The organism is Kitasatospora sp. NPDC059648 (assembly GCF_042734825.1).
Lineage (GTDB): Bacteria > Actinomycetota > Actinomycetes > Streptomycetales > Streptomycetaceae > Kitasatospora.
This window is the reverse complement of the sequence record NZ_JBHWDU010000001.1, coordinates 127,104-182,727: the sequence shown is the minus strand read 5'-3', so window position 1 is coordinate 182,727 and position 55,624 is coordinate 127,104. Positions and strand designations below refer to the sequence as shown.

Below are 55,624 nucleotides of genomic sequence, written 5' to 3'. Positions count from 1 at the left end.
CATCTTGGTGGTGGCGGCGAACGGCACCGAGAAGGAGGCGTACTCGCTCGGGACGCCGAGGCGCTCGGTGACGCGGCGGGTGACCGGCAGGGTGCCGACCGAGGAGCGGGAGACGAAGGCCAGCTGGATGGCGGGCCAGGCGCCCTTGAAGAAGTGCAGCGGGTTGAGGCCCGCGGCGAAGCGCAGCACCAGCGAGTAGACGACGAACAGCACCAGCGCGCAGCCGACGTAGATGTCGAGGGTCAGCGTGGCGAAGGGCTTGAGCAGGTCCCAGCCGTACTTGGCGACGGACTTGCCGATCAGGCCGAGGGTGCCGAGCGGGGAGAGTCGGATGACCCACCACAGGGCGGTCTGGGTCAGCTCCAGCACGGTCTCGCTGAGCTTGAGGACCGGCTCGGCCTTGGTCCCGAGCTTGATGATCGCGGCGCCGACCACGACCGCCAGGAAGACGATCTGCAGGACGTTCACCTTGACGAAGGCGTCGACGATGTTGGTCGGGAAGATCCCGGTCAGGAAGTCGATCCAGGTGCCCTTGGAGTCGAGCGCCTTGAGGCCCTCGGTCTTGAGGTCGGTGCCCTGGCCGGGGTTGGTGAGCAGTCCCAGGCCCAGGCCGATGCCGACTGCGACCAGCGAAGTGATCATGAACCAGAGCAGCGTGCGGGTGGCCAGCCGGGCCGCGTTGGTGACGTTGCGCAGGTTGGCGACGCTCACCACGATCGCGGTGAAGACCAGCGGGGGCACGGCCAGCTTGAGCAGCTGGACGAAGATCTTGCCGATGGTCTCCAGGGTGGTGGCCAGCCAGGAGATGTCGGCGGCACGGGCCAGGTAGCCGAGGCCGACGCCGAGCAGGAGGCCGGCGACGATCTGCACCCAGAACGGCGTCTTGCGGATGCGGGTGAGCACGGACGGCGACGAGGTCGCCTCGGGCGCTGTGGACATGGGGGTGCGACTCCGGGGGAGGGCGTTGCTGACGGTGGGGTGTGGGGCGCAGGAGGCGGCACGGCACGGGGCCTGGCGCGTGAGGGGCTCGGGCCCCGGTCAGGGGCGTGCCGCCGCGGTACAGCTCATGGCCGTACGGCCCATGGCGCGACAACGGCGCGGGCTGTCCACAGCGCCGGTCAGAGCGCACGGGCGGGCGGCGCCGGGCAGCTGGCCCGAGCCGTGCATCCGCAGTGCGTCTGAGGTGGTCACGGTCGATACGTTAGCAGTAAAGATTTGAGATGTTCAAAGTAGTTGTTTGAGATGAGGCCCAACCCCGAGCTCGCCTCCGGGTGGGATCCGGACACGAACGATGCTGACACCCCATCAGCCCAGCCCTCTGATCGGATTGACCGACCGGCAGTTATACGTATAACTTTGGCGGCGTCCCGGCCCTCCCCGCCCTCCCCTGCCCAGACACCGGAGAAGACCACCGATGGGCTACCTCGCCCTGCTCCGCGCCCCGCACGTCACCCGACTCCTGCTCGGCACCCTGCTCGGCCGCCTGCCCGCCGGTATGACCGCCCTGGTGATCGCCCTCGCCCTGCGCGAGGCCGGTGTCCCGTACGGCCGGATCGGACTGGCCACCTCCGTCTACGCGCTCGCCGCCGCCGTCGGCGGGCCGGTGCTCGGACGGATCGTCGACCGCACCGGACAGCCGCGCGTCCTGCTCGCCTCCGCCGCGGTCGCCGGCGGCGGGTACGCGCTGCTTGCCCTCGCCCCCGGCTCCCCCGTCGCCGCGCCCCTCGGCGCCGCCGTCGCCGGACTGGCGATGCCCCCGCTGGAACCCTGCCTGCGCTCGCTCTGGCCGGACGTGGTCGAGGACGAACAACTCGACACCGCGTACGCCTTCGACTCCGCCTCCCAGCAGATCCTCTACGTGGCCGGGCCGCTGGCCGTCGCCGGGATCGCCGGGCTGTTCAGCCCGGTCGCCGCGCTCTGGGTGGCCGCCGGACTCGGCCTGGCCGGCGCCCTGGTGGTCGCCACCGCCGCCCCCGCCCGGGCCTGGCGCGCCCCCGCCCGCGAGAAGTCCGCCGGACTGCTCGGCCCGCTGCGCTCCCCGGGCCTGGTGCTGCTGCTGATCGGACTGGCCGGGGCCGGCTGGGCGGTCGGCTCGCAGAACGTGCTCTTCATCGCCTACGCCGAGCGGCACGCCGGCGGACTGCCCGGCGGCGGGGGCACCCTGCTGGCCCTGGCCGCGCTCGGCGGACTGCTCGGCGCCCTGGCCTACGGCATGGTCAACTGGCGGCGGAGCACCGCCACCCGCACCTGGCTGATGGCCCTCGCGATGGCCGCCTCCTACCTGCCGCTGGTGACGCTGCCCGGCCCGTACCCGATGGCCGCGCTGGCCTTCCTCTCCGGCGTCGTGCTCGCCCCGCTGCTCGCGGCCGCCTTCGTGCTGGTCGCCGAACTCGCCCCGACCGGTACGGTCACCGAGGCCTTCGCCTGGCTGGTGACGCTCTTCGCCACCGGCAACTCGCTCGGCTACGCCGTCTCCGGCCACCTCGCCGAGGGGTCCTCGCTGCGCCCGGTCGCGGTGTGCGCGGCGGGCGGGATCGCGCTCGGCGCGCTGGTGCTGTTCGGCGCCCGCCGCTGGTTCCGCTCCGCGTCGGCGGCGCCGCGCGTGGAACCCGTCGAGCTACTCCCCGTGGGCTGACCGGCCCACCCCACAGACGACTGCGCCCGCCGGGGGTCTGGCCGGCGGGCGCAGTCCTTTCGTCGGGAGTCGGAGCCGGAGCCGGAATCGGCGCCGGAGCCGGATGCGGGAGCCGGGACGGGATACGGAGCCGGATGCGGGAGCCGGAGCCGGAGCCGGATGCGGGAGCCGGAGTCGCAGCCCCGTCAGGGCCGCGCCGGAGCCGTCGAGGAGCGCTGCACCAGGACGGTGGCCAGCGGCGCCACCGGCTCCGCCCGCTCGCCGCGCAGCAGTCCGGCGAGCGCGGCCGCCCCCGCCCGGCCGAGTTCCTCGCCGGGCAGGTCGACGGTGGTCAGCGGCGGGGCGAGCAGCCCGGCGACGGCGACGTTGTCCATGCCCACCACCGACAGGTCGTCCGGCACCCGCAACCCCCGCTCGGCGGCGGCCTGGTAGACCCCGGAGGCGACCACGTCGTCGTCGCAGATCACCGCACGCGGACGGTCCGCCCGCTCCAGCAGCTCCCCCGCCACGCTGCGCGCGGCCGCGTACCCCTCGTTCAGACTCACGCCCAACTCCACGACCTCCAGACCGAGTTCGCGGACGGCCTGCTCGAAGGCGGCCTGCCGGACCCGGAAGGTGTACGCGGCGTGGGTGGAGCGCAGGTGCCCGATCCGGCGGTGTCCGAGGGAGGCCAGGTGCTCCACGGCGGCCCGCATCCCGCCGGCCACGTCGAGTTCGACGGTCGGGCGGGCCCGGTCGGTGCCGGGGTCGGCGTCCAGGAAGACGGCGGGGGTGTCGGGCGGCAGTTCGCCGAGCTGGCTGTCGTCCGGGGAGCAGATCAGCAGGCCGTCGAAGCGGCCCGCGGTGGCGGCCTCGGCGAGGGTCGCGCTGCCCCAGCCGGAGCTCACCACGACCGCCAGGCCGTGCCGGCCCGCCTCGTGGTGGACGCCCTCCAGAACCCGGCCGAAGAACGGCCCCTGGAGGTTCGGCACCGCCAGCATGATCATCCCGCTGCGGCCCAGCCGCAGCTGGCGGCCGGCCGCCTGGGGGCGGTAGCCGAGGCTGCGGGCGGCCTCGCGGACCCTCTCCCGGGTCGCCTCGGAGACCCGGCGGCCGGCCTCGGCACCGGAGAAGACCAGCGAGACGGTGGCCTGGGACACCCCGGCGAGCCGGGCCACGTCCCGCCCGGTGGGCCGGCGCACGGGGGCCGGCCACGTCCCGGCGGGCCGGTCGGCCTCGACGGCGGCTTCGGCCTCGGCGGCGGCTTCGGCCCCGGCGGACCGGTCGGCCCCGGAAGGATCAGCGGCCACGGCGGGCGGCGCCCGGCGTCAGCTCTGCCCGGAGGTGGTCGCGCGGGCGGCGTCGTCCGCGGCGTCCTCCTCGGCGTTCTGGCTGGCGATCCGCTCGGCGGTACGGCTGCGCATCCCGGCGACCTTGGTGGTGATCTGGGAGGACATCTCGTCGCGCTGCTTGCTCAGCAGCACGTAGCTGAGCGGCGCGGAGGCGATCGCGGCCAGCAGGACCAGGAAGACCACTCCGGCCTCGCCGCTCACCGGAATGATCCCGAAGTGCCCCAGCAGCAGGGCCACCAACAGGCAGCCGAGGAAGATGCTCGCCCGCATGGAGGTGTAGCGGAGCGTGGCGTGCGACTTCTGCGGGCCGTTGCTGCTCACTGGGACACATCCTTCTGGTTCGAGCCGGGGCGGGACTTCCAGTCAAGCATGCCTGACATCCGGCGCGGTCCAGGGGTCCGCCGCCCTCCCCGGGAGGTCCCCTCCGCCCCTCCCCCGGGAAGTCCCCGGGGCCCAGCGGCCCGCGCGGTTCAGCGCAGGTCGAGCCACATGGTGATGTCGTCGCGGTCGTCCCCGGGGGCGACCCGGATCGCGGCCGGCACCCGGCCGACCTCCCGGTAGCCGCACCGGGCGTAGAAGCGCTCCAGCCCGAGGCCGCCGCGCGCGGTGAGCCGCAGCGACTCCAACCCCCAGGCGCGGGCGACCCGTTCGGCCTCGGCGAGCAGTTCCGCGCCGTAGCCGAGGCCCTGGAAGTCGGGGTGCACCATGACCCGCTTGAGCATCCGCCAGTGATCCATCGGTTCGAAGCGCATCGACGCGAAGAACAGCACCCCGACCAGCCGGCCGGTCGCGTTCTCGTGCGCGACCAGCAGCCGGTCGGGGCCGTCCGGGTCGACCCCGGCGAACTGGTGGTCGGCGGTGTTCCGGACCTCGTCCTCGGTCACCGGGGCCACGAAGCCGACCGCACCGCCCGCGTTGGTCACGTCCGTCCACAGCCGTACGACGGCGGTGCGCAGGTCGGGATCGAGCTTCGGGTCCAGGGTGAACGTGAGCGCCATGAAGCGGAGCCTAGCCCTCCGCTCGAACCCGCCTACGAGAGGGCGGGCGCCGCCCGGTCGGTCGGGCGCCCGCTGCGCAGCGCCAGGCAGAGTCCGACCGCGACCGCGCACAGCGCGCCGGCGCCGTACCAGGTCAGGTCGTAGTTGCCGAGCGCGTCGCGGGCCAGGCCGGCCAGTCCGGCGACGACGGCCGCGCCGACCTGGTGGGCGGCGAGCACCCAGCCGAAGACGATCGGGGCGTCCTCGCCGAAGTGGCGGCGGCACAGGGCGACGGTCGGCGGCACGGTGGCCACCCAGTCCAGGCCGTAGAAGACCACGAAGGCGAGGATCGGCGGCTGGAGCGAGCCGGCGAGCAGCTGCGGCAGCAGGAGCAGGGACACCCCGCGCAGGCCGTAGTAGACGGTGAGCAGCAGCCGGGAGTCGACCCGGTCGGTGAGCCAGCCGCTGAAGACGGTGCCGACCACGTCGAACAGGCCGATCAGGGCGAGCAGGCCGGCGGCGGTGGTGACGGGCATGCCGTGGTCGTGCGCGGCCGGGATGAAGTGGGTGCCGACCAGGCCCGCGGTGGTGGCGCCGCAGATCGCGAAGGAGCTCGCCAGCAGCCAGAACGGCCGGGTGCGGGCGGCGTCGCGCAGCACCCGCAGGGTGCGGGCCAGGGCGCGGGCGTCCCGCACCGGCTCGGGCGGGGCCTCGGTGGCGCCGTACGGGAGCAGGCCGAGGTCGGCGGGGCGCTCGCGCATCAGCAGCAGGACGGGCACGGCGACGGCGCTGGCGGCGAGCGAGACCACGACGACGGCCGAGCGCCAGCCGTGCTGCTCGACCAGCCAGGCGCCGACCGGCAGGAAGACCAGGTTGCCGGCCGCTCCGGCGGCGGTGAGCACACCGGTGACCAGCCCCTGGCGGGCCTGGAACCAGCGGCCGGTGATGGTGGTGGCGAAGGCGCCGGCCATCGAGCCGCTGCCGAGGCCGACCAGCACTCCCCAGCACAGGATCAGCTGCCAGGGCTGGCGCATCAGCATAGTGAGGCCGGCGCCGACCGAGATCGTCAGCAGCGCGCAGACGACCACCAGGCGCACGCCGAAACGGTCCATCAGGGCGGCCGCGAAGGGGGCGGTGAGGCCGTAGAGGGTGAGGTTGACGGAGGTGGCGCTGGAGATCGTCCCGAGCGACCAGCCGAACTCGTTGTGCAGGGCGTCCATCATCAGGCTGGGCGTGGAGCGGAAGCCGGCCGAGCCGAGCAGGACGAGCAGGGCGACGGCGGCGACCACCCAGGCGTAGTGCACCCGGGGCCGCCGGCCGGGGCCGGGCGCGGAGGCGTTGGGGGCGGTCGTCGTGGAGGCGGGGGCGGCGAGGGCACTGCGTTCGGTCACGGGCACGAGTCTCCCGAGCGCGCACCGCCCGGACGAGTGGCCTGAACGACAGCTTTCGCAAGTATCGGGCCACGCCGTCGCGTACCCTGGCCCCGGACGCACCCCGCTCCGGTCGGGGCCCCGGGAGGAACGGCATGGCGCACCTGGTCGCGGTACTCGCCCTGGAGGGCGCGATCGCCTTCGAACTCGGCATCCCCGCACGGATCTTCGGCAACGCCAAGGACGACGCCGGCCGCCCGCTGTACGAGGTGGCCACCTGCACCCTGGACGGCGGCCCGGTCGCCACCAGCGCCGACTTCCGGATCGCGGTCGACCACGGGCCCGAGCTGCTGGAGCGGGCCGACACCGTGGTGCTCCCGGCCTCCCACGACTCCGACCCGGACCTGGCGGACGCCCCCTTCACGCCCGAACTCGCCGCCGCGCTGCGGCGGATCCGGCCCGGTGCCCGGCTGATGTCGATCTGCACCGGCTCCTTCCTGCTGGCCGCCGCCGGACTGCTGGACGGCCGCCCGGCCACCACCCACTGGCGCTACACCGAGCTCTTCGCCCGCACGTACCCGAAGGTCCTGCTGGACCCTGACGTGCTCTACACCGACGACGGCGACATCCTCACCTCCGGCGGGGTCGCCGCCGGCGTGGACCTGTGCCTGCACGTGGTGCGCCGCGACCACGGCAGCGCGGTGGCCAACGCGGTGGCCCGCAACTGCCTGGTGCCGCCGTGGCGCGACGGCGGCCAGAAGCAGTACGTGGAGGCCCCGAGCCCGGCGACCACCGGGGGCACCGGCACCGCGGCCGTCCGCGCCTGGGTGCTGGAGCACCTGGAGGAGCCGCTGCCGCTGCGCCAGCTCGCCGACCGGGCGGGCATGAGCGTGCGGACCTTCACCCGGCGCTTCCGCGAGGAGACCGGTGCCAGCCCCGGCCAGTGGATCACCACCCAGCGCACCGAGCGGGCCCGCCAGTTGCTGGAGCGCACCGACCTGACGATCGACCAGGTGGCCCGGCGCTCCGGCTTCGGCACCGCGGCCTCGCTGCGGCTGCAGCTGCGCGGACGGCTGGACGTGGCGCCGAGCGCCTACCGGCGCACGTTCCGGACCACCCCGGCGTAGCGGCGGCCGGACGGCGGTTCCCGCGCGGGGCCGGGGATCGGGAGCCGGGAGCCGGAGCCGGGTGCAGCTGAGTGAATCCTGGGAGAGGACCGGCGCTTGGCCGGAATCAGCCTCCCGGGGGCGACGCGTCGGACGGCGGCCGACCGCGTGCGCGCCGAGCGCAGCGTGGCGGGCCGCCATCCGATCGCGGCGCACGGGCCCTGAACCCGCGCCGCACCCTCCGCACTCGCCGAGGAGCGGGCCGCGCCCGGCGGTCCACGATCCCCCCTGCTGACGTGATTCCCCTGGCAGCAGCACCGTGGCGCGGACGGACGTCCCCTCGGCGTCCCCTCGCAACGGAGAGCCGCACCCAAGGGTGATCAGTCGGATACGTCACGTCAATGGGTAGTCCGAAATTCGGAATGGTTGCGTCAGCTTTCGGCCGGTGATCGCCGCCGCGGTCCGGACCGTCGCCCCCGTCGGCCGGGAAGGAGCTATTGAGCCAAAGCCGCCCAGTCCGCCCCGGCCACCGGGTCCACCGGCCGGGCCTGGGTGTCGATCTCGCACCAGACCCGCTTGCCCGGTCCGTCCGGGTACCAGCCCCAGCGCTCGCAGAGCAGCTCGACCAGTTCCAGCCCGCGCCCGTTGGTCGCGTCCTCGTCCGCGCCGGCGTGCCGGGGGGTCGGGGCGGTCCGGCTCGCGTCGGCCACCTCCACCCGCAGCAGACCGGACGGGCCGGCCTGCGCGGAGTCGTCGGCCACCGGCAGGCAGAGTCTCAGCACGGCCGGACAGCCGGTGTGCACCACGGCGTTGGTGACCAGTTCCGAGACCACCAGCACCACCGTCTCGGCCATCGGCGCGTCCGGGTCCACTCCGTGGTTCAGCAGCCGGGAGCGCACCCACCGGCGGGCCCGGCCGACCTCCGAGGGGTCCGCCCGCACCGCAAGCTGTACCTGAAGAACCTGCACCGCTCCACCACCCGCACTCGCAGTTCGGCCAACGTCCCGATCGGGCCGGATCAGCCGGCCGGCGGGGCCCTCGCTCTTCGCCCGGTGCCACCCGGGGATCGCCCGGGCGCTCGCCGACCCGTCCGCCCGCGCCACTCGCCCGCGCCAACTCGCCGGTCGCGCACAGGCCGCGACACGAATACGCCTCAGGATGGGCGGGCGGGCGGACGGCAGCAAGCGCTTCGGGCATATTCCGGCGATCGGGGGACAGGGCAGTGCATACTGTCCCGTTCACTTTCGCGAGCCTCGCACCGGCACTCGTCCGGCCCGGGCCGACGCCGGTACCGCTCAGCGCGTGTCGGACACGCCCTGGCGGGAACCTACCGCCGGACACCACCACCGCCCCGCCCGCCACTCGCGAACCACCCGTGCGACATATGTCCAGCGGATCTCGAACAGCGGCATCGGCGGGCGGTCCCACGAGCGGACCTTCCCCCTGTGACGATCAGCCGACGGGCTCCGCCGACGGGATCCGCGGGCGGGCTCCCCGAGCGGTCGCCGAACCACGAGGCGGGGTTCCGTTCTTGCCCGATTCCCTCCCGCCGCCGACCGGCCACGGGATACCGTGGGGTAACGCCAAGCGAACCGGGCAGGAGGGTGGTTCCTGATGGCCGCCCCGGACCGGATCCCGCGCTGGGACGAGCAGTTGCAGCGGCGCCTCGCCCGCGGCGAGGAGACCGCGCTCGGCGAACTCTACGACCGGCTGTCGCCGATGGTGCACGGCCTGGCCGGGCGGATACTCGCCGACCAGGCGGCCGCCGCCCAGCTCACCCGGGAGATATTCGCCCACGTCTGGGAGCACCCCGAGGACTTCGACCCCGCCCAGGGCTCGCTGCGCTCCTGGCTCGGCGCGCTCACCCACCGCCGCGCGGTCGAACGGCTGCGGGCGCGCCGCGATGCCGAGCAGGCGCCGGAGCGCCGCCCCCGCGCGACCGAGGAGGAGATCCGCGCCGTGGCGACCGCCGCGCGCGTGCAGTACGTGGTCGACTCCCTGCCCCAACCCCTGCGTGAGACCATCGCGGTGACGTACTACGACGGCCGGACCTACCAGGAGACGGCCCGGCTGCTCGGCATCAGCGAGCAGGCCGCCAAGCAGCGGATGCGGCTCGGCCTGGAGCTGCTGGCCACCGAACTGGCCGACGAACGCGCCCGCCAGGAGCCCGACGCGGACCACCGGGACGGGCGCGGCGACGAGCACCGCGACGAGCATTTCGACGCGGACGGACGGGGCGACGGACGCTGCGGCGGCGACGGGGACGGGGGCGGGTGGTCATGAACGAGGAGCGGCACGACGCCCTGCGCTCGCTGCTCGGCGCCTGGTCCCTCGGGGCCTGTCCGCCCCGCGAGGCCGCCGAGTTGGAGCACCACCTGCGCGGCTGCGCGGAGTGCGCCGAGGAGGCGGCCCGGCTGCGCGACGCGGCCGGCTGGCTCTCCCTGGACGAGCCCCTGGACCAGCCCGGCTCCCTGCGCCAGCAGGTGCTGGACTGGTGCCTGGCCCGGCGCCCGGCCGAACTGCCCGTTCCCGCCTGGGGGATGCCGTACACCGCGGAGACCGCCAAGCTCGACGCGCTGCTGCGCGACCTCGGCCCGGAGGAGTGGCAGGAGGTGGCCGAACTGCCGTGGCACGGCGGCGCCGAGCTGCTGCGCCCGGCCGAGGTGCTGGGCCGGCTGACCGCGGTGGACGGCTTCCTGGCGCTCGCCCTCGGGCTGCCCGACCCGGTCCCGGTGGCCGCCTCGTCCGCACCGGCACCGGCACCGTCCCCGGCACCTGCGGTCGAGCGCCGGGTACCGCCGCAGGAGACGGCCCTCCCGCTGCCCCGGGTGCCACGGGTGCCGCCGCAGGGCGGCCCGTACGCCGCGGTCACCGCGCGCACCGCCCGGCTGCTCGCCGACCAGGCCGGGCTGCCGCCGCAGTCGGTGCGCGCCCGCTGGCGCCAGCAGACCCACGACCTGGTGCGCAGCGCCGCGCTGGCCCCGCAGGGCAGCACCCCGGTCGACCTCGGCTTCGCGGTGCTGCCGTTGCGCGACGCCTTCGTGGACCGCGCCCTGGAGTGCTACGTGCACGGCGAGGACGTGGCCCGGGCGGTCGCCTACCCGTACGACCCGCCGGCGCCGCAGCACCTGCGGCAGATGGTGCAGCTGGTGGTCCGGCTGCTGCCGCGGGCTCTGGCCGGACTGCGGGCGGCACGCCCCGAGCTCGCCCGGGTGCCGGGTGCCCCGGCCGTACGGGAGGCGAGGCGGCTGCGGCTGGTGGTGGACGGTCCGGCGGCCGGCGAGTGGTTGGTGCCGCTGGACGGGGAGCAGGCCGGGCCGCCCGGCGGCGAGCCGGTGGCCTCGATGGTGCTGGACGGCCTGGAGCTGTGCCAGCTGGCCGCCGCGCACCGGGACCCGGACCGGCTGCCGGTGGGAGAGCACGGCGACCGGGCCGCGGTGCGCGAGGTGCTGCACGCGCTGCCGCTGCTGTCGCGCCCCTGAGAGCCCCGGATCTCTGAGCGCCGTACGAGCCGCAGGAGCCGTGAAGAGGAGCCGTGAAAAGGACCTGAGCGGCTCGGCTCAGGCGAAGACGACGGTCCGGCTGCCGTCGAGCAGCACCCGGTGCTCGCTGTGCCACTTGACCGCGCGGGCCAGCGCCTGGCACTCGACGTCCCGGCCGAGCGCGACCAGCTGGTCCGGGCTGATGTCGTGGGTGACCCGGGCCACCTCCTGCTCGATGATGGGGCCCTCGTCGAGGTCGGCGGTGACGTAGTGCGCGGTGGCGCCGATCAGCTTCACGCCGCGGGCGTGCGCCTGGTGGTACGGCTTGGCGCCCTTGAAGCTCGGCAGGAAGGAGTGGTGGATGTTGATCACCCGGCCGGACAGCTCGGTGCACAGCTGGTCGGAGAGGACCTGCATGTAGCGGGCCAGCACGACCAGTTCGACGTTCTCCTTCTCGACCAGGTCGAGCAGCTGCCGCTCGGCCTCGGCCTTGGTGTCCCTGGTGACCGGGATGTGGTGGAAGGGGATGCCGTAGCTCTCGGTCAGGTCCCGCAGGTCGGTGTGGTTGGAGACCACCGCGGCGATCTCCACCGGCAGGGCGCCGATCCGGGTGCGGTAGAGCAGGTCGTTCAGGCAGTGCCCGAACTTGCTGACCATGAGGACGATCCGCATCCGCTGGTCGGTCGGGTGGATCTGCCAGTCCATCCCGAAGGAGGCGCCGATCGCGGCGAAGCTGGCCCGCAGCTTGTCGGCGGTGACCGGCTCGGGGGCGGAGAAGTGCACCCGCATGAAGAACAGTCCGGTGTCCCCGTCCCCGAACTGCTGGCTGTCGATGATGTTGCAGCCGGTCATGAAGAGGTAGCTGGAGACAGCGTGGACGATGCCCTGCTTGTCGGGGCAGGACAGCGTGAGGACGTACTGGGCGCTGGCCGGCTGCTGTTCCACTAGGGGTATCCCGTCCTGAGGTCGTGCGAGTTCGTGAATGGTCCAGCGTGTCACATCCTGGACAGTGGCCGCCCCGCTGCCCGTACTGCGGGACGGCACCGCCCGGCTGACGGGCCTCAGACCTGGGTCAGGATGCGCAGCACGTCCAGGGACCGGGGGGCCGCGTCCGGGTCCTCCCCGTCGCCGACGGCCAGGGCGACGTGGGCCTCGCGGGCGGCCCGGACGGTCTCCGGCCAGCCGGGGTGGCCGAGGTAGGCGGAGGCGGGGGCGTCCGCGCCGACCTCGTGCAGCGTCTGAACGGCACGCAGCACCGCGACGTCGACCAGGGCGGCCTCGGCAGAGTCGCGGAAGATCGTGCCCACGTACTTCTCGGCGGACCAGCGGTCCAGCCAGGTGTCCTCGACCAGCCGGTAGACGGCGTCGGTCACGTCCCCGTAGCCCTCCCGTCCGGCCAGCCAGGCCTCCTGCTGGAAACCGGGGTCGGACAGCATGTGCAGCGCCGAGCGCAGTCGGGCTCGCCAGCGCCACCAGGGCAGGTCGTTGAGCGGCATGCCGCCCATCGTGCTGGAGCGGTGGCCCGGACGAGAAGTGTTTCGTGCGGACCGGTGCGAAGAATCTGTGCTGGCGGACATGGTGAACGATCGTACGTTCTCCGTCTGTTCGTGCTCCACTCGCGATCTACACGCGTACCCCTTCGGATTTCGGCCTCCGTTTGCCGAGCGTTCGCATTTCGGCCCTCTCACCTTGCGGCTCCGGGTCTTGGCTGTTTCCGGTGCGCCGGATGGCGCCCAGAGAGGGAAGACCGATGACCAGCCGAAGGGACTCGTTCCGGGCCCGTCCCACGATCGCCCGGCGCCGCCGCCGGCGTCCGATCGCCGCCGCGGTGACCGCTGCGGCGCTGCTCCCCACCCTCTTCTCGGCCTCCGCGTGCGGCGGACCGGCCGATGCCTCCACCAACGCCGACGACCTGACCGTGATGACCTGGGCCCCGTCCGGCACCGGCTCCGCGGACCGCCCCGGCATGACCGCGCTCGCCGACTCGATCGGCCGGGACGTCAACCTCAAGGGCGGCCTGAACGGCCACAAGCTGCACGTGATCACCTGCAACGAGCACAACACCGCCGGCGGCGCCAAGGCCTGCGCCCAGCAGGCGGTGGACGCCAAGGCGGTCGCGGTGATCGGCTCCTACAGCCAGTGGGGCGACGCCTTCATGCCGGTGCTGGAGCGCGCCGGCATCCCGCTGATCGGCGGGTACGGCCTCTCCCAGCCCGAGTTCTCCAGCCCGCTGTCCTATCCGGTGGACGGCGGGATGCCCGCGCTGATCGCGGGCAGCGGCCGCCAGCTGGTGGAGGCCGGCTGCAGGTCCGTCGCACTGATCCGCCCGGACACCCCGGCCGGCGACAGCCTGCTCGGCTACCTGGGCAACGCGCTCAAGCCCGCCGGGATGAAGCTGCTGGACGTCAAGGCGCCCGAGCAGTCCTCCGACTACACCGCGGTGGCCCGCAAGGCGATCGGCAGGGACGAGCCGGGCAACTGCGTCACCAGCGCCATGGCCGCCGAGCCGACCGGCAACCTGCTGGACGCCTACCGGCGGCTGACCCCGAGGAACACCCGGATCGCCTCGGTGATCGGCAGCGTCCAGCAGTCGGTGGTCGACTCCACCGGCGGCGACTCCGGCCCGCTGGCCGGCGCGTTCGTCACCAGCTGGTACCCGCCGGAGTCGGCCAGGATCTGGGACGGGCTGCGCTCGGTGGTGCGCTCCGGCACCACCGCCGGCAACAGCGTCGACGTCTCCGATCCGGGCGTGCAGACCACCTGGGTCGCCTACGAGGTGTTCCGGGTGGTGTCCGAGAAGCTGGCCGCGGCCGGGAAGCCGGTCAGCTCGAAGACCGTCACCGCCCTGCTGGACAGCGGCGAGGGCATCGACGTCGGCCTCACCCCGCCGCTCAACTGGGGCACCACCAACATGCTGCCCAGCACCGAGTCGCCGCGGCTGGTCAACACCTGGATCACCTACCAGGTGGTCAGGAACGGGCGGATGACCCTGCAGCAGCCGGGCTTCGTGGACGTCCGCTGGGTGCTCACCGGCGGCCGGCAGCCGGCCTGAGCCGCGGCTCGGCGGGAGGCGGCCCCAGGAACGGCCCGCCTCCCGCCGTTCTGTCCGTCGCCCTACCGCTCTACAGGTCGCCGTCGCTTCTACAGGTCGCCGTCGCTGCGGCTGGGCAGGCCGGCCTGGGTGGCGATCGCGTTCCACAGGGTCGAGGCCTGCTTCTTCGCGGTGGTCGCCGTGCCGCTGGCCTGCACGGCGTTCTTGTAGTGCTGGTTGCCGGTGTCCGGCTTCTTCGGGTCGCAGGAGGACTGGGCGTCGGTCGCCCAGGCCGCGTACTCGTCGTCGGCCTGGGCCGAGGCCGTCCAGGCGGCGTTGAGCTGCTCGACCAGCTGCTGGCCGCCGGGCAGCTTGTCGGTCTTCAGCTGGCCGAGCTTGGTCTGCAGCTCGCGCCGCTTGCCGGCCGCGGCGGACAGGGCCTGCTGCGAGTCCGGGAGCTTGTCGCACTTCTGCACCGAGGCGACCGCGGAGACCACGGAGCTGCGGCTGTCGCTCGCGGTGCCCAGCAGGTCGGACAGCGGCTGGGCCTGGGCCTTGACCTCCGGGTCGACGGCGGCGCCGGAACCGCTCGCGCTCGCCGTGCCGGGGGCGGTGCTGCCGGTGGCGGCGACCGGGGCGGTCTTCCGGCCGGACTTGTCGGTGTCGTCGCCCCCGCTCATCAGGACGGCGACCAGGATCCCGGCCGCCGCGCAGCCCGCCACCACTCCGCCGATGATCAGCTTGTTGGAGGAGCTGCCGCCGCGGCCCGGGCGGCCCGCCTGGGTCGCGTCCGGGTCGGTCCGGCCGTAGCCGCCCTGTCCGTAGCCGTCGGTGGCGTAGCCGGGCTGCGGGTAGCCGTCCTGACCGTAGCCCTGCGCCGGGTAGCCGGGCTGCGCCGGCTGTGGGACCTGCGGCTGCGCGGCCGGCGGGTACCCCTGGTAGCCGGGTGCGGCCTGCGGCGGGACGCCGTAACCGGGCTGCGGCGCCGGGTAGCCGCCGCCCTGGGGGTCGCCGGCCGGGTACGGCGGCAGGTGCTGGGTGGCCGGCGCCGGGTCGGCCTGCGGCGGGACGCCGTAGCCGGGCTGCGGCGCGGCACCCCACTGCTGCTGGGTGTGCGCACCCTCCCCCAGGTACTCCGGCTGACCGGACGGCTGGCCCACCGGCGGCACGGCCGTGGGGCCCTGCGGCTGGCCCGGCTGGCCCTGGGGCTGGCCGGGCTCGGGGCGGAACAGGTCGTCCAGGTTGAAGTCACCCGAGTTGGGGTACGAGCGGCGCTGACTCAACGCGATTCCTCACCTGTGCAGGACCGCGCACAGTCGGCGGACCACATCTCGTCGGTTCTTGGGAGCATCACAGTTCCTTGGACGTCGCGCCCACGCTACCGGTTCGCCTCCCCGGGTGACCACGTGGGCGGGACAATCCCACCGCTCCCGGCGCCGGCGGCCCTCAGGCCGCCTCCGCGTCCGCCCTGGCGTGGAACTCGCGGACCACCCGCTGCTCCCGGTAGGGCTCCAGCCGGCGCCGGAACTCGTCCAGGTACTCCACGCCCCGGTTGGAGCGCAGCCCGCTCAGCAGCCGCACCGCCTGGGTGCCCGTCTCGCAGGCGCGTTCCAGGTCGCGCTGCTGGAGCTGGGCGGTGGCGAGCAGGACGAGGTCCACCGCACGCCGGCGCACCCGGGTCGGCGGGTGCAGGTCGAGCGCCCGCCGGGCGTAGTGCTCGGCCGGGCCGGCCTGTTCGAGGTCCCGGTGGCAGTGGGCGAGTTCGTCGGCGAGGTAGGCGTCGTCGAAGTGGGCGATCCAGTCCGGGTCGTCCTCCGGGCGGCGCTTCTCCATCATCTCCAGCGCCTTGGCCGACACCGCCTCGCAGGAGCGGGCGTCGCCGAGCAGGGCGTGGCCCCGGGCCTCGGCGGCGTAGAACATCGCCATCGCCGTCGGGGTGGCGACCGTACGGGCGCCCTCCTGGGCGGCGCGGGCGAGTTGGGCGATCTCCCGCGGGTTGCCGAGGGTGGCCGCCAGGTGGCTCATCGAGGCGGCGAGGACGTAGCCGCCGTAGCCGCGGTCGTCGGCGGCCTGGGCGAGCCGCAGGGCCTGGATGTAGTAGCGCTGGGCCAGCCCGGGCTGCCCGGTGTCCACCGCCATGTAGCCGGCGAGTTCGGTCAACCGGGCCACAGCGGCGAAGAGTTGCCGACCGGTCTCCTCCCGGTAGGCGCCGCCGAGCAGGCCGGAGACCACCGAGTTGAGGTAGTGCACGACGACCGGACGCACGTGCCCGCTGCCGAAGCGGTGGTCCAGGTCGACCAGCATCGCGGTGGTCGCCTTGATCGCGGCCACGTCCGTCGGGCCGACCCGGGGGCCGCCGGTGCGGGCCACCACCGGGTCGGGCGGGGTGATCAGCCAGTCCCGGCTGGGCTCGACCAGCGCGGAGGCGGCGACCGTCGCCCCGGTCAGGAAGTCCCGCCGTCCGACGTCGCTGCGCCACAGCTCGCACACCTGCTCCAGGGCGGCGCCGAGGGTCGGCGCGAACTGCAGCCCGATGCCGGAGCTGAGGTTCTTGCCGTCGGCCATGCCGATCTCCTCGACCGACACGCTGCGGCCGAGCTTGCGCCCGAGCGCCTCGGCGATCACGGCCGGCGCCTGCCCGCGCGGCTGCTGACCGCGCAGCCAGCGGGCGACGGAGGTCTTGTCGTAGCGCAGGTCCAGTCCGTGCTCCGCGCCGCACAGGTTGACCCTGCGGGCCAGGCCGGCGTTGGAGCAGCTGGCCTCCTGGATCAGCTGCTGCAGGCGCTCGTTGGGCTGTCGTGCGACGAGTGGTCTCGCGGCCATTGGGCTTCGCCTCCCCACACCCTCCGGTCCCGGCCGGCGGGCGACGATGTGCTGATCTGTTGCCGACTGTCCGACCGGGCAAGGAATCTGACACCAGGTTAGCGATCAGCAACGTCAGCGGGATACCCACGGTGACGAACCGCACCCCCCGCGCGCCCTGGGGAATGCTTCCGTGCGCCCCCGCTGCGCCTGCCTCCGCCCGCCCCAACTCGCCTGAGTCACCGGTTCGGGTGACATTGCCGGGATGCGGCCGACCGGGGGCCCCGGGGCCGTAACCCGCCTCACGGACGGTAGTTGAGCAGCCCGTGGAAGACATCCCCGACGCCCCCGGCCAGGACGAGAACGCCGGCCCGCCCCCGCTGCTGATCGAAGCCGTCGGCTACGCCGAGAACCGCCACTGGGAGGTGGCCCCGGGCGCCTGGCTGATCGACGGCGACGGGCCCGCCCGCTGCTCCTGCGGCGACCCCCGCTGCGCGCTGCCGGGCGCCCACCCGATGGACGCGGACTGGGCGCGCAGGGCGAGCGCCGGGCCGGGCGCGGTGCGGCGCTGGTGGACCGAACGGCCAAGGGCCTCGATCCTGCTGCCCACCGGCCGGTCCTTCGACGTGCTGGACGTGCCGGAGACGGCCGGGTGCCTGGCGCTGGCCCGGATGGAGCGGATGGACCTCCAGCTCGGCCCGGTCGCGGTGCTGCCCTCCTCGCCCGGGCGGGTCGGGCGGCGGCTGCACTTCCTGGTGCTGCCCGGGGTCGCGGCCAAGCTGCCGGAGATGCTCCGCAAGCTGGGCTGGCCGCCCGGACGGCTGGACCTGGTCGCCCGCGGCGAGGGGGACTGGACCGTCGCCCCGCCGTCGCGGATCGGCTCCACCGGCTACGCCCAGTGGGCCCGTTCCCCCTCCGAGTCCAACCGCTGGCTGCCGGACGCCGCCGAGCTGATCAGCCCGCTGGCCTACGCCTGCGGCCGCGAGGCGCCCGCCCAGCAGTTCCAGCCCGCCCAGCCGGCCGGGGTCTGACCCGGCGGCGGCTCCCGAATCCTGCCGCCCTGAGCCGATCGGGTGAGGGCGAGCACCGCGCGACACAACGCGCACGAGTGACGGGCCTTGTCTCCCACCGGAGATGGGGCCCGTCATGCGCATGCGCGGATAAGGCCTCGGTCTACCCACTGGTCAACCGGAAAAGCCCCTCGTACGAGTGACAGCGCTCAAGGATTGCCATGATCGACCGAGGGGAGGAATTGCGGTGCGAGGGGACGCCGGAAGGGTCGCTCGGACGGGGAAGCCGGGCGAGGCGGTGGAGGGGACCGGGAGGGAGCGGGAGGGGTGGAGGGGATCGGGAGGGAACGGGGGAGGACGGGAAGGGCCCGCTGCACGGGGAGCAGCGGGCCCTGACCGTTGGCACGGAGGAACGGCCGGGCCGGAGGCCTCAGCCCTGGGCGACGAACACGTGCTGGGCGATGTCCTTGCCCAGCTCCGCGGCGTTCTCGCCGCTGCCGACCAGCACGCCGCCGACGCCGGTGGTCACCTTGACCGTGGAGCCCGGCCGGATGCCGGCCCGGCGCAGGGTGCTCATCAGCGCGCTGTCGGTCTGGATCGGCTCGCCGATCCGGCGGACCACCACGTCCGCACCGGCCTCGCCGGGCTTGACGGAGTCCAGCGGGACGAGCGCGGCGTCGAAGCCCTCGCCCTCGGCCTTGGTGTCGCCGAGCTCGTCCAGGCCCGGGATCGGGTTGCCGTACGGGGACTGGGTCGGGTGGCCGAGCATGGCGAGCACCTTGCGCTCGACCGTCTCGCTCATCACGTGCTCCCAGCGGCAGGCCTCCTCGTGCACCTGCTCCCACTCCAGGCCGATCACGTCGACGAGCAGGCACTCGGCGATGCGGTGCTTGCGCATGACGCGCACGGCGAGCCGGCGGCCCTCCTCGGTGAGTTCGAGGTGGCGGTCCCCGGCGACCTGGAGCAGCCCGTCGCGCTCCATCCGGCCGACCGTCTGGCTGACCGTGGGGCCGCTCTGCTCCAGGCGCTCCGCGATCCGGGCGCGCATCGGGACGATGCCCTCTTCCTCCAGCTCCAGGATGGTGCGAAGGTACATCTCAGTGGTGTCGATCAGCCCAGACATCGCCGCTGGCTCCGTTCTTCGGTGTCCTCACCGCCAATTCTGACGTACCGCACCGACAACCGGGCCCGCCCGGGAGGTTCCGGTAGCGGTTTTCGTTCCTGTTGACAGCGGTACCGCCGGGGCGCGAGCGTGCTCGCCGTAGCTTTCTCCACTGGCGGTCCGGACCACTCCGGCCGCCCCGCCCGGCCGGCTCCCTCACCGGCAGAGAGCGAAGGCAACCGATGAACGACCTGGTCGGCAGGTACTTCGACGCCGCGATCGCCCACCTGAACCGGGTCCGCGAGGAGGAGGCCGACAGCATCGAGGCGGCGGCCGCCCTGCTGGCCGAGGCGATCGCCGAGGGCCGCCGGGTCTTCACCTTCGGCGCCGGGCACTCCTCGCTGCCGGCCCAGGACGTGGTCTACCGGGCCGGCGGGCTGGTCCCGATGAACCTGCTGAACGTGCCGGGGACGGCCGGGGTGACGACGGTGCCCGCGCCGCTGTCCAGCGCGCTGGAGCGGGTCTCCGGGCTCGCCACCTCGGCCCTGGACCTGACCCCGGCGACCAGCGGGGACCTGCTGTTCCTGATCTCGCTGTCCGGCCGCCAGGTGATGCCGGTCGAGCTGGCCCGGTACGCCCGGGACCGCGGGCTGAAAGTGATCGGGGTGACCTCGCTGGCCTACCCGGGCGAGGTGCCCTCGGCGCACCCCTCCGGCACCTATCTGAAGGACCACTGCGACGTGGTGCTGGACAACAAGATCGCGGTCGGCGACGGCGAGCTGTCCCACCCCGGCGCCGAGACCTCCTTCGGCCCGGTCTCCACCATCGTCACCAGCGCGCTGATGCAGGCCGTGGTCGCGTCGGCGGTCGGCCGGCTGGCGGACCGGGCGGCCGCCGGGGCCGCCCCCGCACCGCCGCTGTTCCGCTCCGGCAACGTCCCGGGGGGCACCGAGTGGAACGCCGCGCAGATGGCCGACAACGCCGAGCGCGTCTTCTACACCTACTGACCGCCGTCCATCCGTCGGCACCCGCCATGACGCGGGGTGCCGATGCGACCACGGAACGTACCGGACAATCCACCGGGCCTTCCCGGCCATTGCCGACCGCCCCGGCCCGCGCCAGGCGTACCGGGAAGCCGCCCGGGGCAGGAGAGCGGAGGGACCGGAGCGACGGGTGGGGGCCGAGCATGGCGTCTGGTGCGGGACGGACCGGGTGGGTGCGCGAGCGGGAACTGCTGCCCGAGTTCTTCTGGGCCGCCGACGCGGCCTCGCTGCGCGGCCAGCGCCGCGCGGTGCTGCTCTCGGCCTGGGAGCTGGCCCTGCTGCTGGTCGCCGCCGCGACCGGCTCCGCCGACGGCGAGCCGTGGGCCTGGCCGGCCGCCGCCGGCTACCTGGGGGCGATGGCGCTGGCGGTGGTGATCAGCCGGCAGAACCCGCAGGGCCTGTGGTACCAGGGCCGGGCGGCCGCCGAGTCGGTGAAGACGCTGGCCTGGAAGTTCGCCGTCCGGGCGGACGCCTACCAGCCTCCGCCGCGCAGCCTGCCGGACGCCGAGGGGCTGTACCGCTTCCAGCTCACCCGGGTGCTGGGCGCCTTCCGGGACGGTCCGGTGGCCGTCCCGGCGAACGGGGTCGAGATCACCGAGGCCATGCGCGACCTGCGCGGGCAGCCGCTGGCGGTGCGCCGGGAGGTGTACCTGAACGAGCGGATCCGGGTGCAGCACGACTGGTACCGCAGCAAGGCCCGCTACTGCGCCCGCGCCGGGTACTGGACCGGCGTGCTGGGCGTGCTGCTGCCGGCGCTGGGCCTGGCGCTGGCGGTGCTGCGGGCGCTCGGCGCGTTCACCTACGACGCGCTGGGCACGGTCTCGGCGGTGGCCGCCTCGGTGACGGCCTGGGCGCAGCTGCGCCAGTACCGCCCGCTGGCCGCCGCGTACGGCCTGGCGGCCGAGGAGCTGGAGCTGATCCGTCTCCAACTCGCCCGGCTGGACCTGGAGTCGGCGGACGCCGAGGAGATCTGGGCCCGGCTGGCCCGGGACGCCGAGGACGCGGTGTCCCGCGAGCACACCACCTGGCAGGCCCGCCGGGAGGTGCGCACCACCACCGACCGGGAGCACTGAGGAGGAACGCGTGGCGTTACGGATGGTCAAGACGTCGGACGGCCGGGCCCTGGCCGTCGAGTCCCTCGGCGACCCGCGCGGCCGTCCGGTGTTCCTGCTGCACGGCATGCCCGGCAGCCGGGTCGGCCCGCACCCGCGCAGCACCGTGCTGTACCGGCTGGGGGTGCGGCTGATCTCCTACGACCGGCCCGGCTACGGCGACTCGACGCGGCTGTTCGGCCGCCGGGTGTCGCACGCGGCGGCCGACGTGCGCACCATCGCGGACGAGTTCGGCCTGGACGGCTTCGCGGTGCTGGGCCGTTCCGGCGGCGGCCCGCACGCGCTGGCCTGCGCGGCGATGCTGCCGGAGCGGGTCAGCCGGGTGGCGGTGCTGGTGGGGCTGGCGCCGCGCAACGCGACCGGCCTGGACTGGTACGCGGGGATGACCCCGTCCAACGTACGCGCCTACCGGGAGGCCGAGCGCGGGCACGGCCGGATCGCCGACGCGATGGAGTTCCGCTCCCGGCAGATCAAGGACGACCCGGTCCGGCTGCTGAACGGGCTGCGCACCGAACTCACCGGCACCGACCGGGAGGTGGTGGCGGACAGCGGGCTGCGGCGGATGCTGCAGAGCAACTACCGGGAGGCCTTCCGGCACGGCGCCGACGGCTGGATCGACGACGTGCTGGCCTTCACCGCCGACTGGGGCTTCGACGTCGGGTCGATCGGGGTGCCGACCTGGCTGTGGCACGGCGCCGACGACCAGTTCTCGCCGGTCGACCACTCCCGCTGGCTGGCCGACCACATCCCGGGCGCCGAGCTCTTCCTGGAGCCCGGCGCCGCGCACTTCGGGGCGTTCCGGGTGATGACCACGGCCCTGGCCTGGGCGGCCGGTTAGGGCCTCACCGGGCACCGGTCAGGGCTTCACCGGGGTCAGCGGCTCGGAACCGTCCAGCACCGCGAGGATGTTGTCCACCGCCAGGTCGCCCATCGCCTGCCGGGTGCGGACGGTGGCGCTGCCCAGGTGCGGCACCAGCACCGCGCGCTCCTGGGCGAGCAGCGCGGACGGGACGTCGGGCTCGTGCTCGAAGTTGTCGACGGCGGCGGCGAACAACGCCCCGGACTCCAGCGCGGCGGCCAGCGCCTCCTCGTCCACCACGCCGGCGGTCATGCTGACCACCACCGCCCCGGGCGGCAGCATGGCCAGTCGGCGGGCGTCCAGCAGGTGCCGGGTCTCCTCGGTGCACGGACAGGTGACGACCAGCACGGTGGAGGTGGCGAGCAGTTCCTCCAACGGCTTCCACCGGGCACCGTCGGCCTGCTCGGCGGGCAGTTCGCGGCGGTTGTGGTAGCTGACAGGCATGTCGAAGGCCTTGGCCCGGCGGGCCACCGACTGCCCGATCCGGCCCATGCCGAGCACGCCGAGCGGGGTACCGGCCAGTTCCAGGCCGAGCAGGAAGTTGGGGCTCCAGGTCCAGGGCGTGCCGGAGCGCAGCAGCCGCTCGCCCTCGCCGAGCCGGCGGGTGGCGGCCAGCAGCAGCGCCCAGGCGGTCTCGGCGGTGGCGTTGGTGAGCACGCCGGGGGTGTTGGTGACCACCACGCCGCGTTCGGCGCAGGCCGCGAGGTCGATGTTGTGGTAGCCGACGGCGTGGTTGGCGACGATCTCCAGCTGCGGGCCGGCCGCGTCCAGGAACTCGGCGTCCACCCGGGTGTTCAGGGTGGTGAGCACGGCCCGGCGGCCGCGGACGGCGTCGAGCAGTTCGGCCCGCTCCGGTTCCCGGTCGCTCTCGCGGCAGGTGGCGGCGTACCGGGCGGTGAGCCGTTCGAGGACGCCGGGCGCGGGGCGCCGGGTGACCAGGACCGGGGGCGGAATATCCATGGTTCGGCAGGGTACCCCGCCCCTCCCCCCGGTCACACCGGCTGCGGCTCCAGGTCGCGGTTGATCCGCTTCCAGCCCCGCGCGGCCACCGTGTTGGGGTGCTCCTCGCCGAACTGCCGGATCAGCTCGGAGATCGCCCGGGCGCGCAGTTCGGCGGCCTGGGTGTGCCGGCCGGCCGCCCGCAGGGTGATCGCCAGGTTGGCCTCGCAGGCCACCGCGTCCGGGTGCTGCGAGGAGTAGCGCGCGCACAGTCCCGCGTACGCGGCCCGGCCGAGTTCCTCGGCGAGTTCGGTCTGCCCGTCGTCGCCGTAGGCGTTGGCCAGGTTGATCATCGCGTTGAGGGTGTACGGATGGTCCGGCCCGGCCGATCGGGTCAGACCCTCGACGGTGGCCCGGCCGGTCTCGATGGCGCCCCGGACGTCGCCGCTGCCGCGCAGGTAGATGCCGAGGTTGTTGGCGCAGGCCAGGGTGAAGGGGTGGTCGTCGCCGAACAGCCGCCGGTGGCCGTCGTAGACGGTGGCGCACAGGTCGCGGGCGGCCTCCTTGTCGCCGAAGGCGCTGTGGTCGGCGGCCAGGTTGAGCGCGCAGGCCAGCGCGTCGGGGGCATCGGCGCCGTAGCGCTCCAGGTAGCGTTCGTAGGTCTCCTTGGTGATCCGGCGGGCCTCGGCGAGCTGGCCCATCCGGCGCAGTGAGACGGCCAGGGACTTGGCGTTGCGCAGGCTCTCGGGCAGGCCCGGGTCCAGGCCGTCGCCGAAGTCCGCGGTGACCTCCTGGAGCAGCTCGACCGAGCCGCGGTAGTCGCCGAGTTCGCGCAGGTCCCGGGCGAGGGCGGACTTGGTGATGAGGGTGTACGGGTGCTTGGGTCCGAGCACGGCGGTGCGCCGGTCCAGGGTCTCCTGGTCGAGTTCGCGGGCGGCCTCGCTCTCGCCGACGAGGCGGTAGTCGATCGCCAGGTTGTTCGCCATGGAGAGCGTGCGCGGGTTGTCGTCCCCGAACAACTCGCGGAACTGGTCGAGGATCTCCCGGTCGAGGTCGAGCGCGGCCTGGAAGCGGCCGAGCGCCCGGCGGTCGGCGCCGAGTGAGCCGGCCGTCATCAGGGTGTACGGGTGGTGCTCGCCGAGCAGTGCCCGCTGGCGCTCCAGGGTGGCTTCGTCCAACGCCAGCGCCTCGGCGTAACTTCCCTGGGAACGCAACACGTTGGCGAGCTGGAAGCGCAGCAGCAGGGTCTGCCGGTCGTCCTCGCCGAGCTTGCCGGTCCACTCGGTGTCCAGAGCGTGGCCGAGGTCGCGGGCGCGGTCGAGTTCGCCGCGCTTCCACAGGTAGCGGACGCGGTCGATGAGCAGCTGGCGGGTGTCGGCCTCGTCGCAGTTGTGGGCCTTGGAGGGCGACAGGTGGGGCCAGATCTCGTCGAAGGCGGGCCAGTTGGCCGGGTCGTCGGTGTCGCCGAGGACGGGCCGGGCGCCGGTGAGGATGCGGTGCACCTCGTGGACGGCGGTCTCCTGCTCCTCGTCGCTCATCCCGGCCCGGATCACCGCCTGGACGAGCCGGTGCACCTGGAAGCTGTTGCTGCCGGCGTCGACCTTGGCCAGGGCGTAGCGGCCGATCGCCTGGATGACCTTGCCGAGCATGAACTTGTCGCTGAGGTCGGCGTCGTACTTCACCAGCGCCCGGATCATCTGGTCGCTGTAGAAGAGGTTCATGGAGATCGGCTCGGGCGCGAAGAAGGCGCACAGCTGGAGCAGCCGCACGGCGGCCGGGGACTGCTGGCGCAGCCGTCCGATCGAGACGTTCCAGGTCGCGGCGACCGGGGTGGGGTAGTCGGTGGGGTGGTCGACGGCGAGGGCGCGGGCGGCCTCGGCGTGCAACTGGTTGACGTAGGTGTCCACCGGGGTACCGGTGGTGTCCAGCCATGCGGCGGCAACCTCGACGGCCAGCGGGAGGTCGCCGACGGCCTCGGCGACCCGGTCGGCGTCCGCCCGGGAGAGGCTGCGGGCGCGCCGGCACAGGTGCTCGACGCTCTCGCCGCGGGTGAAGACGTCGACCTCCAGCGCCTCGGCGTGCCCGGTCCAGGCCTGGTTGCGGGAGGTGACCAGGATGTGGCCGGAGCCGCCGGGGAAGAAGCGGCGGATCTCGCTGGGCTCGTCGGCGTTGTCGAAGATCAGCAGCCAGCGGGAGGTGGGCACGCCGCGGCGCAGCGCCTCCCGGGCGGCCTCGGCGGCCTCGGTGACGGAGTCGCCGACCCGCAGGCCGAGACGGCGGGCGAGTTCGGCGAGCGCGGGGGCGACCAGCTCGGTCTGCTCGGCGTCGATCCACCAGACCAGGTCGTAGTCGGACATGAAGCGGTGGGCGTACTCCAGCGCGACCTGGGTCTTGCCGACGCCGCCGAGCCCGTACAGGGTCTGCGGGGTGGGCAGGACGGCCGCCATGCCGCCGCGCAGCTGGTTGCGCAGCTGCTCCAGGACGGCGGCGCGGCCGGTGAAGGAGGGGTTGCGCGGCGGCACGTCCCAGACCGAGGGCTTGCTGCCGGGGAAGCGCGGGCCGCCGCTGGGGGCGTCGCCGAGCGGGGCCTCGCCGCGGCCCAGCGCCCGCAGCAGGCTCTGGACGGACTGCGCCTCGTCGCGGCCGACCAGGTCGACGGGGTTGCGGTTGCTGAACGGCGCGGTGAGCCGGACGTCGCCGACGCGCACCGGCAGCAGCTGACGCCGGGTGCCGGAGGGGTCGGAGTTGACCACCGACTCCCACAGCGCCCGGGCCTGCGGGGAGCGCTGGTAGGCGGGCGAGAGCACCGCGACGGTGCGGTAGGCGGAGTCGATGCCGCGCTCGGTCTCCTCGCGCGGGTCGGTGCCGGCGCTGAGGTCGCGCGGCAGCACCCGGAAGCCGGCCCGGGTCAGCACGGACTCGATCCAGTCCGCCCACATCCGGTCCTCGGGCACGTAGGACAGGTAGAGGTCGGCGGGGACGGACGGGCGGCGGCGGGTGAAGGCGTCGACGTAGCGCAGCCGCACCTCCTCGTCGACCGGTGGCAGGCCGGTGACCCGCCCCTCGGTGATCACGGAGGTGAGCCGCTCGCAGGCGGCGAGCATCGAGGTGGGGGTGCCGGTCTGGTCGCCGAAGGTCGCGAGGATCTCCTCGTAGGCGTAGAACGGCCGGTACGGGATCTCCACCGAGCCCCAGTAACCCGCGAGTTCCTCGCCGCTCAGGCCGGCCGGCAGGCCGTCGAAGCGCACCCGGGCGAGGGCGCGGCCGGCGTCCGCCTTCTCCTTCTCGCCCTCGTCGATGCGCATCGGGACGGGCAGGATGCGGATGCCGCGGTCGCGGTAGCGGTCGTGGATGTGCTGGGCGATCCGGGAGGCGCCGTCGATGGACTGGTCGCTGAGGGTGAAGCAGACCACCAGGTCGTCGGGCATCTGGACGGTGCAGATCTCGGCGATGTCGGACAGGCCGGTGCGGGAGTCGATCAGCACGTAGTCGTAGCGCTTGGACATGTCGGCCTTGAGCGCGTCGAAGAACTGCCCGCCGTCGAAGCGGTCGTAGAAGATGTCCCAGTCGAGGTGGGTGACGGCCTCGGAGTAGTCGCGGTTGAACTGGCCCGCGGAGAGGAAGTCCAGGCTGCCGCCGGACGGGAAGTGCGGCCAGGACAGCGACAGCGCGTGCGGGTGCACCCGGGCGAAGTCCAGGTGCCAGCCCTCGGCGTGCTCGACCGGGCGCAGCGCCTCCTCGCGGTACTCGGCGATGAGGTCCATCATCCCGGTGGTGCCGGCCAGGGAGGCCGGGTCGAGGAAGGGGTGGAAGAACTTGGCGAGGCCGGGGGCCTCCAGGTCCCAGTCCACCGTGAGCACCCGGAAGCCGTTGGCGGCGAGGATCCAGGCGGTGTTGGCGAGGGCCATGGTGCGGCCGGTGCCGCCCTTGTAGGAGTAGAAGGTGATGATCCGGCCCTGGCGGTCCTGCTCCGCGGCCTGCCGGGCGGCCTCTCGCGCGGCGGCCAGCTCGGCGGCGCCGACGCGGAAGTTCCTGGTGGTGTTGTCACTCATCGGTGCGGTCCTCCCAAGGGCGCCATCCCAGCATCGGGGTCATCGCCGTCGTCACGGTCGTCGCGGGTGTCGCGGGGGTCGTTGGTACGGGCGTTGCGGTGGTCGGTCCCGTCGTCCGGGTCGTGGTCCCGGTCGACGGGTTCCGGACCGTACTGGTCGGGCCGGTGTCCGCCGAAGCCGTCCGGCCCGTACGCCCCCGGCCCTCGCCGGAAGGCCTCCCGCAGGCTCGGCCGGGGCGTCGGCGGGTCCTCGGGTTCGGCTCTGGTGCGGCCCTCGAAGGCGTACTTGGCCTTCATCGCCGCCCGGGGCAGCGCGTCGTCGAAGTCCTCCAGGGTGCTCAGCCCGGTCGGGCCGGTCACCCCGAGGAAGCTCGGGCGGCCGGCCCGCCGGGTGATCCGCAGGGTCTGGTCGCTGAGCTCGACCAGTTCGTGGCCGCCGCCGTCGCACTCGGGGTCGTCGCTGTTCCACGGCTCCAGCACGCTCACCCAGGTGGCGTCGCAGCGGTCGAAGCGGCGGACCAGCTCGCGCCGGTGCGGGTCGCGCAGCGCCCACCGGTCCAGCAGCAGCAGCCCGGGGGCCTCGGCGTTGCCCTCGATGATCGACTCGACCTCGTCGTCGAACTCGTGCACCGTCGGCTGGAACCCCAACTGCCGGGCCAGGCGCACCGCGTGCTGGGCGATCGGTGACCCGGCCGGGCGGTAGGGGTGCCAGTCGGTGCGCCGGGCGCCGTAGAAGTCGGGGTTGCGGTCGGGCGGCAACTCGCCCTGGTGGTAGGTGAGTACGGAGATCCGCAGCTGCTTGGTCGGGGCGGTCACGTTGAAGGCGCTGGGCAGCGAGTTGAAGTCCAGCCTGCGCCCGACCGGGATCACCGTCTCCTCCGCCACCTGCACGATCCGCGCGGCCAGCCGGTGCACGGCCAGCTCGTAGGCGGCGCGGAAGTAGCTGAGCTTCATCAGCGCGTACAGGCCCTCGGTGGCGTAGTCGGGCCCGAACCCGGCGTGGTTGAACTGGAGTTCGCTGGCCACCTTGGGCAGCCGGTAGCGGCTCATCGGCGCCCACAGCACCGGGACGATGCCGCTGGTGCGCTCGGCGTCGATGGTCGCCGGGTACACCGGGCGGCGGGTGAAGGCGTGCCACTCCTGGCCGCACGGAACGCTGTTGAAGTACCGCGGCGAGTACAGCGGCACGAACACCCGGCAGCTCGCCAGCTCCTCGGACAGCCGCTCGGCCCACAACTCGCCCTGGTGCATGGACTCGTCCATGAATCCGACCGGAACCCCGGCCGGGACGGTGGTGAGTTGCAGCACCGCCTCGCAGAGGTCCCGGTACAGCTGCCGGACCCAGTGGTTCGGGTCGCCGGCACCGCGCGCACCGGACTTGGGGGTGTGCGCGTAGGAGAGGAAGAAGTACGGCCGGGCCTCGTCCTCGTCCCAGCCCCGGTCAGTCACACGTGCCTCCCCCGGGCCCGTCGGCAACCTGCCTCCCGCAGCCCCCGTGCGGCGGGGTCTCAGTGTAGGAACGACTGACACCCCAATGGAATAGCACAACGACCCGTACGAATTGACATGACCGAAACGATGCCGCTGCGTTCTTTCGTTGAGCAGTACCCTCGTTGCGGCCGTCGTGAACGATCAGGAGGGGTACGCATGGAGCGCACGGAGCAGCTCGACTGGCAGAGGTCGAGCTTCAGCACCGACCAGGCCAACTGGCTGGAGATCGCCTCCGAGGGCGAGTTCGTCTACATCCGCGAGTCCGACAACCCCGAGCTGGTCGTCACCACCACCCGCACCAAGCTCAACGCCTGGATCCTGGGCGCCAAGGACGGCGAGTTCGACCACTTCGTCGGCCTCTGAGCGCTCAGCCGTCGTAGCGGGCGGCGAGCGACCTGACCGTCCCCGCGATGCGGTCGCGGAGTTCGGCCGGCTCCAGGACCTCGACCTCGGCACCCAGCCGCAGGAACTCCCCGTGGGCGTGGTCGACCGACTCGATCGGCACCCGGGCCTGCGTCCAGCCGTCCTCCGCCGGCGTCACCCCGAGGCGGCGGGCGCCCTCCGGGGTCAGCCGCACCAGCGCCTCACCGGTGTGCAGCCGGGCCCGGAAGTCCGCCAGGTAGCCCCGCCAGTACGCGGCCAGCACGAATCCCTCCGGCACCGCGAACTCCTCGCGCTGCGAGCCGAGTTCGATGATCTGGTCGACCCGGTAGGTGCGCGTCCCGGACGGCCCTCCGGCCACCAGGTACCAGCGGCCCGCCTTGAGCACCAGCCCGTACGGCTCCACCCGGCGCTCGATCTCCTCCGGCGCCCGCCAGCGCCGGTACCGCAGCACCACCGCCCGGCGCGCCCAGACCGCGGCGGCGACGGCCGCCAGGTGCGGGGTCTCGTCCGCGTCGCCGTACCAGCCGGGGGCGTCCAGCAGGAAGCGCTTCTGGATCCGTCCGGCGTGCTCGCGCAGCTCGGCCGGGAGAGCAGCCGTCAGCTTGAGCTGGGCGGTCGCGAGCGCCTCACCGAGGCCGAGTTCGGCGGCGGTGCCCGGGAGTGCGGCCAGGAAGACGGCCTGCGCCTCGTCGGCGGTCAGCCCGGTGAGACGGGTCCGGTAGCCGTCGACCAGCCGGTAGCCGCCCGCGTGCCCGGCCTCGCCGTACAGCGGGATCCCGGCGGCGGCGAGCGCCTCGACGTCGCGGTAGACCGTCCGGGCGGAGACCTCCAGCTCCTCGGCCAGCTGCCGGGCGGTCATCCGGCCCCGGTTCTGGAGGAGGAGCAGCAGGTTGACCAGTCGGCTCGCGCGCACATCGCCCAGTATCCACTGACAGGGGTTGTCAGTGGAGTGCCCCTAGCCTGCGGCGCATGAACGACTTCGACTTCCTGCACGGCTCCTGGGACGTGGCCAACCGCCGTCTCACCGCACCGCTCTCCGGTGACGGGACCTGGGAGGAGTTCCCCGGCCACTCGGTGATCCGGCCGCTGCTCGGGGGCGCGGGCAACATCGACGAGATCACCTTCCCCACCCGCGGCCGCCGGGGCGTCACCCTGCGGCTGTTCGACCGGGAGACCGGGCAGTGGTCGATCCACTGGTCCGACAGCCGGACCGGCCGGCTCGATCCCCCGGTGATCGGCGGCTTCACCGGTGACCGGGGCGACTTCCACGGCGAGGACACCCTCGACGGCCGGCCGATCCGGGTGCACTTCACCTGGTACCGCCTCGGCCCGGACAGCGCCCGCTGGGAGCAGGAGTTCTCCGCCGACGGCGGCCGCTCCTGGGAACTCAACTGGACCATGGACCTCACCCGCACCGGTCCGGCCTTCGACGGGCTGGGCGACGCATGAGCCTCATCGTCGAACTGCGCCGGTACACGCTGCACCCCGGCGCCCGGGACACCCTGATCGAGCTGTTCGAGCGGGAGTTCGTGACCGGCCAGGAGGCGGTCGGCATCACCGTCGGCGGCCGCTTCCGCGACCTGGACGACCCGGACCGCTTCGTCTGGCTGCGCGCCTTCCCGTCGATGGCGGAGCGCCGCCGCGCGCTGGAGGCTTTCTACTACGGCCCCGTCTGGCGGGAGCACCGCGACGCCGCCAACGCGACCATGGTCGACAGCGACGACGTCCTGCTGCTTCGCGGCCCCGGCTTCGCACTGCCGACGGACGGCCGCGAGCTGCGCGCCACCATCTGCCACCCCGCCGATGCAGCCGCCTTCGACACCTGGGCCGCCCGCCACCTCGGCCCCGAGCACGCCCTCCACCGCACCGAACACGCCGAGAACGACTTCCCCCAGCTCCCCGTCCGCACCGGCGAGGACCTCCGCCTCTGGTTCGGCCCCGCCGAGGAACCCCCACCCTGGCCGCACCAACACCTCCGCCTGGAGCCCGTGAAGGGTTAGGGCGACTGGTCGCGCGGGAAGTCGACCGGCCCGACTTCCTGCACAACCAGCCCGGCCGTGCGTGCGGCCGTGGCCGAGGCGCTGGGCGCGGCCTGACGGCCCGACGCCCTCAGGCCCCGACGAGCTCCGCCAGCTCGTCGGCCGACTCCGGGGTCAGCCGGTAGAAGCCCTGGAGGCTGACGAAGCGTTCGAGGCGTCCGTCCACCACGTACTTCAGCCCCCGAGTCTGGTTCCGGCGGTTGCGCCAGGTCAGGCGCGGCAGGAGGTCGCCCGGTATCCGCTGGTCGAAGCGGACCGGCGTGGCGTCCACGTGGACGGCGTCGGCGCCGCAGCCGCCGGCACCGAGCATCCGCCAGTCGGCGTGCCCGGGGAACGCCGGGTCCCGCCAGGTCTCCGGCTCGGCGCCGCAGCAGTCGCCGCGTTCGCGGTCGACGATCCGCATCCGGCTCACCACGAACACCTCGCACTGCTTGACGTGCAGCGCGTACACCTCGTCCCCGACTCGGGCGCCCGACCAGGCGGGCAGCGACTGGTGCACCCCGCTGAAGGCGACGGGCGGCCGCTGACCCGCGCGGCCCTCCTTGCGCAGTTCGCGGCAGGTGTCCTGGGTCCACAACACGGTGTAGGCATCTGGCATGCCGCTGAGCTTAGGAACGGGGACCGACACCCCGGCGCGGGCCCCGCTCCGGTGGGCGGGGCCCCCGCGCCTGTCACCCGGTGTGACGCTCCCGGAACCGCCGGGAGCAAACTTGGCACCCTCCCCCGACTACGGCAGCCGCGCGGACGAGGAACAGCAGCCCGGTCACACTCGACGCCGGGTCCGCTTGAACTCGCGCAGCAGCGCGAGGAGGTTGATCACGGTGCTGGCCCGCCCCTGCCCGTCGCCGGGACGCGGATATCCGGTGGCACGCCGCTCACCGGGCAGCCAGGATCACCGCCATGCACGTCTTCCTTGAGACCGCACGGCTCCTGCTGCGCCCGTTCACCGCAGGCGACACCGACCACCTCCACGCGCTCGACAACGACCCCGAGGTCATGCGCTTCATCAACGGCGGTGAGCCGACCAGCCGGGAGACCGTCGAGACCCGGGTCCTGCCGCGCCTCCTCCACGACCACGCCTGCTTGGGCACCCGTGGCTTCTGGGCCGCCGAGGAGAGGGCCACCGGCCACTTCCTCGGCTGGTTCGAGTTCCGCCCCCTCGACGAAGACACCCCCGCCGTCGTCGAACTCGGCTACCGGCTGAACCGCACGGCCTGGGGCAAGGGTTACGCCACCGAGGGCTCGCGCGCGCTGATCGACAAGGGCTTCACCGACCTCGGCGTCGAGCGGGTCACCGCCAACACCATGGCCGTCAACTCCCGCTCCCGGCGCGTGATGGAGAAGTCCGGCCTGTCGTTCCTCCGGAACTTCACCGGGGACTGGCCGCACCCGATCCCCGGGTCCGAACACGGCGAGGTCGAGTACGAGCTCACCCGGAGCACGTGGCAGCGACGCCGGTAGCCTTCGCCCAGGCGGCTGAAGCACTGCATCCTTCGGCCGGTCCGGCCGTTGACCACATCATGGAAACCAGAACCTGGGCCGGGCTGCTCGCCGGCGCCGCCGTACTGATGACGGGTGCGGCTCTCGCCCCCGTCGCTGGCGCGGCGGGCACCCCGACCGCGCCGCACGATCCGTACACCCGGACCGAGCTGTTCTTCGGCACCGAGCGGCCGGACGGCGGTCCCGCCGTCACCGACCAGGAGTTCCAGGACTTCGTCGACTCGGTGATCACCCCTCGCTTCCCCGACGGTCTCAGTGTCGAACAGGCACGCGGCCAGTACCGCGACCGCTTCGGCGTCATCGAGCACGAACGCTCCTACCTGGTCACCCTGCTGTACCCGACCCCGCAGGCGAAGCCGGCGGGCGCCGCCGTCGAGGAGATCCGCCGCAGCTACGACCAGCAGTTCCAACAGGAGGCCGTCGGCCGGGTGGACGAAGCGGTCAAGGCATCGTTCTAGCCAGGGCCCGGCCCGTAAGCACCCCGAGGGGGGAGGCGCGTGCGGTCCGGGCGTCGGAGAAGATGTCGGGCGTGGAAGGAAGCTACAAGCTGCTCCGTCAGACGAGCCGGTGGGCACGTTTCGCCCAGGTCACGGTGAGCGGAGAGGCGTCGGCCGAGCCCGCTGTCCAGGTGGGCGCGGACGTGTCCGGATGGCGCGTTCGGTCATACGGGCCCACCGTCGGTGCCGTCCAGGTCGGTGATGAGCAGTTTCGAGCAGAGGCACTGGACGGCGTCCGGTATGCGCTGGCACAGCTTCCCGAGGAGAGCCGCGGGCTGTCCGTGTCCGTCGTCGAGATCGTGACCTCGCCGGTGGACACGGGCCCTGACGACGTGAAGTTCGCGGCGGCGCACGCCGTATGGGCGATGGTTGGCCGGCAGCCGGGTCGGCAACCGTGGATCGATGACACCGGCGCCCCCGTCTTCCCGTAGCAACGGAGTCACGGCCACTCGTTGATGCCGGGCGACCGGTCGAGGCGAGGGAGTCAGCGGCAGAACACCGCCGTGATCAGCCCGTTGAGCGCCTTCGGGAACTCCTTCGCCGGGTCCGCGTCCGAGTCGCCGGTGGTCAGTCCGGCGGTGAGGGTCCGGCTCCCGTCCGGGGTGCTGATCATCAGTGCGCCGTAGCCGCCGGGGGCGCCGCCGTTGTGGTGGACGATGGTGACGCCGCCGCCCTCCGGGCCCAGGTCCTGGACGAACAGCCCGAGTCCGTAGCCGAGCGGGCCGTGCGGTGTCCGCATCTCGTCCAGCAGTGCGGCCGGGAGGAGGCGGCCGCCGAGCAGTGCGGCGAAGAAGACGTGCAGGTCGCGGGTGGTGGAGATCATGTCACCGGAGCCGGTCAGCAGCGAGGAGTTCTGCCGGGAGACGTCCACGACCTTCCACTCCTCGCCGTCCTGGTAGCGGTAGTAGCCGTGGGCGTGCGGGCCGGGGATGTCCGGCGAGTCGCCCGGCACCACGGTGTCCCGCAGTCCGAGCGGCCGCAGGATCCGCCGCTGCATCTCCTCGGCGTACGAGCGGCCGCTGAGCGCCTCGACCAGCAGGGCGGCCAGCGTGTAGTTGGTGTTGGAGTAGCTCTGGTCGGTGCCGGGCTCGAACCGCGCCGGCTTCGTCAGCGCGAACCGCACCAGCTCGTCCGGTCGGTAGTTGTGGAACCGGTTTTCCACCCACGCCTTGCCGACCGACGGCAGCCCGGGTACGAACGTCCCGTTGGCGTCCAACTCACCGGTGCAGTTGTAGAGGCCGCTGGTGTGCTGGAGCAGCATCCGTACGGTGATCTGCTCGTCCAGGCCGAACCGGGGCAGGTGCTCGGCCACTGGGGAGTCCAGCCCGATCGCGCCGTCGTCGACCAGGTGCAGCACCAGCGTCGCGACGAAGGTCTTGGTGGTGCTGCCGATCCAGAACTGCCCTTCGGTGGACGGCTTCGCGCTCCCACCCAGCTTGTGCACCCCGGCGCTGCCGGCCCACTCCCCGCTCTCGTCGTACACCCGCATCTGTATCCCGGCGAAGCCGACGTCCACGACGTCCTGGACGGCCTTCTGCAGGTCGGGGCGGTCCTGGGTGGAGTTCCCGCTCATGGTCGGTCCTTCTTCCTTCCGTTGGAGGTTCGGTTCAGAGGCTGCGGGCGGTGATGTCGCCGTAGCCGGTGGTGGCGTGGATGGTCAGGCCGGGGATGCCGTCGGCGTTCTTCAGGGCGTTGTGGATCCGCCCGTGGCCGGTGCCGGCGTCGAGGGCGGCGGAGATCCCGCGGGCGGCGCCGACGGCGATCTGCCCGTACTCGGTGCGCAGGGTGACGTCGCCGCCGACGGCTTCGGCGATCCGGAGGTCGCCCTTCTGGGTGCGGATCTCGGCGGGGCCGCCGAGCCGGCCGACGGCGATGTCCCCGGCCTGGAGGGCGAGGTGGGCGCCGGCGGTCTCGTCGAGCTTGACGGTGCCCTGGGCGGCCCGGAGGGTGACGTCGCCGAGGCGGCCGACGCCCCGGAACTCGCCGAGCGCGGCCTTGGCCTCGACCCGGGAGCCGACCGGCAGTTGGACGGTCACCTCGGCGGTGCCGGAGTTGCCGAGGACCCGGTTCTCCGCCTCCGGGGCCTGGATCCGCAGCACGCCGTCCGCGTACGCGACCTCGATCCGCTCGGCGGCCTTCACGTCCCGGCTCCTGGCGGCGTCGGCGGGCCGGACCTCGACCACGGTGTCGGTACGGTCCCCGGCGATGAACCGGATGCGGCCGGCGGGGATGTCCAGGACGACCGAGACCGGGGCGGGGGTGGCGAACTTCTGCATCGTGCACTCCTTCTCTTCCGCGGCGTCGGCCCCTTCGGCCCGCCGCTTTCCGATGAAGGAAACGCTACGTTGCGTTCGTACTTCAGGCAACAGTCTTGACGCTCAATAACTCCATATCCGCAGGCAGGTGGCACAAATTCATTGCAACAGCCCTGCCAGGAATGCAACGGCGCCCAGCCCTTTCATTGCAATGGACTGGGCGTGAACGCTATGACGGGGCGTCAGCGCCGCTCGCGGAGGTCAGCCCCGGGCGCGACGCAGGAACCGGTCGGCGAGGTCGACGGCCTCCCTGACCGGCACGAGCCGGCAGTCGGCCGCACCGATCCGCCCACTGGAGATCCCGGTCGCCGCGCCGAGCACCCGCTCCCCCAGCTCCGCGAAGTGCAGGTCGTCCAGGTCGGGTGCCCGGAAGGCCGTCCAGCCGTCCGGGGCGACGCACCGGTACTCGCGCAGCCGGACACCGGGCTGGCGCAGGTCGGCGAGGTGGAAGGCGGTGAAGCGGGCCATCCCGACGCCGAGCATCAGCACCCGGGCGTCCAGCGCGTAGAGCCGCCCGAGCGGGGAGTCGGGGCCCAGGTGGGAGGTGAGCGGGTGGCCGGCGGTGATCTCCTCCGCCCGGGGGCCCAGGGCCGCCCAGGAGGTCTGCGGATGGCTGCTGCGCAGGGCGCCGGGCCGGGTCCGGACGGCCTCCGAGAGCGCCCCCATGGTCGGGGACGCCGGGGTGGCCGCCGGGTCGAAGCGCGGCATCCGCGCCCGGTGGGCCTCGGCCTCCTCCGGCGAGAGCCCGGCGACGGCCTCCTGGTGGATCCGCGAGGTCGAGGAGTTCTCGGGCGTGGCGGTGTACGCCACCAAGGTCCCTTCCGCTCCCAGCACTTCGCACAGGGCGTCGACCACGCCCGCCGCCCCGCCCTCGACCGGCCCGAGCGCCCGCAGCGAGGCCTGGACGTGCAGCACCATGCCCGGCCGGACGCCGAGCCGGGTGAACCCTTCGACGAGCGCAGCGGTGGAGAGCACCGGAACTCCTCCCGAAATCACGCCTCGACCGACCGCAGGTGGCTGTGCCCGTCGCGTTCCCGCCGCACCCGCTCGGCCTCCCGCTCCGCCGCCGCGGGCAGCGGCACCGCGAGCCACGGCTCGACGCTCTCCCGCATCCCCTCCGCGAACCGCATCCCGAGCCCGGTCAACGCGCCCGACTCGGCCAGCCGCTCGACCGCCTCCGCCGTGTACCGCCGCCAGAGCGCGAACTGTGCCCGCGCCCGCTCGGCGGCCTCCCCCGCCAGGCCGTCGTACGCGGCCGTCCGGGTGCCCCAGTACTCGGTCACCGCGAGATGCGCGTACGTGCCCTGCAACAGCCCCTCCAGCGGGCGCGGATCGGGCCGCCAGGGGGCGAAGTACAGCCGGTCGTCGGCCCGGTCGTAGAGGTCGAACAGGTCGAGCACCGCCCCCAGCTTCACGTGCTGGAACTCGTGCGCGAGCAGCAGCGCCAGGGTCGGCGCCGTGGCCGGCCGGGCGATGCCGACCGCCCCGTACGCCTGCCGCGCCGCAGAGCTGACGTCCCGGCCCGCCGGGCCCGGCCGCAGCGGGGTCACCGTCCCCAGTCCGGCCCGGATGCCCTCCGCGTAGCCGGGAAGGTCGCGTCCGAGCAGCTCCCAGGCCTCCCGCAACGCGCCCGTCCAGTTGAGCAGTTCGGCCTCCGACAGCCGCTCGGCCACCGGGTGGTCGTGGCTGTCCCGGAGCGGGTCGAGGTCCTCCAGCGCGACCGTCCAGCCCCCGGCCAGCCGGACCCGCCGCAGCGGCTGGTCCAGCACCCTGCGCACCGGGCCGTCGGCGGCCCGCACCTCGAAGCCGTCGGCCCGGCCGGTGACCACCGCCTCGCCGTCCGGCACCGCGACCCGCCCCAGCGTCGGCAGGTGCAGCCATCCGCCCCGCACCGGCACCGCGACCGCGTCCCCCCGCCCGGCCCGCACCGCCGCCGCGGCGGCCAGCGCGGCCAGCGGCCCGAGCCCCACCGCCAGGTCCCCGGCCAGCCGCCGGGCGGCCCAGGCCCGGGCGTACGGGTGCGCCAGCACCGCGTCCACGGCCGCGGGCGCCACCCCGTCGAGTTCCGACAGCAGTTCCCAGGCCTCCGCCCGGCCCTGCCCGGAGGCGTCCCAGGCGGCCGCCAACATGGCGCGCGTCAGGGCGAGTTGGGAACGTCCGAGAGCGGCGACGGTGTCGGCGCCGCCGTATCCCCGGGCCAGTTCGTCGAGCTGGGCGGGAGCGAGCGCCGCCGGCAGCGGCGGCTCCCCGCCCTGAGCCGGAACGACGGTCGGCTCGGAGGCCGAACCACCGCTCCCCGCAATGCCGTTGATGAGCGCCATGAGGTCACCACAGTAGACGGAGGGATTGTCGAAGCCAGTGTCCGCCCGGTAGCGGTGGGCGTACAACCCGCCCCCGCAGGAGCGCACCACCGGACAGGCCCGGCAGGCCGCGCTCAGCCCGGCCAGACCGGACTGGCGGGCGGCGATCCCGGGGTGGCGGGCGAGGTCGTCGAGGCTGTGCGCGAAGACGTTCATCCCGGTGGCGGGCGCCCCGTCGTACGCGGTCTTGAGGCTGTCCGCCTGCTCGAACGTCCCGTCCGTCTCCAGCACCGCCAGGTCCGAGGGCTCCAGCCCCAGCGACTCGGTCAGGCTGGACAGCCCCCGCAGCGTACGGTGCACGGATTCGAAGGTCCGTACGGCGAAGGGCCGCCCGTCCGCCTCCCACAGTCCGTGGACGGCCAGCAGCCAGTCCGCGTAGGGCGCCTCCCCGCCCCCAGGGGCCCGCTTCGGCGGCTCCTCCCAGGTGGCGTGCGGCAGCAGGAAGTCCACCGCCGGCGGCCGCAGTTCGGCCAGCGCGCGGTACACGGCCACCGGGTCGTTCTCGATGTCGACGGTGCACAGCAACCCGGCGAACAGGTGCCGGTACTCGGGCTCGTTCAGCAGCCCCACCGCCCGAAGCACCTGCGGATGGCTGCTCCGCCCGTCGGCGAACCGCCGGTGCCGGTCGTTGGCGGCCCTGTCGCCGTCCAGCGAGACGCCGACCTTGACGTCCAGCTCCGCGAACAACGTGCAGAATGCGCGGCTGAGCAGCACGCCGTTGGTGTGGATGCGCAGGTCGAGGGCGCACTCGGGCGGCAGCGCGGCCCGCAGTGCCTCGGCGGCGCGGCGCAACCGGTCCGGGCCGGCGAGCAGGGGTTCTCCCCCGTGCAGGACGACCCGGACGGCGGCCAACCGGTGGGCGACCGCATGCTCGCCGATCCGCTCGGCGGCCTTGGCCAGGATCCCGTCCCCGATGACCTTGGGGCGGGAGCGCCAGCTGCTGTCCGCGTGCTCGTAGACGTAGCAGTGGTCACAGGCGAGGTCGCACCGGCTGTGCATCTTGACCACGAATTGCGTCAGTGGCACCGGAATTCGCGTCGTCATGGATGTGGCAGGTTCAGCTCGGCCTGGGGTCCGTTTCGGTGTTCCGATCCGGTTCAGATCGAGGAGTTGAAGGCCGCGACCGGCACGCGGCCGGACTCCGCGCCGGGCAGGGCGCGCTGCAGCCGGGAGGCGAGTTCCTCCGCACCCAGGGCGGCGAGCTCGGCGAGGGACGGGCGTTCCGGCGTCTCCTGAGTGTCAGTGAGGTTGCCGGCCGGCCTGGTGCTGGTTACCGGAGTCATATTCGTTTCCTTAGGCGCGGTTAGGACCTACCGAGTGCGGGTAGGCCACCCGGTTGCGACCAATGTAGTGCCCGCGAGGACTCCGCGCGGCACCTTGTCTCCCCAAGTTGGTCCGCCCAGCCAGTCAACGCCATAGCACAGCGCGTGAGAGGCCCGGAATTCACCCGTTCGGCGGTCGCGCACTTCCCCATGGCGCGCGCCGAAGCGCGGTGGCCGGAGCAGGCGTTCGGGCCCTTCGGCCGCTCCTCCCACGGACGCGCACCACAGGAGCAATAGCGCTCCCGAAACCGCCGGGCCGATTGCCCGGTCGACGGATTTCCCGGGCCGGGGTGAGCCTCCTCAGCCCCTCAACTCGCGAACGGACCGAGCCAGCTCTTCGGTGAACTCCCGTCCGGCCACCGTGAGTTCACCGCATTCCAGCAGAGTCCCAGCCGCCGCCAGGGTGTGCGCCCGCCAGTGGACGCACTCCCTTTCCGCACGCGCCGGTTCACTCACCCCCGCGGCCGCCTCGGCGCTCCAGAAGGACGCCACACCCAGGTGCGCGTACGTCCCCTGGAGCAGCGCGCCGGCCGGGCGGAGATCGGGCCGCCAGGGGGCGTGGTAGACCGCCGGACCGTTCGGCCGGTGCAGCGGCACGAGGTCCAGCAGGGCGCCGAGTTGGACGTGCAGGAACTCGTGCACCAGGGCCAGCGCCAGCAGCACCGGATCGCCCGGCAGCGAGGTCGCCACCGCCCCGTACGCCCGGCGGGCGGCGGCGCTGACGACCTCGCCACCCGGCGCCGGGTTCAGCGGCACCACGACGGCGACGCAGGCCGCCACCGCCTCCGCGTGCCGGCGGTGGCGGCGCACCAGGACTTTCCAGGCCGCCGCCAACTGCTCCTCCCAGCGCCCGAGTTCGCCCGATGACAGCGGGCCGGCCGGAGGCCGTCCGTAGTCCACCCGGTGCGGCCCGAGGTGGTCGACCACCGGCGCCCACCGCAGCCCGTCGCACTCCAGGTCGAACACCGGCCCGGCGCCGGACCGCAGGAACCCGCCCAGGCCGTCCGGCCCGCCCAGCCCGTCCGGCGGCCCTTCCAGCCCGAGCGGCACCGCCGGTCCGAGCGACAGCGCCCGCAGGCAGTCGGCCGCCCAGGCGTCCAGCTCCGGCCGCAGCAGCACCTCTTCCCAGCGCGCCCGGTCGGTCCGCTGGAGCGCGCACAGCTCGTCGTAGGCCTTCCGGAAGCCCTCGTCCTGGGGAGCCTCCCGGCGCAGCGCCAGCAGCAGCAGGGCCCGCTTGCTCAACTGCCCGGCGCGCAGCAGCCGGACGGCCTCCGGGCCGCCGCGCGCGCCCGCGATCGCCCGGAAGGTGGCCCGGTTTATGGCGTGCCGGGGCAGGCCGTCCCCGCCGTTCCCCCGCACCCCGCGCGCACCCGGCACCCCGGCCGCCACCGCCTCGCCCGTACCCGTCACCGGTCCGTCCTCTCCCGAAAGCCCGAAAGCCCGTGAATCCGAAAGCCCGAAAGCCCGAACGCCCTGGACAGCCGGACGGACCACCCGTCCGGCCCACCCGCAGTCTCCCCGCGCGGCGCAGGCTCAGCCGGTCCGGGCCCACGCATGACCCGGACGGGTGAGCGCCGCCCGCGGGCCCCGCCCCGGAGCGCCCCGACGCAGCAGCCCGGCGCCCGGGCACCGCGGCACCGAGAGCCCCTACCGCCGCGACCCCGCCCCGGCCAGCTCCGCCACCCCGGCGCGCAGCCGCCCCGCGATGTGCCGGATCAGCCGGTCCATGTCCGCGCAGTACACCGACGGGTGGGCGAAACCGTCCCCCGCCCAGCGGTGGGCGTAGAGGCCCCCACCGCAGACCCGGACCAGCGGACAGGCCGCGCACACCGGCCCGAGCCCGGAGAGGCCCCGCTGGCGGGCCCGGAACGCCGGGTGCGCGGCCGCCTCCGCGAAGCCGTGCCGCCACACGTCCAGGCCCGTCCCGGCGGCCCCGTCGTACGCCACCTTGAGACTGTCGGCCTGCTCGAGCGTGCCGTCCGCCTCGACCACCACCAGGTCCACCGGCGCCAGCCCCACCGCCTCGCTGGCCGCCCGGCCGCCGAGCAGCAGCACGGACAGCTCCTCGAACAGCCGCACCCCGGTCTCCCGGTACGGCGCGTCGTACCAGCGGTCGAAGGCGGCGGTCAGCCACTCCCCGTAGGGCGCGGGGTCGACGCCGGAGGGCACCGAGCACGGCACGGACCGCCGGACGCCCGTCGGCGGCTCCTGCCAGGTGGCGTGCGGCAGCAGCAGGTCGAGCCGGGGCGGCCCGAACTCCAGCAGCGCCTCGTAGGTGGCGACCGGGTCCGCGGCCAGGTCGACGACGCACAGCAGGCCGGCGAACAGCTCCCGGTGCCGGTCCGAGCCGAGCAGTCGCACCGCCGCCGCGGTCCGCTCCCAGCTGCCCGCGCCGGAGGGCAGCCGCCGGTGCCGGTCGTGGTCGACCCGGGTGCCGTCCAGCGAGACCGCCACGCCGACCCGGTAGCGGTGCAGCACGTCGAGCAGGGCCGGCTGGTCCAGCAGCCGCAGCCCGTTGGTCTGCAGGCTGAACCGCACCTGCGGTCCGGCGCCGGCCAATTCGGCCAACACGGCGTCCAGATGGGCCGGCCCAACGAGCAGCGGCTCGCCGCCGTGCAGCACCACGGAGACCTCGTCCAGCCCCTGCTCGGCCGCGTGCTCCGCGATCCGCCGGGCGGTGCGGCGCACGGTCGCCAGCTCCATTCGCCGGGGCCGGGCGCGCCAGCTCTGGTCGGCGCCCTCGTACATGTAGCAGTAGTCGCAGGCCAGGTTGCAACGGCTGTGGATCTTCAGCAGGAACTGCCGGAACGGCACCATGCGCGTGAACCTAGCACCGCCCGGCGGATTCGCTGACCGCCCGTCACACGTGCGGGGGCTCCACGTCCGAGTCGAGCCGCGTCCCCGCCTTCACCGCGACCGTGGTCGGGTGCTCCTCGCCCAGCGTCACCCGGGCCCGCCGGATGCAGTCCGCCCGCAGGTCGGCGGCCCGCTCGCCCTCGCCGACCGCCGCCAGGCTCAGCGCCAGGTTGGAGTTGATGCCGATGGAGTCGTAGTGGTCGGGGCCGAGCGCCTCGGTCATCAGCGGCGCCGCCTCCAGTTCCAGGGCGAGCGCGGCCCGAATCTCGCCGCCCACCGCCAGATCGTTCGCGTGGTTCATCATCGCGATCGGGATGTAGAGGTGGTGCGCGCCGAGGACGGACCGGAACTGCGCGAGCGTGCGCGCGGACAGCTCCCGGGCCTCCGCGAGCCGCCCGGCCAGCCGGAGGTAGACCGAGAGGTTGTTGGCCCCGGCCAGCGTGACCGGGTGGTCCTCGCCCAGGTAGTCGCGGTAGCGCGCGAGCGCCCGTTCGGCCAGCGGGATGGCCCGGTCCGTGTCGCCGAGGGCGTTGAGGTCGCTGGCCAGGTTGGTGGCGGCGGCCAGGGTGTCCGGGTGCTCGGGACCGTTGATGTCCAGGTAGCGCTGGTAGATGTCCTCGTCGATCTCCAGGGCCTCGTGGTAGCGCCCGGCCCGGCGCAGCGCCACGGCGAGGTTCTTGCGGGCCCGCAGCGTGTCGGTGTGGTTGTCGCCGATGGTCTGCTGGTAGATCCGGACGGTCTCCTCCAGCAGGTCCAGCGCCTCCCGCAGCCGCCCGGTCTCGCGCAGGTCGCGCGCGTAGTTGGAGGCGGAGGACAGCGCGTACAGGCTGTGCGCGCCGAGGGCCTCGCGCTGCTGGAGGTAGTTGCTGCGGTGCCGCTCCAGGGCGGCGCGGCGGTCGCCGGCCAGGTAGTCGGAGACGGCGAGGTTGTTGGTGATCATCAGGGTGCGCGGGTGGTCCGGGCCGAGGGTGCGCCGGGCCGCGTCCAGGGTCCTGCGGTCGAGCGTGCGGGCCTCGTCGTAGCGGCCGAGGAAGCGCAGGTCGGCGCCGAGGCTGTTGGCGACGGCGAGGGTGTGCGAGTGCTCCGGGCCCAGGGTGGCGGTGAACCGCTCCAGGATGTCCCGGTCCATCTCGTACGCCTCCTGGAGGGCGCCCTGGGAGCGGCGGATGTTGCTCAGCTGGGTGCGCAGCATCAGCGTCTGGGCGTCGTTGTCGGCGTCGAAGCCGGGCCCGCCGTAGCCGTCCTCGCGCCAGTGCTCCAGGGTCCGTTCGGCCAGTTCCCGGCCAGACTCGTGGAGGCTGCGCTTCCACTGGTAGCGGACCGAGTCGATGATCCACTGCCGGACGTCCTCGTCCGAGCTGTCGAGCGCGCCGGACGGCCAGAGGTGGGGCAGGAGTTCGGCGTACTCGGCCCAGTTGGCGGGGATGTCCGGGTCGCCGGGGTTGGCGGTGGCCAGGGCCGCGTGCACGACGCCGCTCAGCTCGGCCCGCCGCCCCTCCTCGACCTGGTCCCGGAGCACGGCCTGGACGAGCCGGTGCACGGTGATGGTCTCGCTGCCCTGGTCGGTGCGGGCGAGCCCGAACCGGTTGATGGCACGCAGGAACTCGCCGATCGCGAGCTTGTCGCGGGGCGCGCGCGGGGGCAGCCGCAGGGCGCGGGTGACGGCCCGGCTGTAGAGCAGCCGCATCGGGATGGCGTCCGGCCCGAAGAAGGCGCAGATCTCCAGGATCTGGGCGGCGGGGGCGTTCATCCGGCGCAGTTCCTCGACCGAGATGCGCCAGGTGGCGGCGGCGGAGTGGGGGTACTCGGCGGGGCGCAGCCGGGTGCGCTCCAGCATCTCGGTGAGCTCGCCGTCGAGCAGTTCGAGGTAGGTGGCGATCGGCATCGACGTCTCCTGCAGCCACACGGCGGCCTGGCCCACGGCGAGCGGGAGGTCGCCGAGGCGGTGGGCGACCTGGTCGGCGTCCTCCGGGGAGAGGCCGCCGTTGAAGCGGCGCAGCAGCCGGATGCTCTCCTCCCGCAGGAAGACGTCGACCTCGACCAGGCCGGCGTGCCGGGCCCAGCCCTGGTTGCGCGAGGTGATCAGCACGTGGCCGCCGGAGCCCCCGCCGGGCTGCCAGGGGGCGAGTTCCTCGGGGGTGCCGGCGTTGTCGAAGACCAGCAGCCAGCGGCGGTACGGGTGGCCGCGGCGCAGCGAGTCGAGGACGGCGGCGGCGGTGTGGGCGACGTCGTCGCTGGTGGGCACGCCGAGCCGGGGGGCGAGTTCGGCGAGCTTCTGCGGGATGTTGGCGGGCTCCTCGGCGGGCACCCACCAGATGACGTCGTAGGCCGACTTGAAGCGGTGCGCGTACTCGGCGGCGATCTGGGACTTCCCGGCGCCGCCGAAGCCGTAGAGGACCTGGCTGAGGACTGCGGCCGGTCCGCCGGTGAAGCGGTTGCGGAGCAGTTCGAGCAGCTTGCCGCGGCCGATGAAGGCGGCGTTGCGCGAGGGCGCCTCCTGGACCTGCGGAGCGGTGCCTGGGAAGCGCGCCGGGGCGAGGAACTCGCCGCTGTCGGAGTCGAACTGGCGGTTGCTGCCGGGCGGCGGGCCGAGTTCGCCGTACAGCTGGGCCTCAGCGCCGGTCGCGGAGGAGCGGATCAGGTCGGGCACCGCCTGGCCGACGAACGGGCGGGGCACCGGCTCGTCCGAGTCCTGGAGCCGCAGGGCGACCAACGCCGATGCCCCGGAGGGGAGTTCGCGGCCCTGGAGGAGCTGCCAGACCTCGGCGGCGCGGGGCAGGGCGGTGTACTCGGGCGAGAGCAGCGCGAGCAGCCGGCCCTGGCCGTCGAGCGGCCCGGCGACCTCGGGCGGCCGCTGGCCGCCGTGCGGCTCGGCGGCGTTGTGCAGGGAGGTCTGGTAGCCGAAGCGGGTGAGAGTGCCGGCCGCCCACTCGGCCCACATCCGGTCCTCGGGCGCGTAGCTGACGAAGACCTGGCGGGGCACCGCCCGGGCGGAGCGCAGGTAGGCGCCGTAGAGCCGGCGGCGGGCCTCGGAGCTGAGCGGGCGCAGCGAGCGGACCCGCCCGTCGGTGATCCACTCGGCCAGCCGCTCGAAGGCGTTGAGCAGGCTGCGCGCCTCCTGCGGCCGGTCGGCGACGGTCGCCGGCACCTCCTCGTACGCGTAGAACGGCTTGTACGGCACCTCGACGTCGGCCCAGTAGGCGGCCCGGCGGTCCCCGGGCAGCCAGCGACCGAGGTAGGGGGCGAAGGCCTCCCGGGCGTAGTCCCGGCCGGCTTCGAGGCGTTCCTGCTCGGCGTCCTCGACCCGCATCGGCACCGGCAGGACGCGGATGGCACGTTCCTCGGCCTCGGCGATGGCCCGGGCGGCGTCGACGCCGCCGCGGATGTTCTGGGCGCTGAAGGTGAAGCAGTCGACCACGGTGTCGGGCATCAGCACGGTGCAGATGCCGGAGGTGTCGCTGACGCCGGTGCGGCTGTCGATGAGCACGTAGTCGTAGCTGCGGGCCCAGCGTTCGCGCAGCTCGCGCAGGAACTCGCCGCCGCGGATGTCCCGGCCGTGGTAGAAGCTGCGCCAGTTGAAGCTGGTGACGGCGGCCGCGTAGGCGGCGTTCTGCCGCCCGGCGGGCAGGAAGTCGAGCCGGGCGCCGGCGGGCAGGTCGAGGGCGAGGCCGCAGATGTAGCCGTCGAGCCGCCCCGGCTCGTCCAGCCAGGCGGCCGGGGGGCGGCCGGTCGGCCCGGCGGCGGAGGGCAGCGCCTGCTTGACGTAGGAGCGCAGCAGGTCGATCAGCCCGTCGGTGGAGTGGAGTTCGGGGTCGACCAGCAGCGGGTGGTAGTAGCGGTGGAGGCCGGGCGCCTCCAGGTCCCAGTCGACCACCAGGACGCGCAGGCCCCGGCTGGCGAGGATCCAGCCGACGTTGGCGAGCGCCATGGTCCGGCCGGTGCCGCCCTTGAACGAGTAGAACGTGACGACCGAACCCGGTCCGCCGCGTCCCGGCTCCGCGCCGGCCTCAGTGTTCATCGTCCGTCTCCCCTCAGCGGGACAGAGCCGTCGTGGCTGCCCGGGCGCTGGCCCGGCATGTCGTTCGGTGTCGGGCCCGGGCCGCGGCCCGCGGACGGGCCGGGCGGCGGACCGGAGGGACCGGGCGGGCCGGCCGGGATGGTCAGCCCGGGCATGTCAGGGCCGCCGCCAGGGCCGAGGCCGAAGGCGTCGCCGCCATCGTCCCCCCAATCCAGGTTGTCGTCCATGAGCTTGTTCTGAGCGACCGTCACCATGATGGCGAGGTCGCTGTCGAAGCTCTCCCGGCTCACTTTCACCCGGAACAACTGCTCCGGATCACGCCGGCGCAACCAGTTGCGGCGGAACACTCCGCGCACGCCCACCCACGGCGCTTCGCGCTCCCCGTCCGGGTCGTTGCCGCCGATCGGCACCACGACGCCGGTGACCGGGTGGTTCTGGTCGTCGTACTCGCGCAGGGCGGCCCGGTAGCGCTCGCTCCCGGCCGCCCACGGGTCCACCAGCAGCACGCTGACCTGGCTGTCCTCGCGGGCCTGGTCGAGCTTCTCGCCGAGCCCGGCGCCGATCTCCTCCAGCGTGGTGGTGTGCCCGGCGTTGGTGATCACCTGCTGGGCGCGGGAGGCCACCGACGGCTGGGCGGGCGGGAAGAACGGCGCCCAGTGCCAGGGCTTGGCCCCGTACCAGCCGCCCGCGTACGAGCCGCCCTCGGCGGCGGCCTCCGAGGCCCGGCCCGCGGCGATGAACAGCCGCACCATGCCGGGCTCGGTGGTGGCCACCGGCGCGGCCGGTCCGGGGAAGTAGCCGCGGACGGCGTCGAGGTCGAACTCGGGCAGTTCGGAGAGGCGCCGCACAGCCGCGTCCCGGATCCGCCCGGCGACCACCCGGACGACCTGCCGGTAGGCGTCCTGCTGGGCGGTGCGCAGCAGGGCGCGCAGGCCGTGCCGGGCGTAGGCGTCCCCCATGTCGGGCTGAGCCCACTGGATCTTGGTTACCTCGGTGACCAGCTCGCCGGACGCGACCGGCTCCCAGAGCACCGGTATCAGCGCCGAGACCAGCTCCCCGGTCTCCTCGTGGTGGCGCCGGACCCTGCCGCGGAACGCCGTCCACTCCTTGCCGCAGTACAGGCTGGCGAAGTAGGCCGGGGAGTAGAGCGCGACCATGGTCCGGCTGCGGCCGAGCATGAGCGCCAGCTTCTCGGCCCACTCGTCGCCCAGACGCAGCCGTTCGGTGTCCCGGAAGGCGAGTTCGTCGGCCTGGACGGCCGGTCCGAGGATGCGTCCGAGTTCGTCCCTCAGGTCGTTGAAGAACTGGTCGACGAAGGCGTCCCCCGCCTCGAAGTCCCGACGCGCGTAGCTGAAGAAGAAGTACGGCCGCTGCTGTTCCCGTTCACTCACCTGTTCCCCCCGAGCCCGACGGTGCCGTGACGGCGCTGGTTTCTTACCCAGCATGTCGTGAACTGCACCGGCAGGGGCGGGAGTTGGTGATTTTGCGGCTACCCGGGGTTTAACCGGCGGTCAGCGGCCCCGTCGGCGGCCGGTCAGCGGAGTTCGAGCGCCGACTGGAAGGCGGCGAGCGGCTCCGCCCCGGGGGTCAGGGCATCCGCCACGACCCGGCGCAGCAGGTCGCCGAGGACGGTGTCGGGAAGGGCGTCGAGCTCGCCGAGCGGCAGGGCGGCGACGTCGACCAGGTCGGAGCCGAGTCCCGCGGCGGTTTCCGCACCGGTGGCGCTCATCAGTCCCTTAGTCCCTCGCTCGATCACGCCGGCACAGCGGGCCGGTGGTCGAAATGGAATCGACCCCGGTCCACGACGCGCACATTCTACACAAAACGGTGACGGTACGTCAGATACCGCGCTCGCCGCGCCCGGATGCGGTACGGGCGGCCGCGGCCGCCCCGCGGTCACGGACAGAGCCGCTCCACCCGCCAGCCCGTCGGGGCGGCCGGGTCGGCGAGGTAGCGCAGGCGGTCGTGCAGACGGTTCTCCCGGCCCTGCCAGAACTCGACGCTCTCCGGGACGACCCGGTAGCCGCCCCAGAACGGCGGGACGGGCACGCCCTCGCCCTCGGGGTAGCGGCGCTCAAGGTCGGCGTAGCGCTGTTCGAGGACGTCGCGGCCGCTGACCGGGCTGGACTGCTCGCTGGCCCAGGCGCCGAGCTGGGAGCCGTGCGGGCGGGTGCGGAAGTAGGCGGCGGTCTCGTCCCGGCCGACCTTCTCGACCCGGCCCTGGACGATCACCTGGCGGGCCAGCGCGATCCACGGGAAGAGCAGCCCGGCGTACGGGTTGACGGCCAGCTCGGCGCCCTTGCGGGAGCCGTAGTTGGTGAAGAACACGAAGCCGCGCGCGTCGTAGCCCTTGAGCAGCACGGTGCGCGAGCTGGGCCGGCCCTGGGCGTCCGCGGTGGAGAGCACCATGGCGTTGGGCTCCACCACCCCGGCGCCGTCCGCCTCCAGGAACCAGCGGGTGAACTGGGCGATCGGCTCGGACGCGAGCTGCTCCTCGGCCAGGCCCTCGTGGGTGTAGTGCTTGCGCATCACGGCGAGGTCCGGGCCGGGGCTGGCCGCGTCGGCCAGGGTCCGGGTGGCGGGGCTCAGGGGCGTCGGCTGGGCGCGTTCCGGGGTCTGCACGCCAACATCATCCCGTACGACAAGCAACCGGCACCGCTACCTCGGACAAACCCCGGTCGGAGATATGGTGACTCGCCACCGCTCGGCCGCCCGCCGTACGGGGAATTGTCCGGAACCGGGCGTTTGGTTCCGGCGATCCCCCGGGCACGACCGGCCCCCGGCGGAAAGGTCGAACAGTCCCACGGGAAACATCACCGCGGTGGTGTATGGCGCAATGCACCCCGTGCCTGTCACTCTGGCACCGAGTGCCAACCACGATTCGGTCACTGGCGAGCCGCCCCACCACGGCGGAGCGCCGATCGCAGAACTGAAGGAGCCGTCGCATGTCCGATTTCGTACCCGGGCTTGAGGGAGTCGTCGCGTTCGAGAGCGAGATCGCCGAACCCGACCGTGAAGGCGGCGCCCTGCGGTACCGCGGTGTCGACATCGACGACCTGGTCGGCCACGTCTCCTTCGGCCACGTCTGGGGCCTGCTCGTGGACGGCAAGTTCAACCCCGGCCTGCCGGCCGCCGAGCCGTTCCCGATCCCGGTCCACTCCGGCGACATCCGGGTCGACGTCCAGTCCGCGCTCGCCATGCTGGCCCCGGTCTGGGGCCTCAAGCCGCTGCTCGACATCTCCGCCGAGCAGGCCCGCGACGACCTCGCCCGCGCCGCCGTGATGGCGCTGTCGTACGTCGCCCAGTCCGCCCGCGGCCAGGGCCTGCCGATGGTCCCGCAGAGCGAGATCGACAAGGCCGAGACGGTCGTCGAGCGCTTCATGATCCGCTGGCGCGGCGAGCCGGACCCGAAGCACGTCAAGGCCGTCGACGCCTACTGGACCTCGGCCGCCGAGCACGGCATGAACGCCTCCACCTTCACCGCCCGGGTCATCGCCTCCACCGGCGCCGACGTCGCGGCCGCGCTCTCCGGCGCGGTCGGCGCGATGTCCGGCCCGCTGCACGGCGGCGCCCCCTCCCGCGTGCTCGGCATGATCGAGGAGATCGAGCGCACCGGCGACGCCGTCAAGTGGGTCAAGAACGCGCTGGACAAGGGCGAGCGCCTGATGGGCTTCGGCCACCGCGTCTACCGCGCCGAGGACCCGCGCGCCCGCGTGCTGCGCCGCACCGCCAAGGAGCTCGGCGCGCCGCGCTTCGAGGTCGCCGAGGCGCTGGAGAAGGCCGCGCTGGAGGAGCTGCACGCCCGCCGCCCCGACCGGGTGCTCGCCACCAACGTCGAGTTCTGGGCCGCGATCATGCTGGACTTCGCCGAGGTCCCGGCGCACATGTTCACCTCGATGTTCACCTGCGCGCGCACCGCGGGCTGGTCGGCGCACATCCTGGAGCAGAAGCGCACCGGTCGCCTCGTGCGCCCCTCCGCGCGCTACATCGGCCCCGGCCCGCGCCGCCCCGAGGAGATCGAGGGCTGGGACGCCATCGCCCACTGAAGGCGCTGAACGCACCGGGCATCCGATCGCGAAAACGCCCCTGACCAGCGGGTCCGGCTCCGGCCGGGCCCGCTGTTCGCACACCTCCGGGCTGCCAAGATCACAGTCTCAGCGGGCGGACGACCGTACCCCGCAGGGCCCCCGGCCGGTAGGCTGCCCGCGTGGCTCAGATCCAGATCCCCGCTGACATCAAGCCCGCAGACGGCCGTTTCGGCTGCGGACCGTCCAAGGTGCGCCCCGAGGCCCTGAGTGCCCTCGCCGCCACCCAGACCTCGCTGCTCGGCACCTCCCACCGCCAGGCCCCGGTCAAGAACCTGGTCAAGCGCGTGCGCGAGGGCGTGAGCAGCCTCTTCTCGCTGCCGGAGGGCTACGAAGTCGTCCTCGGCAACGGCGGCTCCACCGCCTTCTGGGACATCGCCGCCTTCGGCCTGGTGCGGGAGAAGTCCCAGCACCTGGACTTCGGCGAGTTCTCCTCGAAGTTCGCCTCCTCGGTCAAGGCCGCCCCGTGGCTGGCCGAGCCGACGGTGATCAAGACCGCCCCGGGCACCCACCCGCTGCCGGTCGCCGAGGCGGGCGTGGACGTCTACGGCCTCACCCACAACGAGACCTCGACCGGCGTCGCGATGCCGATCCGGCGCCCGGTCGGCGCCGACGAGGGCTCGCTGGTGCTGGTGGACGCCACCTCGGGCGCCGGCGGCCTGCCGGTCGACATCACCGAGACCGACGTCTACTACTTCGCCCCGCAGAAGTCCTTCGCCTCCGAGGGCGGCCTGTGGCTGGCCACCTTCTCCCCGGCCGCCCTGGAGCGCGCCGCGGAGATCGCCGGCTCCGGCCGGTACATCCCGCCGTTCTTCTCGCTGCCGACGGCCATCGACAACTCGTCGAAGGACCAGACGTACAACACCCCGTCGATCGCCACCCTGTTCCTGCTGGCCGACCAGCTGGAGTGGCTGAACGGCAACGGCGGGCTGGACTGGGCCGTCGCCCGTACGGCTGATTCCTCGTCCCGGCTGTACGCCTGGGCCGAGAAGTCCTCCTTCGCGAGCCCGTTCGTGGCGAACCCGGCCGAGCGCTCCCAGGTGGTCGGCACCATCGACTTCGACGAGTCGGTGGACGCCGCCGCGGTCGCCAAGGCACTGCGTGCCAACGGCATCGTGGACACCGAGCCGTACCGCAAGCTGGGCCGCAACCAGCTGCGCATCGCGATGTTCCCGGCGATCGACCCGGCGGACGTCGAGGCGCTCACCCACTGCATCGACTACGTGGTCGAGCAGCTCTGACGGCTCCCTTTCGGAACGACTGAGGGCCACCGCCTGCGGGCGGTGGCCCTCAGTCGTTCCCGGCCGCCGCGCCGCCGTCCGGCCTCGCCGTCCCGCCCCGGTCGGCCTACTTGCCGACCAGGGCGCCGATCAGCACGACGGCCAGCAGCAGCACCAGGGTGCCGGAGACGATGCGCATACGAGTCTTGGGATCCACGGTCATCGAGCGTACCTGCGGCTCACAGCAGGTTGACACCGAGGGCCGCCCCGCCGGTGGCGTCGAGGTGCTGGCCGGTGATCCAGCGGGAGTCCGGTGAGGCCAGGAAGGCCACGACGTCGGCGATGTCGGACACCTCGGCGACCCGCTTCAGCGCCGACAGGCCGGCCGTCCGCTCCCGCGCCACCGGATCCGCCAGCCAGGGGTTGATGTCGGTCGGGACGACTCCGGGGCGCACCGAGTTCACGGTGATCCCGCGCGGCCCGAGCTCCTCCGCCAGGGCCAGCGTGAAGGCCTCCAGCGCACCCTTGGTCATCGCGTAGGCGATCGCCTCCGGGAAGGCCACCCGGGTGCCGCCGGAGGAGACGTTGACGATCCGGCCGCCGACCCGCAGCCGGTCCAGGCCCCGCTGGACGATGAAGAACGGCGCCCTGGTGTTCACGGCGAACACCTGGTCGAAGGCCGACCCGGCCACCTCGCCGATCCGCCCGAACAGCCCGGTGCCGGCGTTGTTGACCAGCACGTCCAGCCCTTCGGCTCCCCCGCCGTGCTCGGCCAGGCCCTGGTCGAAGGCCGCCCACAGCGCCTCGGCGTCCCCGGCGACGCCCAGTTCGGCACCGATCGCGAAGGCCCGACCACCCGCCTCCCCGATCGTCCGCACGACCTCCTCGGCCGCCCCCGCGTCGCGGCCGTAGTGCACGGCGACCAGCGCGCCGTCCCGGCCGAGCCGCTCGGCGATGCCCCGCCCGATGCCCCGGCTGCCGCCCGTCACCAGTGCCGTCTTCCCTGCCAGCGCGCCCATGTCCACGCCCCTTCATTTGTGTAGCGGTCACTATAAAACGAACCGTAGCACGCGTTCTGTAGTGGTCGATATAGAATCTGGCCATGGCTAGTACGACGCGCGGGCGCCCCCGCTCCTTCGACCGCGAGGCGGCCCTTGACCGGGCCCTGCGCCTGTTCTGGGAGCGCGGCTACGAGGCCACCTCGGTGGCCGACCTCACCGCCGCCATGGGCATCCGCCCGCCCAGCCTGTACGCCGCCTTCGGCGACAAGCGCACCCTCTTCGCCGAGGTCGTGGCCCACTACCGGGAGACGTACGGCGCCTACCCCGCGCGCGCCTACGCCGAGGAGCCGACGGCCCGGGCGGGCGTCGCCCGGATGCTGCGCGAGGCCGCCTTCGTGCTCACCGAGCCGGACCACCCGTGGGGCTGCCTGCTGGTCGCCGCCACGGTCAACTGCACCTCGCCCGAGGTGGTCGAGGCCCTTCGCAAGGAGCGCGAGGCCGCCGCGCGGGACCTGGAGTCCCGGATCCGCGCCGACGTCGCCGCAGGACTGGAGCCCGCCGACACCGATCCGGCGGCCCTGGCGCAGTTCATCGCGACGGTCGTCCAGGGCATGACGCTGCGGGCCCGGGACGGCGCGGGCCGGACGGAGCTGGAACGGGTCGCCGCCGCCGCGATGCGCGCCTGGCCGTAGTCCCCGACCGCGCCGCACGCCCGACCAGGCGGGGGGATCCGACCGCGCGGCCCGAGCCCCTCCGCCAGGGCCTGCGACCGCGGACCCCGGCCGCGACCGCCCGTTACGGGTACGCCGCCCAGCGCGCCAGCGACCAGGCGCGCACCGACTCGTAGTGGGGGCCGCCGTCGCCCTGATCGCTCCGCATCAGGTGCAGTTCGGCGGCCTCCCAGTCCGGCCCCCGGTACCCGGCCAGCGCGGCCACCATCGCCTCCACCTCGGCCGCCGACGCCCGCCGCTCGGCCCGCCGCCGCCCGCGCGCGGAACCGGCACGGGCCAGCGTCAGGTGCGGGTGGAAGCCGAACGCGTCCACCTCGCCGGTGATGTCCTCAGTGGCCCCGTACACGGCCTCGGCGAGCCGTCGCAGCGCCCAGGTCTGCCCTCCGACCCCGGCCCAGAGCACCCGGTCGCCGAACCGCCCGGCCCCCGCGAGTCGCAGGCGGTGCGCCGGGGTCGCCTCGGCGACTGCGGCCAGGCCCGTCGTCAGCTCCGTCAGCCGGTCCTCGGCGACCTCCCCGAGGAAGGCCAGGGTGAGGTGCCAGCCCTCGACCGTGGTCCAGCGCAACCGGTCCGCCCCGGGCAGCCCGCGCACCGGCGCGACCGCGTCCGAGAGCCCCTGCAACGCCGCGACCGGCGGCAGTACCGCCACAAACAGCCTCATGGACCAATCTTCCCCCGATCGGCCGTTTCAGGTAGAACGGCTGTCCATGAAGATCCGCACCGGGGGCCTCGCGGACGTCCCCGACATCCTGTCCCTGCTCGACGGCGCCGTCTCCTGGCTGGCCGCCCAGGACCGCACCGGGCAGTGGGGCGACCAGCCGTTCTCCACCGATCCGGCCCGGGTGGAGCACATCGAGCAGTACGCCGCCGAGCCGTTCCTGATCCGCCTCGCGGTGGACGGCGAAGGCCGTACGGTCGGCTGCTGCGTGCTGTCCGAAGAGCGCGGCAAGTACATCCCCGCCGTGGACGAGCGCGAGCTCTACGTCCGCAACCTGGTCACCGACCGCAGCCGCAAGGGCTCCGGCATCGGCGCCGCGCTGATCGCCGACGCGGTCGAGGAGGCCCGCCGTCGCGGCATCGGCCTGCTGCGGGTGGACTGCTACGCCGGCGCCGACCGCAAGCTGGTCGGCCGGTACCGGGCGCTCGGCTTCACCGAGACCGTGGGCTTCGAGGTCGAGCAGCCCGCCGGCACCTGGCCCGGCCAGGTGCTCGAAATCCGCCTCTGACACCGCACTTGACGCACCGCCGGGGAACCCCGAAGTCCACTTCCGGGGCTCCCCGGCGCATCGTCAGCAGGCGGGGATCAGCTCGCCCTTGGCGGCCGCGGCGGCGCGCGGCACGAAGGCCACCACCCGACCGCCGCGACCGGGGTGCAGGTCGAACCGCACCCGCAGGTCCGCACTGCGGGCCAGCACCAGGCCGACCGCGGCGGCCGCCAGCGCGGAGACCACGCCGCAGGCCAGCAGGCCGAGCCGGGGCCCGTACGAGGCGGTGACCCAACCGACCACCGGGGCGCCGATCGGCGTGCCGCCGGTGAAGACCAGCACCAGCAGGCCCATCACCCGACCGCGCATCTCCGGGTCGGTGGCCAGCTGCAGGGTGGAGTTGACCGAGGTGTTGAAGCTCAGCCCGAAGACCCCGATCAGCGTCAGCAGCAGCGCGAAGGTCCAGTAGTCGGGTGCGAAGGCCGCGGCGACCTCCAGGGTGCCGAAGGCCAGCGCCGCACCGACCAGTCGGCGCAGCCGGGGCGCGCCCCGGCGGGCGGCGAGCAGCGCGCCGGCCAGCGAGCCGACCGCCATCGCGGTGTTGAGTATGCCGTACTGGCTGGCGCCCACCTCGAAGGTGTCGTACGCGAACCCGGACAGCAGCGTCGGGAAGTTGAACCCGAAGGTGCCGATGAACCCGGCCAGCACCATCGGCCAGAGCAGCTCGGGCCGCTCCTTCACGTAGCGCAGGCCCTCGCGCAGCTGGCCCTTCTCGCGGGCGATCGGCTCGGTCGGGCGCAGTTCGCCCTCCCGCATCGCGAGCAGGCCGCCGATCACGGCGGCGAAGGACAGCGCGTTGACGGCGAACGCCCAGCCGCTGCCGACCGCGGCGATCAGCAGGCCCGCGACGGCGGGGCCGACCAGGCGGGCGGTCTGGAAGTTGGCGGCGTTCAGGCTGACGGCGTTGGCGAGGTCCTTGGGCCCGACCATCTCGGAGACGAAGGCCTGCCGGGTCGGGTTGTCGACCACGGTGACCAGGCCGAGCAGCAGCGCGAAGGCGTACACGTAGTACGGCGTCACGACGTCGCCGATGGTCAGTACGGCCAGGCCCGCGGCGAGCAGGCCCATGGTGCCCTGGGTGTAGATCAGCAGCCGGCGCTTGGGCATCCGGTCCGCGAGCACGCCGCCGAACAGCCCGAGCAACAGCATCGGCAGGAACTGCATGGCGGTGGTGATGCCGACCGCGAGCGGGCTGCCGGTGAGGCTCAGGACCAGCCAGTCCTGGGCGATCCGCTGCATCCAGGTGCCGGTGTTGGACACCACCTGGCCGGCGAAGTAGTAGCGGTAGTTGCGAACGCGCAGGGAGGAGAACATCCCCCGCGGCCGGGTGAACTCGGCTCCCGTGGGAGACGAGTGGGGCCGAACGGAGTTCGTCGCCGAACGGGTGGTGGTGGGCGACGGGCGGGGCGAACGGGTTCGGCGCTGAGCGGCGGGGTCCGCCGCGGTGCGTTCGTCGGGGTCGTCGTCGCCGCTGCCGGGCAGACCGCTGGGGGCGGAGGCCTGGGCGTCGGCGGCCGCGGTGCTGTCCGCGGCGGGGTCGGTGGTCGGGTCGTCGGTACGGATGGCGGCGGCGCTGGCTGCGGCCGGCGGTGTCACGGTGGTCTCCCCTCGCGGCGGGGGGGGAGGCGGGGGGGGGCGCGGCGCGCGGGACGAGGGGTTGGAGGGCGGCGTGTTGGGGGGGCTGAAACAC

Annotated in this window: 50 protein-coding genes (1 of these 50 running past the window's edge); 19 read left to right on the top strand and 31 right to left on the bottom strand. The window is 73.6% G+C overall.

Going from position 1 to position 55,624, the window contains the following annotated elements; genetic code table 11:
* Nucleotides 1–939, bottom strand: the 5' portion of a protein-coding gene (locus ACFV1W_RS00880) for a dicarboxylate/amino acid:cation symporter (protein WP_380411593.1). Its footprint begins 411 nt before the window's first position; only the first 939 of its 1,350 coding nucleotides appear in the window; it begins with the start codon at nt 937–939; its stop codon lies off the left edge, out of view.
* Nucleotides 940–1,038: 99 nt separating this feature from the next.
* Entirely contained in the window at nt 1,039–1,191 is a 153-nt protein-coding gene (locus ACFV1W_RS00875; RefSeq protein ID WP_380411591.1) for a hypothetical protein, read from the bottom strand.
* A 223-nt stretch (nt 1,192–1,414) separates the two neighbouring features.
* On the opposite strand from ACFV1W_RS00875, the gene ACFV1W_RS00870 reads away from it, so the two are divergent.
* Complete coding sequence (locus ACFV1W_RS00870) at nt 1,415–2,635, top strand: MFS transporter (RefSeq protein WP_380411590.1); 1,221 nt, start codon at nt 1,415–1,417, stop codon at nt 2,633–2,635.
* Nucleotides 2,636–2,820: 185 nt separating this feature from the next.
* Here ACFV1W_RS00870 and ACFV1W_RS00865 read toward each other — a convergent pair whose 3' ends face one another.
* From ACFV1W_RS00865 to ACFV1W_RS00850, 4 genes are all read right to left on the bottom strand, one after another.
* On the bottom strand, nt 2,821–3,924 hold the full coding sequence (locus ACFV1W_RS00865; protein ID WP_380411588.1) for a LacI family DNA-binding transcriptional regulator: 1,104 nt from the start codon (nt 3,922–3,924) through the stop codon (nt 2,821–2,823).
* Between the two features lie 18 nt (nt 3,925–3,942).
* Nucleotides 3,943–4,287, bottom strand: coding sequence for a DUF4229 domain-containing protein (locus tag ACFV1W_RS00860; RefSeq protein ID WP_380411585.1), 345 nt, complete (start codon nt 4,285–4,287; stop codon nt 3,943–3,945).
* A gap of 149 nt (nt 4,288–4,436) precedes the next feature.
* Nucleotides 4,437–4,964: a GNAT family N-acetyltransferase gene (locus tag ACFV1W_RS00855; RefSeq protein WP_380411583.1), complete on the bottom strand. Its 528-nt coding sequence runs from the start codon at nt 4,962–4,964 to the stop codon at nt 4,437–4,439.
* Between the two features lie 32 nt (nt 4,965–4,996).
* Nucleotides 4,997–6,334 carry an MFS transporter gene (locus ACFV1W_RS00850; protein WP_380411580.1) on the bottom strand — a complete coding sequence of 446 codons (1,338 nt, stop codon included), beginning with the start codon at nt 6,332–6,334 and terminating at the stop codon, nt 4,997–4,999.
* 134 nt (nt 6,335–6,468) lie between these two features.
* On the opposite strand from ACFV1W_RS00850, the gene ACFV1W_RS00845 reads away from it, so the two are divergent.
* The gene (locus ACFV1W_RS00845) at nt 6,469–7,440 is read left to right on the top strand and encodes a GlxA family transcriptional regulator (RefSeq protein WP_380411577.1); all 972 of its coding nucleotides are present in this window, start codon (nt 6,469–6,471) and stop codon (nt 7,438–7,440) included.
* Between the two features lie 473 nt (nt 7,441–7,913).
* On the opposite strand, the gene ACFV1W_RS00840 is transcribed toward ACFV1W_RS00845, so the two are convergent.
* The gene (locus ACFV1W_RS00840; protein ID WP_380411575.1) at nt 7,914–8,387 is read right to left on the bottom strand and encodes an ATP-binding protein; all 474 of its coding nucleotides are present in this window, start codon (nt 8,385–8,387) and stop codon (nt 7,914–7,916) included.
* 646 nt (nt 8,388–9,033) lie between these two features.
* On the opposite strand from ACFV1W_RS00840, the gene ACFV1W_RS00835 reads away from it, so the two are divergent.
* Complete coding sequence (locus tag ACFV1W_RS00835; RefSeq protein ID WP_380411573.1) at nt 9,034–9,702, top strand: sigma-70 family RNA polymerase sigma factor; 669 nt, start codon at nt 9,034–9,036, stop codon at nt 9,700–9,702.
* Complete coding sequence (locus ACFV1W_RS00830; RefSeq protein WP_380411570.1) at nt 9,699–10,901, top strand: zf-HC2 domain-containing protein; 1,203 nt, start codon at nt 9,699–9,701, stop codon at nt 10,899–10,901. Before ACFV1W_RS00835 ends, ACFV1W_RS00830 begins: the two co-directional genes overlap by 4 nt.
* Nucleotides 10,902–10,979: 78 nt before the next feature.
* Here ACFV1W_RS00830 and purU read toward each other — a convergent pair whose 3' ends face one another.
* Together purU and ACFV1W_RS00820 are read right to left on the bottom strand one after the other, a co-directional pair.
* A complete protein-coding gene (gene purU, locus ACFV1W_RS00825; protein WP_380411567.1) occupies nt 10,980–11,846 on the bottom strand; it encodes a formyltetrahydrofolate deformylase in 867 nt (288 codons plus the stop codon).
* Between the two features lie 116 nt (nt 11,847–11,962).
* A complete protein-coding gene (locus ACFV1W_RS00820; protein WP_380411565.1) occupies nt 11,963–12,478 on the bottom strand; it encodes a hypothetical protein in 516 nt (171 codons plus the stop codon).
* A 173-nt stretch (nt 12,479–12,651) separates the two neighbouring features.
* Here ACFV1W_RS00820 and ACFV1W_RS00815 point away from each other — a divergent pair, with 173 nt between their 5' ends.
* Nucleotides 12,652–13,953, top strand: coding sequence for an ABC transporter substrate-binding protein (locus ACFV1W_RS00815; protein WP_380411562.1), 1,302 nt, complete (start codon nt 12,652–12,654; stop codon nt 13,951–13,953).
* A gap of 89 nt (nt 13,954–14,042) precedes the next feature.
* Here ACFV1W_RS00815 and ACFV1W_RS00810 read toward each other — a convergent pair whose 3' ends face one another.
* Nucleotides 14,043–15,215 (bottom strand): hypothetical protein, encoded by a 1,173-nt coding sequence (locus ACFV1W_RS00810; RefSeq protein WP_380411560.1) that lies wholly within the window; start codon nt 15,213–15,215, stop codon nt 14,043–14,045.
* 163 nt (nt 15,216–15,378) lie between these two features.
* On the bottom strand, nt 15,379–16,755 hold the full coding sequence (locus tag ACFV1W_RS00805; RefSeq protein WP_380411558.1) for a transcriptional regulator: 1,377 nt from the start codon (nt 16,753–16,755) through the stop codon (nt 15,379–15,381).
* A 305-nt stretch (nt 16,756–17,060) separates the two neighbouring features.
* Between ACFV1W_RS00805 and ACFV1W_RS00800 the strand changes: the two genes are divergently transcribed.
* Nucleotides 17,061–17,765, top strand: a complete 705-nt coding sequence (locus tag ACFV1W_RS00800; RefSeq protein ID WP_380411555.1) for a bifunctional DNA primase/polymerase — start codon at nt 17,061–17,063, stop codon at nt 17,763–17,765.
* A gap of 409 nt (nt 17,766–18,174) precedes the next feature.
* Here ACFV1W_RS00800 and ACFV1W_RS00795 read toward each other — a convergent pair whose 3' ends face one another.
* Nucleotides 18,175–18,867, bottom strand: coding sequence for a metal-dependent transcriptional regulator (locus tag ACFV1W_RS00795; protein WP_380411553.1), 693 nt, complete (start codon nt 18,865–18,867; stop codon nt 18,175–18,177).
* Between the two features lie 221 nt (nt 18,868–19,088).
* Between ACFV1W_RS00795 and ACFV1W_RS00790 the strand changes: the two genes are divergently transcribed.
* From ACFV1W_RS00790 to ACFV1W_RS00780, 3 genes are all read left to right on the top strand, one after another.
* Nucleotides 19,089–19,853 (top strand): sugar isomerase domain-containing protein, encoded by a 765-nt coding sequence (locus tag ACFV1W_RS00790; protein ID WP_380411551.1) that lies wholly within the window; start codon nt 19,089–19,091, stop codon nt 19,851–19,853.
* A 209-nt stretch (nt 19,854–20,062) separates the two neighbouring features.
* Complete coding sequence (locus tag ACFV1W_RS00785) at nt 20,063–20,962, top strand: DUF4231 domain-containing protein (RefSeq protein WP_380411548.1); 900 nt, start codon at nt 20,063–20,065, stop codon at nt 20,960–20,962.
* A gap of 22 nt (nt 20,963–20,984) precedes the next feature.
* A complete protein-coding gene (locus ACFV1W_RS00780) occupies nt 20,985–21,839 on the top strand; it encodes an alpha/beta fold hydrolase (RefSeq protein WP_380411878.1) in 855 nt (284 codons plus the stop codon).
* 18 nt (nt 21,840–21,857) lie between these two features.
* On the opposite strand, the gene ACFV1W_RS00775 is transcribed toward ACFV1W_RS00780, so the two are convergent.
* From ACFV1W_RS00775 to ACFV1W_RS00765, 3 genes are read right to left on the bottom strand one after another with little or no spacing between them, the layout of a single operon-like run.
* Nucleotides 21,858–22,820, bottom strand: a complete 963-nt coding sequence (locus ACFV1W_RS00775) for a 2-hydroxyacid dehydrogenase (RefSeq protein WP_380411546.1) — start codon at nt 22,818–22,820, stop codon at nt 21,858–21,860.
* A gap of 32 nt (nt 22,821–22,852) precedes the next feature.
* Nucleotides 22,853–26,851 (bottom strand): FxSxx-COOH system tetratricopeptide repeat protein, encoded by a 3,999-nt coding sequence (fxsT, locus tag ACFV1W_RS00770; protein WP_380411543.1) that lies wholly within the window; start codon nt 26,849–26,851, stop codon nt 22,853–22,855.
* The gene (locus ACFV1W_RS00765; protein ID WP_380411540.1) at nt 26,848–28,299 is read right to left on the bottom strand and encodes a TIR-like protein FxsC; all 1,452 of its coding nucleotides are present in this window, start codon (nt 28,297–28,299) and stop codon (nt 26,848–26,850) included. The genes fxsT (ACFV1W_RS00770) and ACFV1W_RS00765 overlap by 4 nt, the downstream gene beginning before the upstream one ends.
* Nucleotides 28,300–28,497: 198 nt before the next feature.
* On the opposite strand from ACFV1W_RS00765, the gene ACFV1W_RS00760 reads away from it, so the two are divergent.
* Nucleotides 28,498–28,704 carry a DUF397 domain-containing protein gene (locus ACFV1W_RS00760; protein ID WP_030287141.1) on the top strand — a complete coding sequence of 69 codons (207 nt, stop codon included), beginning with the start codon at nt 28,498–28,500 and terminating at the stop codon, nt 28,702–28,704.
* A gap of 4 nt (nt 28,705–28,708) precedes the next feature.
* Here ACFV1W_RS00760 and ACFV1W_RS00755 read toward each other — a convergent pair whose 3' ends face one another.
* On the bottom strand, nt 28,709–29,638 hold the full coding sequence (locus ACFV1W_RS00755) for a helix-turn-helix transcriptional regulator (RefSeq protein ID WP_380411539.1): 930 nt from the start codon (nt 29,636–29,638) through the stop codon (nt 28,709–28,711).
* Between the two features lie 56 nt (nt 29,639–29,694).
* Here ACFV1W_RS00755 and ACFV1W_RS00750 point away from each other — a divergent pair, with 56 nt between their 5' ends.
* Nucleotides 29,695–30,174: a hypothetical protein gene (locus ACFV1W_RS00750; RefSeq protein ID WP_380411536.1), complete on the top strand. Its 480-nt coding sequence runs from the start codon at nt 29,695–29,697 to the stop codon at nt 30,172–30,174.
* Nucleotides 30,171–30,725 (top strand): NIPSNAP family protein, encoded by a 555-nt coding sequence (locus ACFV1W_RS00745; RefSeq protein WP_380411533.1) that lies wholly within the window; start codon nt 30,171–30,173, stop codon nt 30,723–30,725. Before ACFV1W_RS00750 ends, ACFV1W_RS00745 begins: the two co-directional genes overlap by 4 nt.
* Nucleotides 30,726–30,834: 109 nt before the next feature.
* Here ACFV1W_RS00745 and ACFV1W_RS00740 read toward each other — a convergent pair whose 3' ends face one another.
* On the bottom strand, nt 30,835–31,362 hold the full coding sequence (locus tag ACFV1W_RS00740; protein ID WP_380411530.1) for a hypothetical protein: 528 nt from the start codon (nt 31,360–31,362) through the stop codon (nt 30,835–30,837).
* A 302-nt stretch (nt 31,363–31,664) separates the two neighbouring features.
* Between ACFV1W_RS00740 and ACFV1W_RS00735 the strand changes: the two genes are divergently transcribed.
* The 3 genes from ACFV1W_RS00735 (at nt 31,665) to ACFV1W_RS00725 (ending at nt 33,192) form a co-directional block, all read left to right on the top strand.
* Nucleotides 31,665–32,225 (top strand): GNAT family N-acetyltransferase, encoded by a 561-nt coding sequence (locus ACFV1W_RS00735; RefSeq protein ID WP_380411528.1) that lies wholly within the window; start codon nt 31,665–31,667, stop codon nt 32,223–32,225.
* Nucleotides 32,226–32,284: 59 nt separating this feature from the next.
* Nucleotides 32,285–32,722 (top strand): DUF3574 domain-containing protein, encoded by a 438-nt coding sequence (locus ACFV1W_RS00730; protein ID WP_380411525.1) that lies wholly within the window; start codon nt 32,285–32,287, stop codon nt 32,720–32,722.
* 71 nt (nt 32,723–32,793) lie between these two features.
* Nucleotides 32,794–33,192 carry a hypothetical protein gene (locus tag ACFV1W_RS00725; protein WP_380411523.1) on the top strand — a complete coding sequence of 133 codons (399 nt, stop codon included), beginning with the start codon at nt 32,794–32,796 and terminating at the stop codon, nt 33,190–33,192.
* Nucleotides 33,193–33,245: 53 nt separating this feature from the next.
* Here the strand turns inward: ACFV1W_RS00725 and ACFV1W_RS00720 are convergent, their stop codons facing one another.
* The 11 genes from ACFV1W_RS00720 to pdxH form a co-directional block, all read right to left on the bottom strand.
* Nucleotides 33,246–34,334, bottom strand: coding sequence for a serine hydrolase domain-containing protein (locus tag ACFV1W_RS00720; RefSeq protein ID WP_380411521.1), 1,089 nt, complete (start codon nt 34,332–34,334; stop codon nt 33,246–33,248).
* Between the two features lie 34 nt (nt 34,335–34,368).
* The gene (locus ACFV1W_RS00715; protein WP_380411518.1) at nt 34,369–35,037 is read right to left on the bottom strand and encodes a DUF4097 family beta strand repeat-containing protein; all 669 of its coding nucleotides are present in this window, start codon (nt 35,035–35,037) and stop codon (nt 34,369–34,371) included.
* Between the two features lie 240 nt (nt 35,038–35,277).
* Nucleotides 35,278–36,051 carry an aminoglycoside N(3)-acetyltransferase gene (locus ACFV1W_RS00710; RefSeq protein WP_380411516.1) on the bottom strand — a complete coding sequence of 258 codons (774 nt, stop codon included), beginning with the start codon at nt 36,049–36,051 and terminating at the stop codon, nt 35,278–35,280.
* 17 nt (nt 36,052–36,068) lie between these two features.
* Nucleotides 36,069–38,480 (bottom strand): FxsB family cyclophane-forming radical SAM/SPASM peptide maturase, encoded by a 2,412-nt coding sequence (locus ACFV1W_RS00705; protein WP_380411514.1) that lies wholly within the window; start codon nt 38,478–38,480, stop codon nt 36,069–36,071.
* A 53-nt stretch (nt 38,481–38,533) separates the two neighbouring features.
* A complete protein-coding gene (gene fxsA / locus ACFV1W_RS00700) occupies nt 38,534–38,719 on the bottom strand; it encodes an FxSxx-COOH cyclophane-containing RiPP peptide (RefSeq protein WP_033347760.1) in 186 nt (61 codons plus the stop codon).
* 339 nt (nt 38,720–39,058) lie between these two features.
* Nucleotides 39,059–40,168, bottom strand: coding sequence for an aKG-HExxH-type peptide beta-hydroxylase (locus ACFV1W_RS00695; RefSeq protein WP_380411511.1), 1,110 nt, complete (start codon nt 40,166–40,168; stop codon nt 39,059–39,061).
* 237 nt (nt 40,169–40,405) lie between these two features.
* On the bottom strand, nt 40,406–41,575 hold the full coding sequence (locus ACFV1W_RS00690; RefSeq protein WP_380411508.1) for an FxsB family cyclophane-forming radical SAM/SPASM peptide maturase: 1,170 nt from the start codon (nt 41,573–41,575) through the stop codon (nt 40,406–40,408).
* A 43-nt stretch (nt 41,576–41,618) separates the two neighbouring features.
* The gene (gene fxsT / locus ACFV1W_RS00685; RefSeq protein ID WP_380411505.1) at nt 41,619–45,632 is read right to left on the bottom strand and encodes an FxSxx-COOH system tetratricopeptide repeat protein; all 4,014 of its coding nucleotides are present in this window, start codon (nt 45,630–45,632) and stop codon (nt 41,619–41,621) included.
* Nucleotides 45,629–47,023, bottom strand: a complete 1,395-nt coding sequence (locus tag ACFV1W_RS00680) for a TIR-like protein FxsC (RefSeq protein ID WP_380411503.1) — start codon at nt 47,021–47,023, stop codon at nt 45,629–45,631. The genes fxsT (ACFV1W_RS00685) and ACFV1W_RS00680 overlap by 4 nt, the downstream gene beginning before the upstream one ends.
* Before the next feature lie 143 nt (nt 47,024–47,166).
* On the bottom strand, nt 47,167–47,361 hold the full coding sequence (fxsA, locus tag ACFV1W_RS00675; RefSeq protein WP_380411500.1) for an FxSxx-COOH cyclophane-containing RiPP peptide: 195 nt from the start codon (nt 47,359–47,361) through the stop codon (nt 47,167–47,169).
* Between the two features lie 167 nt (nt 47,362–47,528).
* Nucleotides 47,529–48,161 carry a pyridoxamine 5'-phosphate oxidase gene (pdxH, locus tag ACFV1W_RS00670; protein WP_380411876.1) on the bottom strand — a complete coding sequence of 211 codons (633 nt, stop codon included), beginning with the start codon at nt 48,159–48,161 and terminating at the stop codon, nt 47,529–47,531.
* 416 nt (nt 48,162–48,577) lie between these two features.
* Here pdxH and ACFV1W_RS00665 point away from each other — a divergent pair, with 416 nt between their 5' ends.
* Together ACFV1W_RS00665 and serC are read left to right on the top strand one after the other, a co-directional pair.
* Nucleotides 48,578–49,678: a citrate synthase 2 gene (locus tag ACFV1W_RS00665; RefSeq protein ID WP_030287104.1), complete on the top strand. Its 1,101-nt coding sequence runs from the start codon at nt 48,578–48,580 to the stop codon at nt 49,676–49,678.
* Between the two features lie 161 nt (nt 49,679–49,839).
* Nucleotides 49,840–50,958, top strand: coding sequence for a phosphoserine transaminase (serC, locus tag ACFV1W_RS00660; protein WP_380411497.1), 1,119 nt, complete (start codon nt 49,840–49,842; stop codon nt 50,956–50,958).
* Between the two features lie 218 nt (nt 50,959–51,176).
* Here the strand turns inward: serC and ACFV1W_RS00655 are convergent, their stop codons facing one another.
* Nucleotides 51,177–51,956, bottom strand: coding sequence for an SDR family oxidoreductase (locus ACFV1W_RS00655; RefSeq protein WP_380411495.1), 780 nt, complete (start codon nt 51,954–51,956; stop codon nt 51,177–51,179).
* Between the two features lie 83 nt (nt 51,957–52,039).
* On the opposite strand from ACFV1W_RS00655, the gene ACFV1W_RS00650 reads away from it, so the two are divergent.
* Nucleotides 52,040–52,630 carry a TetR/AcrR family transcriptional regulator gene (locus tag ACFV1W_RS00650; protein WP_380411493.1) on the top strand — a complete coding sequence of 197 codons (591 nt, stop codon included), beginning with the start codon at nt 52,040–52,042 and terminating at the stop codon, nt 52,628–52,630.
* A gap of 103 nt (nt 52,631–52,733) precedes the next feature.
* On the opposite strand, the gene thpR is transcribed toward ACFV1W_RS00650, so the two are convergent.
* Nucleotides 52,734–53,330 carry an RNA 2',3'-cyclic phosphodiesterase gene (gene thpR / locus ACFV1W_RS00645; RefSeq protein WP_380411491.1) on the bottom strand — a complete coding sequence of 199 codons (597 nt, stop codon included), beginning with the start codon at nt 53,328–53,330 and terminating at the stop codon, nt 52,734–52,736.
* A gap of 46 nt (nt 53,331–53,376) precedes the next feature.
* On the opposite strand from thpR, the gene ACFV1W_RS00640 reads away from it, so the two are divergent.
* Nucleotides 53,377–53,895 carry a GNAT family N-acetyltransferase gene (locus ACFV1W_RS00640; RefSeq protein WP_380411490.1) on the top strand — a complete coding sequence of 173 codons (519 nt, stop codon included), beginning with the start codon at nt 53,377–53,379 and terminating at the stop codon, nt 53,893–53,895.
* 63 nt (nt 53,896–53,958) lie between these two features.
* Here the strand turns inward: ACFV1W_RS00640 and ACFV1W_RS00635 are convergent, their stop codons facing one another.
* Nucleotides 53,959–55,248: an MFS transporter gene (locus tag ACFV1W_RS00635; protein ID WP_380411874.1), complete on the bottom strand. Its 1,290-nt coding sequence runs from the start codon at nt 55,246–55,248 to the stop codon at nt 53,959–53,961.
* Nucleotides 55,249–55,624 lie beyond the last annotated feature (376 nt).

Excerpts from the sequence above, each read along its gene's own strand:
- ACFV1W_RS00835 (WP_380411573.1), top strand. The coding sequence starts at position 9,034 with ATGGCCGCCCCGGACCGGATCCCGCGCTGGGACGAGCAGTTGCAGCGG.
- ACFV1W_RS00650 (WP_380411493.1), top strand. The coding sequence starts at position 52,040 with ATGGCTAGTACGACGCGCGGGCGCCCCCGCTCCTTCGACCGCGAGGCG.
- ACFV1W_RS00705 (WP_380411514.1), bottom strand. The coding sequence starts at position 38,480 with ATGACGACGCGAATTCCGGTGCCACTGACGCAATTCGTGGTCAAGATG.
- pdxH (WP_380411876.1), bottom strand. The coding sequence starts at position 48,161 with ATGCGCAAGCACTACACCCACGAGGGCCTGGCCGAGGAGCAGCTCGCG.
- ACFV1W_RS00790 (WP_380411551.1), top strand. The coding sequence starts at position 19,089 with ATGAACGACCTGGTCGGCAGGTACTTCGACGCCGCGATCGCCCACCTG.
- ACFV1W_RS00775 (WP_380411546.1), bottom strand. The coding sequence starts at position 22,820 with ATGGATATTCCGCCCCCGGTCCTGGTCACCCGGCGCCCCGCGCCCGGC.
- ACFV1W_RS00635 (WP_380411874.1), bottom strand. The coding sequence starts at position 55,248 with ATGTTCTCCTCCCTGCGCGTTCGCAACTACCGCTACTACTTCGCCGGC.
- thpR (WP_380411491.1), bottom strand. The coding sequence starts at position 53,330 with ATGAGGCTGTTTGTGGCGGTACTGCCGCCGGTCGCGGCGTTGCAGGGG.
- ACFV1W_RS00740 (WP_380411530.1), bottom strand. The coding sequence starts at position 31,362 with ATGCCAGATGCCTACACCGTGTTGTGGACCCAGGACACCTGCCGCGAA.
- ACFV1W_RS00815 (WP_380411562.1), top strand. The coding sequence starts at position 12,652 with ATGACCAGCCGAAGGGACTCGTTCCGGGCCCGTCCCACGATCGCCCGG.
- ACFV1W_RS00855 (WP_380411583.1), bottom strand. The coding sequence starts at position 4,964 with ATGGCGCTCACGTTCACCCTGGACCCGAAGCTCGATCCCGACCTGCGC.
- ACFV1W_RS00735 (WP_380411528.1), top strand. The coding sequence starts at position 31,665 with ATGCACGTCTTCCTTGAGACCGCACGGCTCCTGCTGCGCCCGTTCACC.
- ACFV1W_RS00780 (WP_380411878.1), top strand. The coding sequence starts at position 20,985 with ATGGTCAAGACGTCGGACGGCCGGGCCCTGGCCGTCGAGTCCCTCGGC.
- ACFV1W_RS00730 (WP_380411525.1), top strand. The coding sequence starts at position 32,285 with ATGGAAACCAGAACCTGGGCCGGGCTGCTCGCCGGCGCCGCCGTACTG.
- ACFV1W_RS00655 (WP_380411495.1), bottom strand. The coding sequence starts at position 51,956 with ATGGGCGCGCTGGCAGGGAAGACGGCACTGGTGACGGGCGGCAGCCGG.
- ACFV1W_RS00870 (WP_380411590.1), top strand. The coding sequence starts at position 1,415 with ATGGGCTACCTCGCCCTGCTCCGCGCCCCGCACGTCACCCGACTCCTG.
- fxsA (WP_033347760.1), bottom strand. The coding sequence starts at position 38,719 with ATGACTCCGGTAACCAGCACCAGGCCGGCCGGCAACCTCACTGACACT.
- ACFV1W_RS00665 (WP_030287104.1), top strand. The coding sequence starts at position 48,578 with ATGTCCGATTTCGTACCCGGGCTTGAGGGAGTCGTCGCGTTCGAGAGC.
- ACFV1W_RS00750 (WP_380411536.1), top strand. The coding sequence starts at position 29,695 with ATGAACGACTTCGACTTCCTGCACGGCTCCTGGGACGTGGCCAACCGC.
- ACFV1W_RS00845 (WP_380411577.1), top strand. The coding sequence starts at position 6,469 with ATGGCGCACCTGGTCGCGGTACTCGCCCTGGAGGGCGCGATCGCCTTC.
- ACFV1W_RS00760 (WP_030287141.1), top strand. The coding sequence starts at position 28,498 with ATGGAGCGCACGGAGCAGCTCGACTGGCAGAGGTCGAGCTTCAGCACC.
- ACFV1W_RS00640 (WP_380411490.1), top strand. The coding sequence starts at position 53,377 with ATGAAGATCCGCACCGGGGGCCTCGCGGACGTCCCCGACATCCTGTCC.
- fxsT (WP_380411543.1), bottom strand. The coding sequence starts at position 26,851 with ATGAGTGACAACACCACCAGGAACTTCCGCGTCGGCGCCGCCGAGCTG.
- ACFV1W_RS00690 (WP_380411508.1), bottom strand. The coding sequence starts at position 41,575 with ATGGTGCCGTTCCGGCAGTTCCTGCTGAAGATCCACAGCCGTTGCAAC.
- ACFV1W_RS00715 (WP_380411518.1), bottom strand. The coding sequence starts at position 35,037 with ATGCAGAAGTTCGCCACCCCCGCCCCGGTCTCGGTCGTCCTGGACATC.
- ACFV1W_RS00795 (WP_380411553.1), bottom strand. The coding sequence starts at position 18,867 with ATGTCTGGGCTGATCGACACCACTGAGATGTACCTTCGCACCATCCTG.
- ACFV1W_RS00745 (WP_380411533.1), top strand. The coding sequence starts at position 30,171 with ATGAGCCTCATCGTCGAACTGCGCCGGTACACGCTGCACCCCGGCGCC.
- fxsA (WP_380411500.1), bottom strand. The coding sequence starts at position 47,361 with ATGAGCGCCACCGGTGCGGAAACCGCCGCGGGACTCGGCTCCGACCTG.
- ACFV1W_RS00820 (WP_380411565.1), bottom strand. The coding sequence starts at position 12,478 with ATGTCCGCCAGCACAGATTCTTCGCACCGGTCCGCACGAAACACTTCT.
- ACFV1W_RS00805 (WP_380411558.1), bottom strand. The coding sequence starts at position 16,755 with ATGGCCGCGAGACCACTCGTCGCACGACAGCCCAACGAGCGCCTGCAG.
- ACFV1W_RS00720 (WP_380411521.1), bottom strand. The coding sequence starts at position 34,334 with ATGAGCGGGAACTCCACCCAGGACCGCCCCGACCTGCAGAAGGCCGTC.
- ACFV1W_RS00830 (WP_380411570.1), top strand. The coding sequence starts at position 9,699 with ATGAACGAGGAGCGGCACGACGCCCTGCGCTCGCTGCTCGGCGCCTGG.
- fxsT (WP_380411505.1), bottom strand. The coding sequence starts at position 45,632 with ATGAACACTGAGGCCGGCGCGGAGCCGGGACGCGGCGGACCGGGTTCG.